Source organism: Sphingopyxis italica, assembly GCF_011926545.1.
Lineage (GTDB): Bacteria > Pseudomonadota > Alphaproteobacteria > Sphingomonadales > Sphingomonadaceae > Sphingopyxis > Sphingopyxis italica.
The window spans coordinates 114,375-166,888 of the sequence record NZ_JAATIT010000004.1; the positions used below are offsets into that span (position 1 = coordinate 114,375).

64 protein-coding genes (2 of these 64 cut by a window edge) are annotated in these 52,514 nt (G+C 65.3%); 36 read left to right on the forward strand and 28 right to left on the reverse strand.

From position 1 onward, the window contains the following. The 3 genes in view from GGR90_RS14920 to GGR90_RS19650 are tightly spaced (each overlapping or abutting the next) and all read left to right on the forward strand, a layout consistent with a single transcriptional unit that may run on beyond the window. A protein-coding gene (locus tag GGR90_RS14920; protein WP_167922206.1) for a Fe2+-dependent dioxygenase crosses the window boundary here: on the forward strand, positions 1 to 597 show its 3' portion. 84 nt of this gene lie to the left of the window's left edge; the window shows 597 of its 681 coding nt (coding positions 85-681); its start codon lies beyond the left edge, outside the window; it ends in the stop codon at positions 595 to 597. Next, positions 594 to 1,691 (forward strand): alpha-hydroxy acid oxidase, encoded by a 1,098-nt coding sequence (locus tag GGR90_RS14925; RefSeq protein WP_167922207.1) that lies wholly within the window; start codon positions 594 to 596, stop codon positions 1,689 to 1,691. The genes GGR90_RS14920 and GGR90_RS14925 overlap by 4 nt, the downstream gene beginning before the upstream one ends. After that, positions 1,688 to 2,386, forward strand: a complete 699-nt coding sequence (locus GGR90_RS19650) for an energy transducer TonB (protein WP_167922208.1) — start codon at positions 1,688 to 1,690, stop codon at positions 2,384 to 2,386. The genes GGR90_RS14925 and GGR90_RS19650 overlap by 4 nt, the downstream gene beginning before the upstream one ends. 21 nt (positions 2,387 to 2,407) lie before the next feature. Here GGR90_RS19650 and GGR90_RS14935 read toward each other — a convergent pair whose 3' ends face one another. The 15 genes from GGR90_RS14935 to GGR90_RS19525 form a co-directional block, all read right to left on the reverse strand. Beyond that, the gene (locus tag GGR90_RS14935; protein WP_167922209.1) at positions 2,408 to 3,220 is read right to left on the reverse strand and encodes a TerC family protein; all 813 of its coding nucleotides are present in this window, start codon (positions 3,218 to 3,220) and stop codon (positions 2,408 to 2,410) included. A 215-nt stretch (positions 3,221 to 3,435) separates the two neighbouring features. Next, a complete protein-coding gene (locus GGR90_RS14940; protein WP_167922210.1) occupies positions 3,436 to 4,362 on the reverse strand; it encodes a lipid kinase in 927 nt (308 codons plus the stop codon). Between the two features lie 150 nt (positions 4,363 to 4,512). Continuing rightward, positions 4,513 to 4,812, reverse strand: coding sequence for a TFIIB-type zinc ribbon-containing protein (locus GGR90_RS14945; RefSeq protein ID WP_167922211.1), 300 nt, complete (start codon positions 4,810 to 4,812; stop codon positions 4,513 to 4,515). A gap of 330 nt (positions 4,813 to 5,142) precedes the next feature. Then, a complete protein-coding gene (locus GGR90_RS14950) occupies positions 5,143 to 5,766 on the reverse strand; it encodes an SCO family protein (RefSeq protein ID WP_167922212.1) in 624 nt (207 codons plus the stop codon). Beyond that, on the reverse strand, positions 5,756 to 6,238 hold the full coding sequence (locus GGR90_RS14955) for a copper chaperone PCu(A)C (protein ID WP_167922213.1): 483 nt from the start codon (positions 6,236 to 6,238) through the stop codon (positions 5,756 to 5,758). The genes GGR90_RS14950 and GGR90_RS14955 overlap by 11 nt, the downstream gene beginning before the upstream one ends. A gap of 185 nt (positions 6,239 to 6,423) precedes the next feature. Next, on the reverse strand, positions 6,424 to 6,813 hold the full coding sequence (locus GGR90_RS14960; protein WP_167922214.1) for a DUF2946 family protein: 390 nt from the start codon (positions 6,811 to 6,813) through the stop codon (positions 6,424 to 6,426). Between the two features lie 139 nt (positions 6,814 to 6,952). Further along, positions 6,953 to 7,354: a MerR family transcriptional regulator gene (locus GGR90_RS14965; RefSeq protein WP_167922215.1), complete on the reverse strand. Its 402-nt coding sequence runs from the start codon at positions 7,352 to 7,354 to the stop codon at positions 6,953 to 6,955. Positions 7,355 to 7,476: 122 nt separating this feature from the next. Next, positions 7,477 to 7,605, reverse strand: coding sequence for a hypothetical protein (locus tag GGR90_RS19655; RefSeq protein ID WP_280740883.1), 129 nt, complete (start codon positions 7,603 to 7,605; stop codon positions 7,477 to 7,479). Further along, entirely contained in the window at positions 7,602 to 7,961 is a 360-nt protein-coding gene (locus GGR90_RS14970) for a hypothetical protein (RefSeq protein WP_167922216.1), read from the reverse strand. The genes GGR90_RS19655 and GGR90_RS14970 overlap by 4 nt, the downstream gene beginning before the upstream one ends. Continuing rightward, on the reverse strand, positions 7,958 to 11,188 hold the full coding sequence (locus GGR90_RS14975; RefSeq protein WP_167922217.1) for an efflux RND transporter permease subunit: 3,231 nt from the start codon (positions 11,186 to 11,188) through the stop codon (positions 7,958 to 7,960). The genes GGR90_RS14970 and GGR90_RS14975 overlap by 4 nt, the downstream gene beginning before the upstream one ends. 3 nt (positions 11,189 to 11,191) lie before the next feature. Next, positions 11,192 to 12,352, reverse strand: a complete 1,161-nt coding sequence (locus tag GGR90_RS14980; protein ID WP_167922218.1) for an efflux RND transporter periplasmic adaptor subunit — start codon at positions 12,350 to 12,352, stop codon at positions 11,192 to 11,194. Between the two features lie 4 nt (positions 12,353 to 12,356). Further along, entirely contained in the window at positions 12,357 to 13,628 is a 1,272-nt protein-coding gene (locus GGR90_RS14985) for a TolC family protein (RefSeq protein ID WP_167922219.1), read from the reverse strand. A 51-nt stretch (positions 13,629 to 13,679) separates the two neighbouring features. Then, entirely contained in the window at positions 13,680 to 13,982 is a 303-nt protein-coding gene (locus GGR90_RS14990) for a hypothetical protein (protein WP_167922220.1), read from the reverse strand. 28 nt (positions 13,983 to 14,010) lie between these two features. After that, positions 14,011 to 14,385, reverse strand: coding sequence for a DUF3703 domain-containing protein (locus tag GGR90_RS14995; protein ID WP_342449950.1), 375 nt, complete (start codon positions 14,383 to 14,385; stop codon positions 14,011 to 14,013). 66 nt (positions 14,386 to 14,451) lie between these two features. Then, positions 14,452 to 15,306 (reverse strand): cation efflux transmembrane domain-containing protein, encoded by an 855-nt coding sequence (locus tag GGR90_RS19525; RefSeq protein ID WP_245198717.1) that lies wholly within the window; start codon positions 15,304 to 15,306, stop codon positions 14,452 to 14,454. Positions 15,307 to 15,380: 74 nt separating this feature from the next. Between GGR90_RS19525 and GGR90_RS15005 the strand changes: the two genes are divergently transcribed. The 3 genes from GGR90_RS15005 (at position 15,381) to GGR90_RS15015 (ending at position 17,442) form a co-directional block, all read left to right on the forward strand. Next, positions 15,381 to 15,782, forward strand: coding sequence for a MerR family transcriptional regulator (locus GGR90_RS15005; protein WP_167922221.1), 402 nt, complete (start codon positions 15,381 to 15,383; stop codon positions 15,780 to 15,782). A 323-nt stretch (positions 15,783 to 16,105) separates the two neighbouring features. Further along, the gene (locus GGR90_RS15010; RefSeq protein ID WP_167922222.1) at positions 16,106 to 16,429 is read left to right on the forward strand and encodes a DUF736 domain-containing protein; all 324 of its coding nucleotides are present in this window, start codon (positions 16,106 to 16,108) and stop codon (positions 16,427 to 16,429) included. 83 nt (positions 16,430 to 16,512) lie between these two features. Continuing rightward, positions 16,513 to 17,442, forward strand: coding sequence for a HEPN domain-containing protein (locus GGR90_RS15015; protein WP_167922223.1), 930 nt, complete (start codon positions 16,513 to 16,515; stop codon positions 17,440 to 17,442). Positions 17,443 to 17,526: 84 nt separating this feature from the next. On the opposite strand, the gene GGR90_RS15020 is transcribed toward GGR90_RS15015, so the two are convergent. Together GGR90_RS15020 and GGR90_RS15025 are read right to left on the reverse strand one after the other, a co-directional pair. Next, positions 17,527 to 18,153, reverse strand: a complete 627-nt coding sequence (locus tag GGR90_RS15020) for a DUF2026 family protein (RefSeq protein ID WP_167922224.1) — start codon at positions 18,151 to 18,153, stop codon at positions 17,527 to 17,529. 15 nt (positions 18,154 to 18,168) lie between these two features. Beyond that, positions 18,169 to 18,528, reverse strand: a complete 360-nt coding sequence (locus GGR90_RS15025) for a helix-turn-helix domain-containing protein (protein ID WP_167922225.1) — start codon at positions 18,526 to 18,528, stop codon at positions 18,169 to 18,171. A gap of 137 nt (positions 18,529 to 18,665) precedes the next feature. On the opposite strand from GGR90_RS15025, the gene GGR90_RS15030 reads away from it, so the two are divergent. Genes GGR90_RS15030 through GGR90_RS15045 form a run of 4 tightly spaced genes read left to right on the forward strand, consistent with a single transcriptional unit; the run spans position 18,666 to position 21,062 of the window. Further along, entirely contained in the window at positions 18,666 to 19,325 is a 660-nt protein-coding gene (locus GGR90_RS15030) for a multiubiquitin domain-containing protein (protein ID WP_167922226.1), read from the forward strand. After that, positions 19,322 to 19,651, forward strand: a complete 330-nt coding sequence (locus GGR90_RS15035) for a hypothetical protein (protein ID WP_167922227.1) — start codon at positions 19,322 to 19,324, stop codon at positions 19,649 to 19,651. The genes GGR90_RS15030 and GGR90_RS15035 overlap by 4 nt, the downstream gene beginning before the upstream one ends. Beyond that, positions 19,609 to 20,157 carry a hypothetical protein gene (locus GGR90_RS15040; protein ID WP_209023792.1) on the forward strand — a complete coding sequence of 183 codons (549 nt, stop codon included), beginning with the start codon at positions 19,609 to 19,611 and terminating at the stop codon, positions 20,155 to 20,157. The genes GGR90_RS15035 and GGR90_RS15040 overlap by 43 nt, the downstream gene beginning before the upstream one ends. Next, positions 20,154 to 21,062, forward strand: coding sequence for a HesA/MoeB/ThiF family protein (locus tag GGR90_RS15045; protein WP_167922228.1), 909 nt, complete (start codon positions 20,154 to 20,156; stop codon positions 21,060 to 21,062). Before GGR90_RS15040 ends, GGR90_RS15045 begins: the two co-directional genes overlap by 4 nt. On the opposite strand, the gene GGR90_RS15050 is transcribed toward GGR90_RS15045, so the two are convergent. Next, entirely contained in the window at positions 21,015 to 22,715 is a 1,701-nt protein-coding gene (locus GGR90_RS15050; protein WP_167922229.1) for a hypothetical protein, read from the reverse strand. The genes GGR90_RS15045 and GGR90_RS15050 overlap by 48 nt on opposite strands. Between GGR90_RS15050 and GGR90_RS19300 the strand changes: the two genes are divergently transcribed. Continuing rightward, positions 22,704 to 22,961, forward strand: coding sequence for a hypothetical protein (locus tag GGR90_RS19300; RefSeq protein WP_209023793.1), 258 nt, complete (start codon positions 22,704 to 22,706; stop codon positions 22,959 to 22,961). The two genes, GGR90_RS15050 and GGR90_RS19300, sit on opposite strands and share 12 nt — an antisense overlap. A gap of 162 nt (positions 22,962 to 23,123) precedes the next feature. Here GGR90_RS19300 and GGR90_RS15060 read toward each other — a convergent pair whose 3' ends face one another. Beyond that, positions 23,124 to 24,164, reverse strand: a complete 1,041-nt coding sequence (locus tag GGR90_RS15060; RefSeq protein ID WP_167922231.1) for a nucleotidyl transferase AbiEii/AbiGii toxin family protein — start codon at positions 24,162 to 24,164, stop codon at positions 23,124 to 23,126. Next, the gene (locus tag GGR90_RS15065) at positions 24,161 to 24,784 is read right to left on the reverse strand and encodes a DUF6088 family protein (RefSeq protein WP_209023794.1); all 624 of its coding nucleotides are present in this window, start codon (positions 24,782 to 24,784) and stop codon (positions 24,161 to 24,163) included. Before GGR90_RS15065 ends, GGR90_RS15060 begins: the two co-directional genes overlap by 4 nt. A gap of 341 nt (positions 24,785 to 25,125) precedes the next feature. On the opposite strand from GGR90_RS15065, the gene GGR90_RS15070 reads away from it, so the two are divergent. Together GGR90_RS15070 and GGR90_RS19660 are read left to right on the forward strand one after the other, a co-directional pair. Continuing rightward, on the forward strand, positions 25,126 to 25,626 hold the full coding sequence (locus GGR90_RS15070) for a hypothetical protein (RefSeq protein WP_167922233.1): 501 nt from the start codon (positions 25,126 to 25,128) through the stop codon (positions 25,624 to 25,626). 162 nt (positions 25,627 to 25,788) lie between these two features. Continuing rightward, on the forward strand, positions 25,789 to 25,917 hold the full coding sequence (locus GGR90_RS19660) for a hypothetical protein (protein WP_280740884.1): 129 nt from the start codon (positions 25,789 to 25,791) through the stop codon (positions 25,915 to 25,917). A gap of 211 nt (positions 25,918 to 26,128) precedes the next feature. Here the strand turns inward: GGR90_RS19660 and GGR90_RS15075 are convergent, their stop codons facing one another. Continuing rightward, entirely contained in the window at positions 26,129 to 27,034 is a 906-nt protein-coding gene (locus GGR90_RS15075) for an endonuclease/exonuclease/phosphatase family protein (RefSeq protein WP_209023795.1), read from the reverse strand. Positions 27,035 to 27,099: 65 nt separating this feature from the next. On the opposite strand from GGR90_RS15075, the gene GGR90_RS15080 reads away from it, so the two are divergent. Beyond that, positions 27,100 to 27,450, forward strand: a complete 351-nt coding sequence (locus GGR90_RS15080) for an HU family DNA-binding protein (RefSeq protein ID WP_280740907.1) — start codon at positions 27,100 to 27,102, stop codon at positions 27,448 to 27,450. Positions 27,451 to 27,699: 249 nt separating this feature from the next. Here the strand turns inward: GGR90_RS15080 and GGR90_RS15085 are convergent, their stop codons facing one another. Continuing rightward, positions 27,700 to 28,212: an SOS response-associated peptidase family protein gene (locus tag GGR90_RS15085; protein WP_167922234.1), complete on the reverse strand. Its 513-nt coding sequence runs from the start codon at positions 28,210 to 28,212 to the stop codon at positions 27,700 to 27,702. Positions 28,213 to 28,267: 55 nt separating this feature from the next. On the opposite strand from GGR90_RS15085, the gene GGR90_RS15090 reads away from it, so the two are divergent. Together GGR90_RS15090 and GGR90_RS15095 are read left to right on the forward strand one after the other, a co-directional pair. Continuing rightward, positions 28,268 to 28,885 carry an SOS response-associated peptidase family protein gene (locus GGR90_RS15090; RefSeq protein ID WP_167922235.1) on the forward strand — a complete coding sequence of 206 codons (618 nt, stop codon included), beginning with the start codon at positions 28,268 to 28,270 and terminating at the stop codon, positions 28,883 to 28,885. After that, positions 28,882 to 29,319, forward strand: coding sequence for a DUF1810 domain-containing protein (locus tag GGR90_RS15095; RefSeq protein ID WP_167922236.1), 438 nt, complete (start codon positions 28,882 to 28,884; stop codon positions 29,317 to 29,319). The genes GGR90_RS15090 and GGR90_RS15095 overlap by 4 nt, the downstream gene beginning before the upstream one ends. Positions 29,320 to 29,331: 12 nt before the next feature. Here GGR90_RS15095 and GGR90_RS15100 read toward each other — a convergent pair whose 3' ends face one another. Beyond that, positions 29,332 to 29,889 carry a cytochrome b gene (locus GGR90_RS15100; protein ID WP_167922237.1) on the reverse strand — a complete coding sequence of 186 codons (558 nt, stop codon included), beginning with the start codon at positions 29,887 to 29,889 and terminating at the stop codon, positions 29,332 to 29,334. 222 nt (positions 29,890 to 30,111) lie between these two features. On the opposite strand from GGR90_RS15100, the gene GGR90_RS15105 reads away from it, so the two are divergent. The 7 genes from GGR90_RS15105 to GGR90_RS15135 all read left to right on the forward strand — a co-directional run bounded on the left by GGR90_RS15105 (position 30,112) and on the right by GGR90_RS15135 (position 39,163). After that, the gene (locus GGR90_RS15105; protein WP_228383753.1) at positions 30,112 to 30,900 is read left to right on the forward strand and encodes an ImuA family protein; all 789 of its coding nucleotides are present in this window, start codon (positions 30,112 to 30,114) and stop codon (positions 30,898 to 30,900) included. After that, positions 30,806 to 32,611 (forward strand): DUF6504 family protein, encoded by a 1,806-nt coding sequence (locus GGR90_RS15110; protein WP_167922238.1) that lies wholly within the window; start codon positions 30,806 to 30,808, stop codon positions 32,609 to 32,611. Before GGR90_RS15105 ends, GGR90_RS15110 begins: the two co-directional genes overlap by 95 nt. Further along, complete coding sequence (locus GGR90_RS15115) at positions 32,608 to 35,817, forward strand: error-prone DNA polymerase (protein WP_167922239.1); 3,210 nt, start codon at positions 32,608 to 32,610, stop codon at positions 35,815 to 35,817. The genes GGR90_RS15110 and GGR90_RS15115 overlap by 4 nt, the downstream gene beginning before the upstream one ends. A gap of 214 nt (positions 35,818 to 36,031) precedes the next feature. After that, positions 36,032 to 36,667, forward strand: a complete 636-nt coding sequence (locus GGR90_RS15120) for a peroxiredoxin (RefSeq protein ID WP_167922240.1) — start codon at positions 36,032 to 36,034, stop codon at positions 36,665 to 36,667. A gap of 117 nt (positions 36,668 to 36,784) precedes the next feature. Further along, the gene (locus GGR90_RS15125) at positions 36,785 to 37,510 is read left to right on the forward strand and encodes an MBL fold metallo-hydrolase (RefSeq protein WP_167922241.1); all 726 of its coding nucleotides are present in this window, start codon (positions 36,785 to 36,787) and stop codon (positions 37,508 to 37,510) included. Between the two features lie 10 nt (positions 37,511 to 37,520). Continuing rightward, a complete protein-coding gene (locus GGR90_RS15130; RefSeq protein WP_167922242.1) occupies positions 37,521 to 38,504 on the forward strand; it encodes an NAD(P)/FAD-dependent oxidoreductase in 984 nt (327 codons plus the stop codon). Positions 38,505 to 38,842: 338 nt separating this feature from the next. Further along, on the forward strand, positions 38,843 to 39,163 hold the full coding sequence (locus tag GGR90_RS15135) for a DUF736 domain-containing protein (protein WP_037553339.1): 321 nt from the start codon (positions 38,843 to 38,845) through the stop codon (positions 39,161 to 39,163). An 8-nt stretch (positions 39,164 to 39,171) separates the two neighbouring features. On the opposite strand, the gene GGR90_RS15140 is transcribed toward GGR90_RS15135, so the two are convergent. Both GGR90_RS15140 and GGR90_RS15145 read right to left on the reverse strand, forming a co-directional pair. Beyond that, a complete protein-coding gene (locus tag GGR90_RS15140; protein WP_167922243.1) occupies positions 39,172 to 40,302 on the reverse strand; it encodes a hypothetical protein in 1,131 nt (376 codons plus the stop codon). A gap of 57 nt (positions 40,303 to 40,359) precedes the next feature. Then, positions 40,360 to 41,274: a hypothetical protein gene (locus GGR90_RS15145; RefSeq protein ID WP_167922244.1), complete on the reverse strand. Its 915-nt coding sequence runs from the start codon at positions 41,272 to 41,274 to the stop codon at positions 40,360 to 40,362. A 282-nt stretch (positions 41,275 to 41,556) separates the two neighbouring features. Here GGR90_RS15145 and GGR90_RS15150 point away from each other — a divergent pair, with 282 nt between their 5' ends. The 13 genes from GGR90_RS15150 to GGR90_RS15205 all read left to right on the forward strand — a co-directional run bounded on the left by GGR90_RS15150 (position 41,557) and on the right by GGR90_RS15205 (position 50,771). Next, complete coding sequence (locus tag GGR90_RS15150) at positions 41,557 to 41,721, forward strand: hypothetical protein (RefSeq protein WP_162928261.1); 165 nt, start codon at positions 41,557 to 41,559, stop codon at positions 41,719 to 41,721. Positions 41,722 to 41,844: 123 nt separating this feature from the next. Next, positions 41,845 to 42,333 carry a hypothetical protein gene (locus GGR90_RS15155; RefSeq protein WP_167922245.1) on the forward strand — a complete coding sequence of 163 codons (489 nt, stop codon included), beginning with the start codon at positions 41,845 to 41,847 and terminating at the stop codon, positions 42,331 to 42,333. Positions 42,334 to 42,596: 263 nt separating this feature from the next. After that, positions 42,597 to 42,908: a DUF736 domain-containing protein gene (locus GGR90_RS15160; protein ID WP_167922246.1), complete on the forward strand. Its 312-nt coding sequence runs from the start codon at positions 42,597 to 42,599 to the stop codon at positions 42,906 to 42,908. A gap of 183 nt (positions 42,909 to 43,091) precedes the next feature. Then, positions 43,092 to 43,301, forward strand: a complete 210-nt coding sequence (locus tag GGR90_RS19530; RefSeq protein WP_082396360.1) for a transcriptional regulator domain-containing protein — start codon at positions 43,092 to 43,094, stop codon at positions 43,299 to 43,301. Positions 43,302 to 43,470: 169 nt separating this feature from the next. Continuing rightward, the gene (locus GGR90_RS15165) at positions 43,471 to 43,875 is read left to right on the forward strand and encodes a DUF2285 domain-containing protein (protein ID WP_342449959.1); all 405 of its coding nucleotides are present in this window, start codon (positions 43,471 to 43,473) and stop codon (positions 43,873 to 43,875) included. Positions 43,876 to 44,003: 128 nt separating this feature from the next. Then, positions 44,004 to 44,246, forward strand: a complete 243-nt coding sequence (locus GGR90_RS15170) for a helix-turn-helix transcriptional regulator (protein WP_037553423.1) — start codon at positions 44,004 to 44,006, stop codon at positions 44,244 to 44,246. After that, positions 44,246 to 44,767 (forward strand): DUF2840 domain-containing protein, encoded by a 522-nt coding sequence (locus GGR90_RS15175; RefSeq protein WP_167922247.1) that lies wholly within the window; start codon positions 44,246 to 44,248, stop codon positions 44,765 to 44,767. Before GGR90_RS15170 ends, GGR90_RS15175 begins: the two co-directional genes overlap by 1 nt. Next, positions 44,764 to 45,354, forward strand: a complete 591-nt coding sequence (locus GGR90_RS15180) for a S26 family signal peptidase (RefSeq protein WP_167922248.1) — start codon at positions 44,764 to 44,766, stop codon at positions 45,352 to 45,354. The genes GGR90_RS15175 and GGR90_RS15180 overlap by 4 nt, the downstream gene beginning before the upstream one ends. Next, the gene (locus tag GGR90_RS15185) at positions 45,351 to 45,683 is read left to right on the forward strand and encodes a DUF736 domain-containing protein (protein ID WP_167922249.1); all 333 of its coding nucleotides are present in this window, start codon (positions 45,351 to 45,353) and stop codon (positions 45,681 to 45,683) included. The genes GGR90_RS15180 and GGR90_RS15185 overlap by 4 nt, the downstream gene beginning before the upstream one ends. 5 nt (positions 45,684 to 45,688) lie before the next feature. Continuing rightward, positions 45,689 to 46,402, forward strand: coding sequence for a lytic transglycosylase domain-containing protein (locus GGR90_RS15190; RefSeq protein ID WP_167922567.1), 714 nt, complete (start codon positions 45,689 to 45,691; stop codon positions 46,400 to 46,402). A 223-nt stretch (positions 46,403 to 46,625) separates the two neighbouring features. Next, a complete protein-coding gene (locus GGR90_RS15195) occupies positions 46,626 to 48,371 on the forward strand; it encodes a DUF3363 domain-containing protein (RefSeq protein WP_167922250.1) in 1,746 nt (581 codons plus the stop codon). A gap of 13 nt (positions 48,372 to 48,384) precedes the next feature. Then, on the forward strand, positions 48,385 to 50,355 hold the full coding sequence (locus GGR90_RS15200) for a conjugal transfer protein TraG (protein WP_167922251.1): 1,971 nt from the start codon (positions 48,385 to 48,387) through the stop codon (positions 50,353 to 50,355). After that, positions 50,352 to 50,771, forward strand: a complete 420-nt coding sequence (locus GGR90_RS15205) for a CopG family transcriptional regulator (protein ID WP_167922252.1) — start codon at positions 50,352 to 50,354, stop codon at positions 50,769 to 50,771. Before GGR90_RS15200 ends, GGR90_RS15205 begins: the two co-directional genes overlap by 4 nt. 12 nt (positions 50,772 to 50,783) lie before the next feature. Here GGR90_RS15205 and GGR90_RS15210 read toward each other — a convergent pair whose 3' ends face one another. The 3 genes from GGR90_RS15210 to GGR90_RS15220 all read right to left on the reverse strand — a co-directional run. Next, complete coding sequence (locus GGR90_RS15210; RefSeq protein ID WP_167922253.1) at positions 50,784 to 51,020, reverse strand: hypothetical protein; 237 nt, start codon at positions 51,018 to 51,020, stop codon at positions 50,784 to 50,786. Positions 51,021 to 51,216: 196 nt separating this feature from the next. Further along, positions 51,217 to 51,846, reverse strand: a complete 630-nt coding sequence (locus GGR90_RS15215) for a hypothetical protein (protein WP_167922254.1) — start codon at positions 51,844 to 51,846, stop codon at positions 51,217 to 51,219. A 2-nt stretch (positions 51,847 to 51,848) separates the two neighbouring features. Next, positions 51,849 to 52,514 carry the 3' portion of a hypothetical protein gene (locus GGR90_RS15220; RefSeq protein ID WP_167922255.1) on the reverse strand. Its footprint extends 114 nt past the window's final position, so only the last 666 of its 780 coding nucleotides appear in the window; its start codon lies off the right edge, out of view — the gene reads right to left on this strand; the stop codon is at positions 51,849 to 51,851.

Here is a 52,514-nt window from a genome sequence, read left to right on the forward strand (position 1 = left end):
GGCGCCGGAACGGCGGGGCATGTCGCCGCGCGCGCCAAGACCAATCTCCAGCTGGCCGATGCGGATCCGCTTGGTCTCGAAATCGGCGCGGCGATCGTCGAGCGGCTTGCGGCGACCCCGCGCTTCGTCGCGGCGTCGCTTCCGGTCCGCATCCTGCCTCCGCGCTTCAACCTCTACGCGGGCGGGGGTGCCTATGGGCGCCATATCGATAGCGCCGTGTTCAGCGCGCCCGGAACGCGCGAGCGGGTGCGGAGCGATCTCTCGGCGACCCTCTTCCTCAGCGAGCCCGAAACCTATGACGGCGGTGAGTTGGTCGCAGAGTTCGGCATGACCCGCGAACAGGTGAAATTGCCTGCCGGACACCTGCTCCTCTATCCTGCCAACTCCCTGCATCAGGTGATGCCGGTCACGCGCGGGACGCGGATCGCGGCCTTCTTCTGGATACAGAGCCTTGTGCGCGAACAGGTCCGCCGCACGATGATGCTCGAGCTCGACGATAGCATCCAGGCGCTGGCCGCGCGTGACTCCAACGATCCCGAAGTGGTGCGGCTCACGGGCCTCTATCACAATCTCCTGCGCGAATGGGCCGCGACATGACATTGCCGCCGCTCGGCGCGATCCCGCAGGATATCGCTGCCGTCAGGGATTATGAACCGCTCGCGCGTGAGAGGATGGGCGAGGCGGCCTGGTCCTATTTCGCGGGCGGGGCCGGCGACGAATGGACGCTGCGCGAAAATGTCGCCGCCTTCGATCGTCTCGCGCTCAATCCCCGCGTGCTGCGGGATCTTGGGACGGCGACCACGCGCACGACCCTCTTCGGGTGCGAGCTGGCGGCACCGATTTTGCTCGCGCCTGTGGCCTTCCAGCGCATGGCGCATCCCGATGGCGAACTGGCAACCATGCTCGCGGCGAGCGCGCTCGAAAGCGCAATGGTCGTCAGCACGCAGGCCAGTGTCGACCTCGAAACCCTCGCCGCCGAGGCGAGCGCGCCTCTCTGGTTCCAGCTCTACATTCAGCCCGATCGCGATTTTACCGCGGCGCTGGTCGCACGCGCCGAGCGCGCTGGCTATCATGCTCTGGTTGTCACGGTGGATGCGCCCGCGACCGGAATGCGATGGCGCGAACAGCGCGCGGGCTTTGCTTTGCCTGCGGGCATCGAGGCGGTAAATCTGCGCGGCATGAAGGGGCTGCCGCCCGCTGCCCCTGATGCGCTGCTGTTCGGAACGCCTCTCGCCGCCGCGGCGCCGACCTGGGAGGCGATCGGCTGGCTGCGCGAACGAACCTCGCTGCCGATCATCCTGAAGGGGGTCGCCACTCCCGAAGACGCCCGACGCGCAGTCGATCTGGGTGTCGATGGCCTGATCGTTTCGAACCATGGCGGACGAACGCTCGACGGCACGCCCGCAGCGATCGATCTGTTGCCCGCCGTGGTGCGTGAGGTCGGTGCAGACGTTCCCGTCCTGATGGATGGCGGGGTACGGCGCGGCACGGACATACTTCGTGCGCTGGCGCTCGGCGCGCGCGCCGTGCTGATCGGCCGGCCCTATATCTTCGCGCTCGCGGCTGCCGGCGCGGTCGGCGTAGCGCATGTCCTGCGCTTGCTGCGCGCCGAGCTCGAACTTGCGATGGCGTTGACCGGCTGCGCCGACGTGGCGGCCGTCGACGAGGCCGTGCTGGCGAACCGGCCATGATGCACCGCTCGATCGCTGCGCCTCCAAACTCTGTGGGCTCCCGCTACGGCGAGCGGAATCGGGTCGATCCCGTCGCCGCGACCCTCGTGCTGCTGATTACGGCAAGCCTGCTTGCGCCCCTGTTCCTTTATCGCGGCCTGCCCGAACTCGAGCGCCTGGCGCCGCGCATCGAGGTGGTGAACCTCGAGCAGCCTCCGCCACCAGCGCCACCGGCCACGCCGCCCCCGACCCCGGCGAAGCCCGTTCCCGCGCCGGCGATCTTCGCCCCGACGCCGCTCATTCCCATTCCGGCGCCTGCACCTGCACCGGTCGCCGCCCGGTCGGAGCCGGTCGTCGAGAAGCCTGCGCCTGCTGCGCCCGATCCTGGGCCGCAGCCGGCGCCCGCGCCGCCGCGCCCCGTCTCGGCCGGCGACCTCTCGGCCTCGATGATCCATGCGCCGCCGCCGCGCTACCCGCGCGAATCGCGGCGCGTCCGCGAGCAGGGCACGGTGCTGCTTGGGGTCCTGCTCGGCGCCGACGGAAACGTGGTCGACATCACGATTGCACGCAGCAGCGGGCATCGGCGTCTCGATGAAGCGGCGCTGTCGGCGGTGCGCAAATGGCGCTGGCGCCCGACCATCAGGCAGGGCGTAGCGGTTCAGGTGCGCGGTTCGGTCGAGATACCCTTCATGCTGCAGGGGTCGACGACCGAGTGACGCTGCCGCATCAGGCGCCGCTCAAGTCGATGCTTCATTGTCGGTGTCTGCGCTGCCTCGTTGCGTCCTCTCGCGCCGACGTCGCGCCCATATGTTGAGACCCTCGACCCCTGCCGAGAAGGCCATGGCCGTATAGATATAGCCCTTTGGCACCTTTGCTCCGAAGCCGTCGGCGATGAGAACGACGCCGATCATCAGCAGGAAGCCGAGCGCCAGCATCACGACGGTCGGATTGTCGCGGATGAAGTTTGCCAGCGGGTCGGCCGCGAGCAGCATGACGAGAACCGCCGAGACCACCGCGATCACCATGATCGGCAGATGTTCGGTCATGCCCACGGCAGTCAGGATGGAATCGACCGAGAAGACGAGATCGAGCAGCAGTATCTGGACGATGGCCGATCCGAAGGTCAGCGCCTTCTTGCCCGCATTGAAGACATCGTCGTTCGGATTGGGATCGACATTATGATGGATTTCCGAAGTCGCCTTCCAGATCAGGAAGAGGCCGCCCGCGATCAATATGATGTCGCGCCAGGAAAAGGCGGTCTCGAAGCTCGGCTTGCCATAGGCGTCCGGCATGCCCTGCAATCCGAAATCGACGACGATTGCCGTCAGCCCGACGAGCCAGGCAATCACCGAAAGCAGGGCAAGGCGCATGATCAGTGCGAGCGAGATGCCGATGCGCCTAGCTTTCTGGCGCTGGGCTTCGGGCAATTTGTTGGAGATAATCGAGATGAAGATGAGGTTGTCGATGCCGAGAACGATTTCCATCACCACGAGCGTCAGCAGTGCTGCCCAGACCGCGGGATCCTGAAACAGGGTGACCAAGCCTTCCATGTCGAACGCCCTTCCTCAGCGATGCTGCCACTAGACCGGTCGCGCGAAGGTGCAGATCGATGGGAACGCAGACAATTGCACCGAGCGTCGCTCGATGCGGTCCGACATCACGGCCGTCGCTGTACGACCGTCAGAGGGGCCCGGCCCGCGCTTCGCGATCTACGGCAAAACCGTCCTTCTCACAAGGGCTTCGCGGTGAATTGCCGGTCCTCGGCTCAATGGTGATAGAGCGGGAATTGCCGGGCCGTGACGGGGCATTCGCACGGGGCGAGCACCGAGATTGCTCTCGGCAGAACCCGGAAATGCGCCGGCGTTGCGGTGACGATCTCGCCATCGGTGTTGACCGGCATCGGTCGCCGCGTCTCGATGTCGAACTCGACACATCTGGCGGTGCGCACTTCCTTCCACGCGCCATGCGTGCCGGACCGGAAGGCGCGGAGCATGAGGGCGAGCTTCCAGAGGTTTTTGACCTCGAGACTGTAAAGATCGAGGGTTCCGTCATCGATCGCGGCATTCTCCTCGACGACATTGCCTCCGCCGTAGAGGCGTCCGTTGCCGATCGCGACCTGATAGGTGCTGACGGTCCTCGAATCGCCCTTCTCCCTGATCCTCGCGCGGAACCGCTGGGCAGCCAGGATGACCCGCAGCGCGGCGACGGCATAGCCGAGTCGCCCGAACCTTTTCTTGATCGCCGGGTCGAGCTTTTGTGCGAGTTCGCTGCTGATCCCGATGCTCGCGACATTGAAGAAGGCATGGCCATTGACCGTGCCGACATCGATCCGTCGGCTGTGACCCTCGACGATGACATCGGCCGCCGCCGCGAAATCGAGCGGGATCGACAGGGTGCGCGCCAGATCATTCGCCGTTCCGGCGGGGATGATGCCCAGCGGCAGGCCGCTCTCGATCACCGCGGGCGCGGCGGACGAAATCGAACCGTCGCCGCCGCACACGACAATGATATCGGCGGTTTGATGCAGCCGTGTCACGTCGCGCGCGATCTCGGGCAGGCTCTCGAACGGTTCGACCGTCACCAGAAGACCTCCGGCAGCGAGGCGTTCGCGAACGGGCGCAAGCGCCTGCTGGCCCTGGCGCGCCTTGGCATTGTGCAGCAACAGCGCGCGCGTACCTTTGGGCCACGTCATCGGGGCATTCCTGTCTGGGAGAAAGCTTCGGGCCATCGGCGCAGATCCTTGCGGAGGCCGCGGCGAGGGGATGCTTCATACGCCGCCACGTCGGCGCCGGGAAGAGGCTGCGGTGGAGCGGGACCGGTCTTCCGGCCCCGCCCTTCACCTTCAGTCGAACAATTCCTCGAGGAAAGATTTCCGGCGTTTCGGATAACCCTTGTGATGGCCTCCGTAGCGCGGGTCCCAGCCATGGGACGCGGCAGGATAGGGCTGCTGCGCCGGGGCCGGAGCCGCGGGCGCTGCAGGCGTGGCCGCACTGCTGCGCTCGATGATCTTGTCGAGCTCGCCGCGGTCGAGCCATACGCCGCGGCATTGCGGGCAATAGTCGATTTCGACGCCCTGTCGGTCGGACATCGCGAGCGGAGTTTTGCACGCCGGGCAAGGCATGCCGACTGCCGGGCCGGTCATCGCGCATTTCTCCCGCGCGACACGCGCAGCTCGGGTCGATTTGGCTCGGCGGCAAGACGGGGTGGTAATTGCTTCATCGCATGGTCTCCATTCATGATCGGACCGGGGATGCGATGCGCGTGCAGGGCGTGATGATCGAGCCGGCATCGGAAAATCCCCGATGCGGTCCGACATCGCGATCCATGGGATCGCCAGAGGGGCCCGGCCCGCGCATCAGACATAGGCAGTCGCCTTCCATTTGCAATGAGCTGCCCGGTCGGTTCCGCCCATTGCGTTTCATCCAGTTGAAACCCTGGGCGATCCGGTCTGGATCGCCCAGGAGGTTGCGGGTCAGGCAATGATGCGCTTCAGCTTTTCGAGCGCAACCTTGTCATTCTCGTGATAGTCGATCGTCGTCACGAACTTGCCGCGCCTGTCCATCAGGAAGATCGCGGCCGTATGGTCCATCGTGTAATCGCCGCCCTCGATCGGGACCTTCTTCACATAGACCCCATAGCCCTTCTGGATTTTCGCCAGCTGCTCCGCGGTGCCGGTCAGCCCATAGATCGGCGTCTTGAACAGCGAGATATAGCTGCCGATGTCGGCGGGCTTGTCATGCTCGGGATCGACCGAGACGAAGACGATATTGAACTTGTCGCCATCCGCGCCGAGCTGGGTGCGGAGGCTCGTCAGACGGGCGAGCGTCGTCGGGCAGACTTCGGGACATCTTGTGAAACCGAAGAAGAGCGCGAACGGCTTGCCCGCAAGCGTCTTCTCGGTCACCGGCTTGCCGTCGGTTCCCTGCAAGGTGAAGGGGCCTCCGAAACTGTCCTCATAGGCGGGCGCCGCCGAAGTCGACCGGTTCTTGGGGACGAAAGCCAGGGCGAGACCGACGATAGCCGCGAGGACGACAAGACCCCAAAGAACACGGCGGACGATGACCAGCGGCGGCGTTGCGCTCGGCTCAGTTACCATGACGCTTCTCCGACGGACCGGTGGCGCCGACCGCTTCGATCCTGAATTGCACGGTGACGGCACCCTGCCGCTGAAAGCGGAGCGTGACCGGCACCGTCGAGCCGAGGGCGAGCGGACGCTTGAGATCGATAAACATGAGATGCGCACCGCCCGGCTTGAAATCGACCCGCTTGCCGGCGGGAAGGGCGACGCCATCCTTGAGCGGGCGCATGCGCATCACGCTGCCGTCCATCGACATGGTGTGAACCTGCACCTCGCGCGCGGCGCTGCTGGTTGCGGAGACAAGGCGGTCGTCGACCTTTCCCTTGTTCGTGATGCTGAGATAGCCGCCGCCGACCTTCTGGGTCGGCAAGGTCTGGCGCGACCAGGGCGTGTCGATGACGAGCGCGCCGGCGGTGAGGCTGGCGGCGAGCAGCGGCGGCGCCGCGGCGGTGAGCAGCGCAAGCGCTGCCAGGCGAAATGAGATTTTCATCGGGATACTCCGAATGCAATGGGTTCGGGGCCGTGATGGCCATAGGCCCGGCCAGGCGAGCGCCTCTTTTCAGGGTCGACAAGGCCGGAAGACCGGTCGCACGGCAGCGCATTTCTGCAGCGTCTAAGGCTGGCGCCGCCGGCATCCGGTTGCCGGACACGGCAACGGCCGCTCCGGTCAGAGAGTCAGGCTGCTGCTGGCGGGCCGCGGAGCGGTGGGCGCAAGCGGGTAAGGCGCGCGGCAGGCGCCGAAGGCGGGGCGGCGGTGCCCAGGAGAAGAATGAAGAGGGGCGCGAGCACAAGCAGCGCAAGGTCGGCGACAGCAATCGAGCCATGGCCGAGCGCGGTGAAGGCGCATTCACCGCCGCCGACATGCTTGCCCGCCTGCTTCCCGTTGTCATCGAACTCGATCGCGATCTGGCGGGCGATGGGCGCGCCCATGCCATCCGCGCACACGATCACGTCGAACGTGCGCGTGTGGCTCTCGCCGATCATATAGCCTGCAGGGACGAGCGCCTTGATCAGCAGGGCGAGGCTCACCAGCCACAGGGCCAGCCCGCGATGGCGATCGATCATGGCTCGAACCCGGTGCATGCCGGGGCGCATAGGCGAATGCGCACGCTCTGTCATCAAGACACCCTGGGACAAGAAAGCCGCCGCGCTTCGGCCGAAGGCGGTTCGTGCTTGCTTGGCGGATCGCGGCGGCGCCGACACCTTACCCCCGATCCGACGGCGGTTCGAAGGCTTCCATGATCCCGCATTCGGCGACGCTGCCCTGCCGGCATTGCGCAATCATCTGCTCGAGTTCGCGCCGGAGCACGGCCAGGTCAGCGATCTTTCGCTCGACGTCCGCCAGATGATCGCGCGCGACGGCATCGACCGCGTCGCAGGCCATGTCCTTGTCGTCGGATAGCCCGAGCAGGTCGCGTATCTGCTCGATCGTGAACCCCAGCTCCCGCGCTCGGCGTATGAAGAACAGCCGCGCGAGATGCGATTGCTCATAGTCGCGGTAGTTCCCGCCCGTGCGCGCAGGCTCGGGGAGCATCCCGATCTTTTCGTAAAATCGGATCGTTTCGGCGCGCGTGGCGGTCGCCTTGGCAAGCTCACCGATTCTCATCGATCCTCCTTCGCACTCCGCAGCCTGCTTGGGCGAGGCCGGCGGCGTCCCGACGAGAGAGGCTTGGTCCCGCATCGCTCCGCCGGACGTTCGCTTTGCGACACGGCGATCATCCGCCTATATCAGCTTTTTGCGTCATCATTCGATCTATCGACTGCCTCATCCGGGCGCGCCGGCGCCATCGCATCGGGCTCGCGGCGATAGGCGACGTCGATGGACCGGATCGCGTCGATTTCGACGTCCGGGATCAAGACGCTGAAGCGTGCAGAGCGGCGAACAGGGGGCCGGTCCACCGCGTGTCCACGCTGACCGGCGTCGCGGCCCCGATGACGTCGGCGGAGACATGCAGATGGCCCCGATGCACCGTCCGGCTCATATCGGCACGGCGGACATTGCCGGTCACGAGCACCCCGTTCGAACGCGGATGGACCCGGACCCAATAGATTTCGAGTTGCGGATCCTGGATGTTGTGGACCGCCGGATAGACCGACGGTCCGGACATGCAGCCGCCCAGCGTCAGCGCCGCGGCAGCGGCGAGCGCCAAGGACGCTCGCCGCCTGGAGAGCGGCGCGACCTTACGCGCCGCGCACCTGCCCTTTGCGCTCATGCCGGCGCGCTTGCCGGGACACTGTCGTCACCCGACCGATGATCGTCGCGCAGGTCCGCCTCCCGGCTGCCATAACGCGCGTAGAGCGTCGGGAGCACGAAGAGCGTGAGCAGCGTCGCCGAGATCAGCCCCCCGATCACGACCGTCGCGAGCGGTTTCTGGACCTCGGCGCCCGCACCCGTCGCGAGTGCCATCGGCACGAAGCCGAGGCTTGCGACGAGCGCCGTCATCACCACGGGGCGCAGACGCATCAGCGCGCCCTGCCGCGCAGCCTCGGCGCGAGCCATGCCGGTGCGGATGAGCTCCTGGATCGACGACACCATCACGAGCCCGTTGAGCACCGCGATGCCCGAGAGCGCGATGAACCCGACCGCAGCCGAGATGGAGAAGTCCATGCCGCGCAGGAACAGCGCAAGGACGCCGCCGATCAGCGCCAACGGCACCCCGGTGAACACGATCGCCGCGTCGCGCGGCGAGCGAAGCGCGCCATAGAGCAGCAGGAGGATCAGGACGAAGCAGGCCGGAACGACGAGCTGGAGCCGGTCGCGGGCCGAGGCCAGATTCTCGAACTGGCCGCCCCATTCGAGATAGCTGCCGGCGGGAAGCCGCACATCTTTCGCGATGCCGGCCTTTGCATCGGCCACCACGTCCGAGATCGCCCGGTCGCGGACATTGGCCTGGACCACGACGCGCCTTTTGCCATTCTCGCGGCTGATCTGGTTCGGCCCGTCGACGATGCGGATATCGGCGACACTCGCGAGCGGCACGAAGGCGCCGCCCGCGACCGGGACCTGCACCTGTTCGAGCACCGACAGGTCGGCGCGCTGCGCGTCGGACAGCCGGATGACGACCGGGAAGCGCCGGTCCCCCTCGAAGATCGTGCCCGCCTCGCGGCCGCCGATCGTCGCGGTGACGACATCCTGGACATCCTGTGCGGTCACGCCCAGCCGCGCCATCGCGTCGCGGTTGGCGCGAATGTCGAGCATCGAGAGACCTTCGGTCTCTTCGACGCGCACATCGCTCGCGCCTTCGGTCTTCCTCAGGATCGCCGCTATTTCCTGCGCCGTGGCGTTCATGGCGTCGAAGTCGTCGCCATAGACCTTGATCGCGATATCGCCGCGAACGCCCGCGATCAGCTCGTTGAAGCGCATCTGGATCGGCTGCGTGATTTCATAGGCGTTGCCCGGAAATTTGTTCAGCTCCTTCTCCAGCCTTTCGACCAGTTCGGCCTTGCTGAGGCTCGGATCGGGCCACTCCTTGCGCGGCTTGAGGATCACGAAATTGTCGGTCGCATTTGGCGGCATCGGATCGGACGCGAGGTCCGCCGTGCCCGTCTTGGAGAAGACGATCGCGATCTCGGGCTGCTTCGAGAGCATCTTCTCGATCGGTATCTGCATCGCCTGGCTCTGTTCGACCCACGTCGACGGCACGCGGAACGCCTGGATCAGGAGATCGCCTTCGTCGAGCTGCGGCAGGAACACCTGTCCGAGCGAGAAGAAAGCGAGGATCGCGACGACGAAGCCGCCGATCCCGGCGCCGAGCGTGATCTTGGGTTTGGCCATTGCCCGGTCGAGGCCGGGCTCATAGCGCTGCTTGAGCCAGGTCATGATGCGCCCTTCCTTCTCCTCGACCCGCTTCGACAGCCAGATGGCGATTGCGGCGGGCACGAAGGTCAGCGACAGCACGAATGCGAAGGCGAGAGCGATGATCACGGTCAGCGCCATCGGGATGAAGGTCTTGCCCTCGACCCCGCTCAAGGTGAGCAAGGGTACATAGACGAGGATGATGATCGCCTGTCCATAGACCGAGGGCCGGATCATCTCGCGCGCCGCCGCGGCAACGGCGGTCAGCCGCTCGCCGGTGGTCAGAATGCGCCCGTGGCGATGTTGCAGCTCGGCCATCCGTCGAAGCGCATTCTCGACGATGATGACCGCGCCGTCGACGATCAGGCCGAAGTCGAGCGCGCCGAGGCTCATCAGGTTCGCCGAGACGCCGACGCGCAGCATGCCGAAGCTGGTGAGGAGCATCGTGATCGGAATAACGAGCGCGGCAATCAGTGCCGCGCGGAAATTACCGAGCAACAGGAAGAGCACCACGATGACGAGGAGCGCGCCCTCGGTGAGGTTCTTGCCGACCGTCCAGATCGTCGAATTGACGAGCTTGGTGCGATCGAGAACCGGCTCGATGACGACATCGGGGGGAAGCGAGTCGTTGATGGTCTCGAGCCGATCGGCAACCGCGGTCGCGACGCTCCGGCTGTTTTGTCCGATCCGCATGATGGCGGTCCCGACGACCACTTCGGTGCCGGCCTCGGATGCCGAGCCCATCCGCACCGCCTGGCCTGTTCGCACGGTCGCGACCTGGTCGAGCGTGATCGGCACCCCCGACCGGGTGGCGACCACGACGCGCGATAGTTCCGCCGTATCCCGGATCAAGGCGTCGGAACGCACGGCGAGCCCTTCGCCATTGCGCTCGACGACCCCGCCGCCGACGGCGGTGTTATTGCGTTCGAGCGCTTCGGCGAGATCGGTCATGCTGAGCTCGAGCGCCGCGAGGCGCTGGACGTCGGGCACGACGAGATATTGCTTCGAATAGCCGCCGATCGCATCGATCCCCGCGACGCCGGGCACGGTCCGGAGTAACGGCGTGACGATCCAGTCCTGCGTGGTACGCAAATAGGTCGACTTGTCGGCCTCGGTGACGAGCCGCTCGCCTTCAGGGGTCACATAGCTGCCGTCCGGCTGGAGACCGGGTTCGCCAGGCTTGTGCGCGTCATCCTTGCGGTGCGCGATCCGCACCGTCCACATATAGACTTCGCCAAGGCCGGTCGCGATCGGCCCCATTTCGGGGCGAACGCCGGCCGGCATATTTTCGGAGGCTTCGGCCAGGCGCTCGCCGACCTGCTGCCGCGCGAAGTAGATGTCGGTCGAATCGTCGAATACCGCGGTAACCTGCCCGAAGCCGTTGCGGCTGAGCGAGCGCGTATATTCAAGACCGGGAATGCCCGCGAGAGCGGTCTCGATCGGGAAGGCGACCTGCTTTTCGACGAGTTCGGGCGAGAGCGCGGGCGCGCGGATGTTGATCTGTATCTGGTTGTTGGTGATGTCGGGAACCGCGTCGATCGGCAGGCGCGACAGTGCGGCGGCCCCGATGATGGCGGCGATGGCGGTGAGCAGGACGACAAGCCAGCGCTTGTCGACCGCCCAGGTGACGATACGGGCGATCATGGCTTAGTCCTCATGGCCGGCTTCACCCTTGCCGATTTCCGACTTGAGCGCGAAGCTGTTGGTAATGGCGATCTGCTCGGTGCCCTTGAGGCCCGACCGGACGATCACATTGGCGCCGGCGCGGTCGCCGAGGACGACCGGCACCACGGTGAACCCGTCCTTGGTGCGCACAAACACGACGCTCTTTCCTTCGACGGTCTGGATCGCGGTCGACGGGACGCTGATCGACGCATCTCCGCCACCGCCAGCCAGCGCGATCGAGGCGGTGACCGCTTCGCCGACCCGCCACTGCCCGGCGCGATTGTCGAGGATGGCGATCGCCGGGACGAGCCGCGTGGCCGGATCGAGCGCCGGCGAGACGAAGCTGATCTTGCCGGTTGCCTGGCGCCCGGGGGCGCTCACCGACACGGCGGCGCCGGGGCGGATACGTCCCGCGTCGGCCGGCTGAAGGCTCAGCGACAGCGACACGCTCGAGAGGTTCGCGATGCGATACAGCTCGGCATCGGCGGGCACCGTCTGGCCGAGCACGACGCTGCGCGCGATCACCTGGCCCGAGATCGGCGCCGCGATCGCGATCCGGTTGAGCTGGCCGCCGCCGCCGCCAGCCGCCGACACCTGTTGCTGCGCAAGCTGATAGGCGATCTTTGCCTCGGTCGCAGCGGTGCGCGCCGCGATCACATCCTGTTCGGGCGACACGCGCTGCGCGAACAGCCTTTCCTCGCGGGCGAGGTTGGAGTTGGCGAGCGCGAGACGGGCGCGGGTGGCCTGGACCTCGCCCTGGAGCTGGGCGGCCTCGCGGCTTTCGATGATCGCGAGCGTCTGGCCGCGGCCGACACTCTGTCCAAGATTGCGATTGAGCGCGACGACACGTCCGCCGATCGCAGCCGACACCGCCTGCGTGCCTTGCGGGTCGCCTTCGATCGTCGCGGGCAAATTCAGCGCACCGGCGTTGCCGACCGTCGGACGGCCGAGCGCGATCCCGGCGATCTTGATCTGCTCGTCGGTCAGCTTGACGTGGCCTTCGTCGGCATGGCCCGCCTCTTCTTCGCCATGTTCGTCGCCATGCGCATCGGCAGGCTTCGCACTTTCGCCACCGCCGCAGGCGGCAAGGAACAGCGGGAGGGCCGCAGCGAGCAGCAGCTTTCGGTTGATGATAATGGTCATGGGGTCAATTTCCTTCGAGCGGCGCGGGAGCCGTGAGGCGTTCCAACCGGGCCTTGGCGAGTTGATAGGAGGCGAGCGCTTCGATCGACGCGGTGCGCATGTCGGTCAGCGTCCGCTCCGCATCGAGCAGTTCGAGTTGCCCGAACTTGCCCTCGCGGTAACCGATGCGGGCAATGCGGGCGGCTTCCATCGCCGCCGACAAAGCCGGGCCGCTCGCCACGTGTGCCGCGGCGGCGCCGTTGGCCGCCTCAACCTCGGCCTCGCTGATCTGCTGCTCGACGTCGAGCGCGGTGACGCGGCGCTCGGCGTCGGCGCGCCGCCGTTCGGCATTGGCCTGATCGACTGCCGCGCGTCCGTTGTTGAACAGCGGCAACGGCACCGAGACACTGAATACCGCCGCTACGTCGTTGGTCGCCTCCAGACGGCGAACGCCCGGCCCGACGGTCAGGTCGGGTACGCGCTGCGATTGCGCGAGCCGGACGCCGGCATCGGCGGTGGCGAGATCGGCATCGGCCGCCGCCAGTGCGAGCGTGCCCGCGGCTGAGGTCGGCCGCGGTGGTCCCATGGTTCCGCTTGCAGGCCCACCGAGGACAGCAATGTCGAGCGGTCCCGTGATCGGACGGCCGACGCGGCGGGCGAGGTTTGAGCGGGCGGCATCGGCGAGCCGCCGGGCCTTTTCGGCCTCGGCTTCTGCGGTCAGGCGCGCGACTTCGGCACGCTCCTGTTCAAGCGGTGAGGCGCGTCCGGCTTGGACGCGAATGGTAGCAGCGCGCGCGGTGTCGCCCGCGATACGATATTGGTCCTCGGCAACGGCGACCCGCACCTCGGCCGCCGAGGCCTGGATATAGAGTTCGGTCACCTGCAGCCGGATGTCGGCCTCGGCGATTGCCTGGGCGATTTGCGCGCGCCGCGTCGCCGCATCGGCGACCGCAATCCGCGCCTGCCTTTTGCCGCCGAGTTCGAGCGGGATCGAGACGCTGGCCGTGAGGTCTGCCCCGTTCACGCCATTATAGGGGCCCGTGCCGACGAAATTTTCGACGTCTACCGAAAGCGCGGGGTTGGGCCTGAGGCCCGCCACGCGCCGGGCGGCACTCGCAGCATCGACATTTGCGGCGGCGGCCTCGGCCGCCGGAGCGCTGCCGCCCGCAAGCGCGACCGCCTCGTCGAGCGTCAGGAGCGGGCCCGATATCTGCCGGCTCTCGGTGCCGGCTTCCTGCGCGTGCGCGATTGCGACGCATGATGTGGCTGCCACCAGGGCAGCGACGAACCTGAACATAAATCCATCCTCTATCGATCTGGAACATCGCCGCACTTGCGGCGGATGCGCTCAGATGGCGAGGGGCGGATCGAGCAGGGGAGGGATGGTGAGTGACGGGAGCGGCATAACGCGTCCGACGAACAAGGGAGCGCAATGACCGGTCCTGAGGATCGGAGCCGCCGCTGCCATAAGATCCGGAGCGGCGGGGCAGACATGCTTGCCCGCAGCCGGTGACGTCGATCCCGCCTCGAGGCCGTCGCCATGGGCGGCCGCCATGTGAGTGGCGGCTTGGTTCACCGGCACATCGGCGCCTGCCCTCGCGGGAAGGTGGAGGCTGCAAAACAGCACCGCGATGATGATCATCAGTCGCATGGACGCGCTCGCCAGTCTGCGCACCTGTTCATTCCCGCAATCCGGCGCTGCGCTGCGACATCAAAGCTTCGAGATCGCGGGCTATCGGCATCGGCTTGAAGGCGCTGACATTCGCCCTGCCGGTGTTGCCGGCCGGCAAACGGCCGCTCAGCGATCCGAGCGGCACCAGAGCAAGCCGGAACAATTGGCCCGCCGCTTCGCCCCAATCGCCCGAGGCGACCGCAAAGCGAAGCATGTGCCAGTGCGACGCGAGATGGGGCACGAAAAATGGCTGCGCGACGATGTGCGCGCGTTCCAGCGCGTCCCAAGCCGACCGGCTGTCGCCCGCGCTGCGCGCCGAGCGGTAGCGGCCAAGCTCCGCCGCGATCAGGGCCTGGGCCAGTGTCCGGTCTATCTTCCCCACATTCCCCCCTTTTGGCCTTTTCAAGCCATTCCCGGCCTGCCGCCCCGGCTCGGCCGAGATCGTAAATCAGTCTAGCGCTGCTGCGACCGTCGGGCGCTCGCTACGAAACTGCGGCCACGCCTGGCTCAGAACGCGGATCGCCGACCGGAAGAACATGATCGCGATGACGCTCCCGACAAGGATATCGGGCCATCCCGACCCCGTCGCCCAGACGCCGGCAGCAGCGACGATCACACCGGTGTTCGCAATGACGTCGTTGCGCGAGCATTCGAAGGTGCTCGACATATTCACGTCGCGATTGCGATGCTGGTAAAGCAGCGCGAGGCAGGTGAGGTTGGCCGCCAGGGCGATGAAACCGAAGATGCCCATCGTTCCGGCCGTCGGCACGATGTTGCCGGTGAGCTTCAGCACAACCTCGACCGCGACCCAGATACCGAAGGCTGCGATGATCCCGCCCTTGAACAAGGCGGCCCCTGCGCGCCAGCGAAGGCTCCGTTCGAGGGCGTACAGGCTGAGAATATAGACCAGCGCGTCGCCGAGCATATCGACCGAGTCCGCCATCAGCGCGGTCGAACGCGCGAAGACGCCCGCGGTAAACTCGGCGAAGAACATCACCAGGTTGATGACGAGCACGATCTGGAGGACGCGGCGAACGTCCGCATGCGCGCCGAGCGCCGCGATCTCGTCTTCCTTTGCCGAACAGCAATCATCGCCGGCGAAATGCCGGGTGGCATCGACAGGCACCGGGGCGGTCACCGGCGCTACCGGCGCGGCCGCCTTGGCGGCCGTGCTCGAGCAGGTCGAGGCAGGCGCGCAGCAGCTGTCGACCACGGGCGGCTTCACGGCCGGTTCGCCGCAGCATCCGCTGGTTTCGGTGACAGGTTTCGAGGCGGCTTCGCCGTCGCCGCAGCATTTATCCATGATCGCGTTCCGTGGTTGGCAATTGGTTCGCGCGGGCTTATACGACCTATAGCAACTATAGGTTCAAGCACTTTATGCAGGAAAATTTCTCGATTGGCGATCTGGGGCGTCTGACCGGCTGTCAGGTGGTCACCATCCGCTATTATGAAAAGATCGGAATCCTGTCCGAACCGGGCCGAAGTGCCGGGGGGCACCGCATCTACGGCGCAGAGCATCGCGACCGGTTGACCTTCGTCCGCAAGGCGCGCGAGCTCGGATTTTCGCTCGACACGGTAAGAAGCTTGCTGTCGATCTCAGAAACGCCTGAAGGCACGCCTTGCGCCGACGTCGATCACATCGCCTCGCGGCACCTCGTCGAAGTGCGGGAGAAGATCGCGGCATTGAAATCGCTCGAGGGAACGCTCGAAGGGCTGCTCGATATTTGCAGCCACACGACCGTCGAGCAATGTAGCGTCCTCGACGCGCTGCGGGACTGATTGCTAGGCCGAAGCGGCGAATATATCGAGAGGTCCACGTCGGGCGACATCCCTATGGTCGCGTTGGCGCCATTCCATCCGAACCGGCGATCCCGACAAACTGCCCGGCGATGGCGTCGACCATCCTCTGACGTCGATACCCGGAACGTCCGCGACCATCCCGATGCGCTTCGCCAAACTGGCCGGCGGCGGCGGGGGCGCAAGCGGGACTTCGTCCCGCTCCGCCGCTTTGCTTCGGCCCTGCGGGTGCGCGCCCGCCTCATCCGCCGTCCTGCCCGGCTCCACGCCCGCGATGGTCTCGGGCCAACAGCAGGAGTATCGACATGGCGAGTATCGGCATCGTCAGCGGCAGCATCGACAAGGGGTTTTCGGGTCAGCTCATCACGCTGTCGATCAAGGCGCCGATCGAAATCCGCCCGAACGGCAGCAAGTCGGCCGACGTGCAGCCGGACTTTCGCGTCTGGTCCGACGGCGTCGAAATCGGTGCGGGCTGGATCCGCGTCGCCGAGCAATCCGGACGCCCCTATGTGTCGCTCTCGCTCGCCACCCCCGAGTTCGGGCCGCGGCGCATCTACGCCAATCTCGGGCGGGCCGCGGGGCAGGATCGCGACGATATCTTCGCGATCATCTGGACACCCGCCGACTGACCGGCGCCCGTCTCGCGGCATCCTTGCACATCGGAACAATCTTCCGGGTGCAAGGGTGCCGCCACCTTGTTAGGGTGACCCCAATGCAGAGCAGCCTCGACCATCTTCCCCCGCACAAGCAACGCGAGATCGAGCGCGTCGTCGAAATCATCTTCGAGGAATTCGAGGATGCGCTGGCGCTCGCGACGCAGGACTGGAAGCGCAAGGGCCGGATTTCCAAGATCATCCTCTATGGGAGCTATGCGCGCGGCGGCTGGGTCGACGAGCCGCACACGGCCAAGGGCTATCAGTCGGACTATGACCTGCTGATCATCGTCAACGACAAGCGGCTGACCGATCGGGCAGACTATTGGTCGAAGCTCGACGATCGGCTCATTCGTGAGCTGTCGGTAACGAAGCGGCTCCGCACGCCGGTGAACTTCATCGTTCACAGCCTCGACGAGGTGAATTCCGGACTTACGCAGGGGCGCTATTTCTTCATCGACGTCGCTCGTGACGGGATCGCGCTATACGAGGCCGACGGAAAGGAGCTCGCAGAGCCCAAGCCGATGACGCCGCATGCGGCGCTTGAGATGGCGCAAGAATATTTCGAGGAGTGGTATCCAAGTGCGGAGAGCTTTGTCCGCGGATACGGGTATGCTGTCAAAGATGGGGACCTGAAAAAGGCAGCCTTTGATTTGCACCAGGCCACCGAGCGGTTTTACCACTGCGCTCTTCTGGTCTGCACGTTTAACACGCCACACATTCACAACCTTGCCTTTCTCCGCACGCAGGCAGAACGGATTGATGAGCGGCTATTTGAGGCTTGGCCACGCGAGGCGAAGGCTGACCGATCGCGCTTCGAAAAGCTGAAGGAAGCATACATAAAAGCGCGCTATTCGAAGCATTACAGCATCACCGCCGACGAACTGGAATGGCTCGGCGCGCGGGTTCAGCAGCTCGCCGATATCGTCGAGATTATCTGCCGCGAGCGCATCGCTGAGCTTGAGGCGACAGCGCGTCAGGCGGGGTAAGGCCCGCTACTTCTTCCGCGACAGCGCTCGAAGCGAGCTTTACCCTCGGCTGTCTCGGCCGAGATATGAGCATTGCTCCTTCGCCTACCAGGACCCAAGCGCAACGGTAGTCGGTAACGTCAGGTCCCGAATGATCCCGTCGGTACTACCGATCGTCAGCGTCGGGCGCTGCTTCCCGCGTCTCTTTCCAAACCAATGATCGACGATGTTGAAAAAGTCGCGATTTATGTCTCGCTCCAAAATGCTGTCGATGAGGTGCTCCGTCAGGTCGGTGTCAGGCATGACATAAAAGTCGCCAGGCGCTTTGAGCTCGTCCAGGCCTGCCGCCTCGGCTTCGTGGCGCTTCTGAAACATCTTTCGCGGAATCGCCGTCTCGGCCTGCACCTCGGCAAAGGCCTCCTGATACAAGGGCGACATGAAGTCGATGATATGCGTCGGAGTCTGTATCCACATATGGAAAGCGTCCGTATCCATCTCGAGCCGGCCGCCGGCGTCCCGGCCGAAGAACAAATTCTTCTCCGGCTCAACACACATCGCGAAACCGCCCGCCACCGCGCGACTCTTGATATTATAGTGTTTGTTGAGGATCAGAGCGCCGATGCAGGCGAACAGGGTACAGGCGCGACCCGGGTTCCCCTCTGCCCTGATTGCGCCGTGGATAAGCTGGTGAATCCGATTGAACTCACCCAGCGGTAGGATAAATTTGGTCACGCGTGGCCGTTCCCTTCACGCTTTATCGGAAGGGGGTTTCGACGATTTGCTGGCCAGCACCTCGATGAACTTCTCCGCGATATCGAGGTCGTAAGAATTCAGCCCGTCGAGATGCTTCTGGAGCTTCTGCGCGGCTACCGAGGTGCCGACATCGTCGCTGCGCCCGAGCAAATAGTCGGTCGTCACATCAAGGGCATCGGCGAGCCTGAGCAAATTATCGAACGATGGTTTGCGGCCGCCCCCCTCGAAATGCGAGATCGAGCTGGCCGGTAGCCCGGTTTTTTTTGCCAGCTCACCTTGGCTGATTTTCCTTGAATCCCGGGCTGTTGCGAGGCGCTTCCGGAATGCATCGCCCGTTCCGGCATTATCCGTCATGGCGATTTCGCGATGAAGATATTGACATAATCGACATGATTCCTATTTTAGCGTTATCGACACGGTCATCATGTCGAAAACGTAAAGAAGGCGCAAGTGCCTTTGTATGGAGAACTGTTGTGACGAACGAGAATTCCATGTCCAGGCGCTTCGCGATCACGATCGACGGCGTCGAACATCAGCTCAATGACCCGCTGGTCAAGGGCCGTGACCTGCTCGAAATCGCGGGCCGCATCCCGGTCGACGAATATCTGCTCTTCTACCGCCAGAGCGACGGCCTGCTCGAGGACATCAACCTCGCCGAGGAAATCGATCTGCGCGGCAGCGGCAAGGAAGTGTTCAGCTCGGTGAAGGCCGATCGTCTCTTCTTCCTCGTCGTCGACGGGCGCCGCTTCCCTTGGGGCAAGGACGAGATTAGCGGCGCCGAACTCCGCGATCTCGCCCGCGTTCCCGCCGGCAAGGACATCTTCTATGACCCGAAAGGCGGCAAGGACGATCTGGTGGAAGATGGCGAGACCGTCAGCCTGAAGGGCAAGGAGGTCGAGCATTTCTATACGGCCGATCGCTCCGACGAGCCACGCTATGTGAATGTCGAGCTTAACGGCGACAAGGTCCGTATCCTCGCCGGCGACTATACGACCGAGACGTTGAAGGACGCGCTCGGCGTGTCGGCGGATCTCGATCTCGACATCGTCGACAAGCAGGGCAGCTTCCGCACCCTGCAGCCCGGCGAAGCGATCCGCGTGATCGCGCGCATGAAGTTCATCAGCCACGTTCGCCAGGGCGGTTCTTCGTGAACGCCGAAGATCAGTTCGACCGTGTCCAGGCCATCTACCCGGACGCGGTCGCTCTGGTCGAAGGCGGCCGCACCTTCGTCCACCTGCCCGAGCTGGTGATCGCGACGCGGACGGGTCCGGTGACGCGCGATGCGCTACTCTGCCCGCATGAGCACAGCGGCTACAAGACGCGGCTCTTCCTCGATGCCGCCGTCCCCGGTCATCTCGCGAACTGGACCCAGCACAACCTCTTCACCCGGACCTGGTTCACATGGTCCTGGAACTACATCGTGGCGGAGCAACCATGGACCTCGATCCTCGCAAATCATCTGGCGGCGTTCCGGTGAACGTCCACTTCAAGATCCGCAAGTCGCTGCTCGACGTTATCCGGGTCGATCTCAAGCGGCGCCACCCCTTCGCCTATGAGCGTGTCGGGTGGATCACCGCGGGTGTGTCGCGCATCGGCGAGGGCAGCTTGTTCCTTCTGGCGCAGGCCTATCACCCCGTCGAGGATGCCGACTATGTCGACGACCCCAGCGTCGGCGCGATGATGGGGTCGGAAGCCATCCGCAAGGCGCTGCAGCGCAGCTACCAGTCGCGCACCGCCGCCTTGCATGTCCATATGCACGAGCATCGCGGCCGCCCCGGTTTCAGCGGCGTCGATACTCGCGAGAACGCGAAGTTCGTGCCCGACTTCTTCAACGTGGCAGCGCACGTCCCGCATGGTGCGATCGTGCTGAGCGCCGACAATATGGCGGGCGACCTCTGGCTCGCGCGCGGCAACGGGCCGCTCCCGATCACCCGCTTCACCGCGGTCGGGGCGCCCCTCTGGACCGAAGGAATGTCGTCATGAGCCGCTATGATCGGCAGAATTTTCTGGGGCCCGACTGCGACGCCCGGCTCCGCGCCGCGACGATCGGTATCGTTGGCCTCGGCGGCGGCGGCTCGCATGTCGTCCAGCAGCTAGCCCACGTCGGCATCGGCGGCTTTGTGTGCGTCGATCCCGATATCGTCGAGGATAGCAACCTCAACCGTCTCGTCGGCGCCACTGCGGTCGACGCCCGCGACGAGATGGCGAAGGCAGCTGTCGCCGAGCGGATGGTGCGCGGTCTCGTTGCGGCGCCGCGCTTCCTCGGGCTCGCCCGCAAGTGGCAGGATGCTACCGGGGAGCTCGCCGAGTGCGACATCATCGTCGGCGGCGTCGATTCCTATCGCGAACGAAGCGAGCTCGAGGCCTTCTGCCGCCGGATGATGATCCCCTATATCGACATGGGAATGGACGTGCACGACCTCGGCGCCCAGTTCGCGATCGGCGGGCAGGTCATCCTGTCCTCGCCGGGCGGTCCGTGCCTGTGGTGCCTCGGCATCCTCACGGACGCGCGGCTCGAGCAGGAAGCGCAGAAATATGGCGACGCCGGCGGCAAGCCCCAGGTGGTTTGGCCCAATGGCGTGCTGGCCTCGCTTGCCGTGGGCCTTGTCATGCAGTTGCTCACGCCCTGGATGCGCGAGCCGCTCGCCTCGGCCTATCTCGAATATGACGGCAATCGTCAGCAGGTGGCGACGAGCAACCGTCTGAAAGCCGTTATCGGGCACGAATGCAGGCACCATGGGTCGTGCGAGACCGGCGATCCTCTGTTTGACATCCGGCGGCCGCAGCCTGTGAGGCAGCCTGAGCCGGACTCCGTGAGCATCGATCCCTTGCCCGTTCGCCTATCCGGGTGGCGCCGCACGCTCGGCTGGCTGGGCTTCCGCCCCTGATCCGTTGTCGGGCATTTCGCACTGATCGAAGTCGGACCAGTTGCGGACCTTGGGCAGAAAAGGCTCGGCTTCGTCGGTCGCGCGGAAGATGAGATTGTACGTCTGGGTCGGGCTGTCGGCGTCGAAAGTCCAGAACATCGACAGTCCCGGCACCTGGACGATAAGCATGCTCTCGCCGAATTTGCTGCCTGTGGCGTCGACGACGACATGGGCGCGCACCTTCCGCTGGCACTGATCGAAGCCGCGAAGATCGTCGGGTAGCGAGAATTCGGTTACCCAGACATAGCGTGGGTACTGGTGACGAAAGATTTCGAGCTTGAAAATCTCGGGAAGCCTGTTGCGCAGCGCGCGCCCTTTGTATCGCCAGCCATAGGTAAGGTAGGTTCGTGCCACGAGCCTCGATGGAGGGACCGCGAAAAAGGAGGGGTCGACGGCAATGGCCTTGCCGAGCGCGGCGCTGCCTTCGCCCGCGCGCATTTTGGCAAGCTCGCGATATTCGTCCAGACGGTCGACGCAGCTTGCAAGAAAGTCCCGGCTCAGGGTCTCGGCGATCTCGCCGGACATGAACACCTTTCCGGGGAGCGGCGTCACCGAATAGACCGCATCTTCTTCAAGCGTCCACGGATAGGCGCCGGGTGTCCCTTCGGGGAGCGCGTCGTCCTTATAAACCGGGAGGCGGCAGACCGGCCCGCGCTGATCGTCGGCGACAATGAGGTGCGAAATCAGTTCCGCCGAGGTCGGATCATCGGGCAGATCGTCTTCACCACGCTCGCGCATGACCCTTCCGATCGCGACCACGGCATGGCCGACCGTTGCGCCATCGCGGCCTTTCAGCCCGATCAGGACGGGAATGCCGGAATCGAGATAGCGGCCGATTACCTCTTGCAGCGGCTTGATACCGACGCCCTGTTCGACCGCAGCCTTGCCGAGATCGAAGACCGGGTGACGATCCATCGCGCGCAGGGCCCGGATGATATTGTCGGGCCGCAGAAACTCCGAGCCCGCCGGAAGCGACCGGGTCACGAAATTGTCTGTCGGCTTGAGCGCCGCATCATTGATGTCGGGCATCGAGAACCAAGGTCCCCCATGCGCGCGATGGAAATGGCGTCCGGCCATCCAGATCGCTGCCTGCGCGCATGCACCAACCCGCGTATCCTGCTGGGTAAGCGGAAAGCCGGTGACCGTGAGGTCCGCGCCAACGACATGCACGGGATAGTCGGCTGTCACGTCGAGGATTGTAGATGGGTCGGAGGCGATCGCGGCGGCGGAAATCACCGCTGCGGCGACCGGCGCGTGCGAAACAGGGCGCAGCACGACATAGCCGAGATACTCGCCGGCGTGCGATTCCACTTCGCGCGACAGGCCCTCGGCGCTTCCGATCGTGGCAAGGTGCGAGAGATCGCAGCCGAAGAAGTGAAAGCGCTGGCAGTATTTCAGGTAGGGATGGAATAGCGTGGAATAGAAAGCCGAATAGGCTGCCGAGAAGTCGCGGTCGATATAGGCGCGCTCGAGAAGATAGGCCTTGGCGCCCGCCGCCCTGTAGTCCCCCAGCAACTGCTGCACGAGCAGGGACTCGTCCGCTCCCATCAATTCGGCCAGATCAGTCCAGTCTTCGTCGGATAGCAGGGGTCCTACCTGAATTTGAGCCTGCATTCGGCGATTGCCCTCCAGTCAGCCGCGGTTCGAGCCGACGACGAAATTTCCGAGGCGCTGCTCGGCTGCGAGCGTCAGCTCTTCGAGCCGCTCGATTTCTTCCACCGCCTTCTTCGAAGGCCGGAGATTGAAGTGCTTGAATTCCTTGCGATTGGAAATCTCTACACGTCCGTAGGTGTCATCCGCGAGCAACTTTATACCATTTTTCATGGGTCCTCCTCGCGAATCGAAGGCGCCCTGCCGTGACGGCAGGGCGCGATGATTCGCTTTCGCTACGAAACACGGGGCGAGTCGGCAACGAATATTGCCGCCGTTTAGCCCCAAAACTGCAGTATTCCTTAAAGGCGCGCGTGGTTTTTTGCGGGCGTTTCAGGAATTTCGGTTCCGAATTCATGGAGATGAAGGCGATCATCGGCCGTTCACCATGGCTTCGATTTTTTCTGTGGATACAATGATCTCGTCGAACGCAGGGGCCTTCCCGAAGATCATCGCCTCGGTGGCGGCATAGTCGCGGCGTAGCGCCTCGCGCATCTCCTTGGCCGGAACGAGGTGGAAACTGCCCTTCGCCGCCGAGGCGAGGTCGAAGTCGGGACGGTTGAAGAACATGCGGGCATGACGCACGCAATCGGCGCCGAGTTCATCCTTGGTGACCGCTTCGCGGCCAAGCGTGGTATCCGCAAGGCAATGCAGGTCATAATAGTGGCGCGAGATGCGCTGGCCCTCGTTCTTGAGGACGCCGCGGTGATCGAACCAGCTGCGCAGGCCGTGCGCGATGACGATCTTGTCCCAGAAGGTTCGCTCGGCGTCGATCGTCGTGACGTCGGTTACCGCGAGGTCGAGGTCGGGCAGTTCTTCGGCGACATAGGGCGTGACGATCGCTGCGCGATTCGGATCGAGCGCTGACTTGGCGCCGGATTCGATACGTACCGCAGGCTTGATGTAGCTCGCTTCGTCATGCTCGAGCGACGGATACCAGACGAGCAGCGTCTGGGCGTCGCGATCGGACTTGTCGATTTCGATCCGTCCTGCACCGTCCGTTGCTTCCGCAAGCCTTTCCGAGAGGTCTGCCTGCAACGGACCAGTGATATAGGCGCTGCAGGCATCGCGGATGGTGTCGAGCCGTGCCTGGCGCTTCTTTCCGGACAATGCTTCCAGCTCTTCGACGCTCGCGGCCTCGCCGAGATCATCACGATAGATGGTGACGTCGATGTCTTCGGAGAAGCGCTTGATGAGGCCATGGGCTTTCGAGAGTGACGTGCCGCCCTTGAACAGCAACCGCGGCTGATCGGCGCCGCGTTCGTGATAGAGCTGGTCCAGCGTCCAGCAGACCCAGAAATCCTTCTCGACATTGCCGAGCGGCGTGCCGAGCCGGTTCGCCGCCGCGAGAAACAGGTCGCGGCGGTCGGCCTCCTTCGAGGCGATGATCTCTCTGTAGCCGGCGCGGGTCACGCGCGCTTTGCCCGTGCCGGGGTGACGAGGTCGCGCAGGAAGTCCTGCATCCAGATCGGCAGCGCAGCGAGGCCGTCCTTCAGATCTTTTCTGAGGACCCGTCCGTGGCGCGGATCGGACAAGATCGAAGCGAGCGCTGCGTGGACGCGGCTGCTCTCTTCCTCGCTGCGGTCGATGACATCCTTCAGCCAGTGGAGCGCCTGCACGATGCGCATTGCCGGGCGGCCTGCCCAGTAAAGTCGGCTCGGCGCCGCATGCTTGAAGGTGATTTCCTGATTGCCGAGCGTGATCGGCTTCAGCCGTGCGTCGACCAGCACTTCGATCCGCGCGGGCACGGCGGTTGTCAGGCCGAGGTCGTTGGCGGCGGTCATGCCGTCGACCACCATACGCGCCTGGTCGCGGCGGATGACCGCTTCGATCACCGCGCGATAGTCGGGGACCGACGGCTTGCCGGTGAGCTGGTTATGCGTCGGACGGTCATAGAGGCCGCGATCGATGCGGCGCAGTTCCCCCGCCTTGGTAAGGCGCTGCAAATTCTTGTCGATGACTTGCCGGTTGCCGAGGTCGCTGAAGTCGGCCGGGGTCCATGCCTGGCCCGGCTTTCGCTTCACTCGGCGCATGATGTTCCTGCCCACATCATCGTCGGCTCCGGACGATTTCCCCACCATGTCCGAAGCATGCAGCATTTTTCGGACAAAGTCTAGCCTATTTCGTCCGAAAAATGTAGTGCGCTTCGGACGTGACTGTCCGAAGCATGCTGCAATGTTCAGACATCTCTGTCCGAAATATGCTGTACGCTTCGGACAGCATCAGCCGCATAGGCCAGAGACTCCGCTACTCTTGGACCATCGCCCGAAGAGCGACCAGAAAACGCGGATTCCCTTTGGCTGGATTCTATGAGATTCTAAGTGCGGGACACCTGCGAATGCGTATCCGGCTGCTAACACTATAGGAGAATAGCGTGGGAAAGGTCGGCTACGATCAGTTCGAGGGACTTCGAAGGCTTGGACAAGCACGGGCGAAATTAGATGATCGTGCGGGCATCATTCTAACCTATCATGCCGCTTTAGAGCGCGAGATGGACGTCATGCTGGCTCGATTGCTTCCGAGATCAGAGAAGCTGCGGGGCCTCGGCTTCGGTCAAAAATTATCGGTATTGGAAGCGGCGTGGAAGGGCTCGGCTGACGCGGGCGATAAACTGGGTCGCGCGCTGTTTCGTTTCAACGAGCTGCGGAATGCAGTCGCGCATGGCGACAGAGTTAAGGAGGTGGATGAGAAGCTAAAGCTGCTTACCGAGGCTTTCGATGTCATTCTACCGGGCGCCGCAAAAGTTGGGGACGTAGAGCTCGTCGCGGCAGGCCTAGTTGGCTTTCTGGCAGATGGACCTTTGAATATCGACGAACTGAAGGTTTCTACCGGAGCTGACCGTCCCAGCCGTGCTAGGCCTCTGCCCTCAAGCTAAAAGCTGTTGGACGCGAATTCACTGCGCAGCAAATATAGGGGTTTTGCCGAATATAGCCTGTAGAGCTATGCCTCGCGCGGTGCTGGCCGCGCCTTCCTGACACGATGACGGAACGATCAGGCTAAAGCGCCGTTGCCTCATTATTCCACCAAGGAATTTCTGATGGCAAGCGCACCGCCCGATCCGCACCCCGATTCTCTGCCGACCGGCCCTGAGCAAATTCCGGAGCAGGTTCCCCTTCCAGATGACGACGGTCGTGAGAGCGTCGAGGATGTGCCTGAAACGGAGTGATGGACGGGCCGCGCGGCGCCTCGCCTTCGGCATCGCTTCGCGCTGATCTAGCCTCCGGAAATGGTAAGCCCCGCTACATCTCTGCAGCGGGGCTTCCCTAGATTGCATCCGAAGATGCCATCAAATTCTGCCATTCTTTCGTCTGGACAGGTAAGTGAAACGTGCCGGGAACGCGATGGTTCCGTGGCCTTCTTCGAGGCGCGGAATTTTTTTATCGCCGCAGCGTGACCGCGATTGGGCAGTGGTCCGAATAATGCTTCTCGCCGGGCGCATAGAGCGTTTCGCTGAACCCCGTCCGGTCGGCGGCGGCGCGCCGGTCGAGGACGATATGATCGATGAAACTGTCATAGCGCGGGTCGCAGGCCGGCGGCTGGCCCGCGTCGGCGAGCGTCAGGTCGGCGTTCGCCGGATCGCCATCGTCGATCTCGGTCCAGATCGCGTCGCCGGGAAGCGCGAGCCGGCGGTTCCAGTCTCCCAGCACCGCGAAGCGATCGGGCCCGGCGGCGGCCGCGTCGATCCAGGCTTCGAGCGCCGGAATCTGGTCCTGGAATATGGGGCAGGCCTTCGCCTCGCTCCCGGAAAAGCAGCCCGACTTGAGGTGGATGCCGAGAAGGCGGATCGGTGTGCGGCCCTCGGGGCGGAGCGTGATGTCGACGCCCGAGCGAAGCTGCTCGTTGCCGCGCATCAGCGACGTCACATCGGCATGGCGATCAAAGGCCATGTCCTTGCGGATCGCGAAACCGACCGCTTGGCGGATCACCGTCTGCGACGGGAACTTGCCGCCGCAGGTGCCGCCCGGCGCGCCCTTCCGGGCTTCCATGATCACGACATATTTGGCGGGGTCGAAGACCCGTGCGGCGGCGGCCTCATTCTCGGCCTCCTGAAAGGCGATCACATCGGCGTCGAGGTCGCCGGCGATGCGGCGCATCGCGGCATAATCGTTGTCATCCCTGGGGTTGCAGCCTTCGCCGTTCCTCGCGGCGAGAAATTCCAGGTTCCAGCTCGCAAGCTTGAGCGGTTTCGATGGAGCAGACGGGTTTGCGGGTGCGGAGGTCGCGGGCGAGCAGGCGGCAGCCAGCAGGAGCAGGGCGGATGCGATGAGGCGGTGGGGAAGCATCCGCCGCTACTGCCGCACGCCGCCACCGAGTGCAACTCGCCGTGCCGCGCCTTGGCGCGTCGCAGATGGCGCCGATCCGTTCGCGGCGCTATAGCGCCCGCCCGGCCGGGATCCTTCCGGCCGTTCAAGGAGATGATTTTATGAACCACGCCGAACTGTCGGACAGCGTCGCAACCGCACTTGGTCTGAGCAAGGCCGATGCGAAGAAGGCTGTCGATGCCGTTTTCGCTGCGATCACCGACGCCGCCGCCAAGGGCGACGAAGTCTCGGTGAACGGCTTCGGCAAGTTCAAGGTCAAGGAATCGGCCGCGCGTGAAGGCCGCAATCCCTCGACCGGCGAAACCATCCAGATTGCGGCTTCGAAGAAGCTGACCTTTGGCGCCGCGAAGGCCGTCAAGGATCGTCTGAACGGCTGAGCCGGTACGTCCCGCCGGCGTGCCCGGCGGGACGGCCGCGCGGCGGCATGTCGGGCGCGGCATCTGATGAGCGCGCTCTGGCCTCGCAGGCTCGGCCAGGGGTCGCACTTTTGTTTTGGCCGCGCGGCACACTCGGCTCGCTATCCTTGCGGGGCGGCGGCTAGGCACGGGCGCGCATCGCACGCCGCCCCGCTGCGGGCTCGCCAAGAGTGCGGTTGTGCGGGCCCTTCGGGCCGGCGACATCATGATCTAGAGCGGAAGTTCCGCCTGTTTGCGCAAAGGCTCAACGAACAGCGTGTGACGCGGGGGTTCCTCGAAAAGCACCTCGTTCGGCAGGCTCCCGTCGAGCCAATGGTTCGCGTCGCGCCGCTGGATGATCACGCCGTGGCGCGACTGATAAGGAATGACATCGGCGCCCGCGGGGATGGTGAGGATGCTGTAGGACAGCGGCCAATCGGCAAGTGGCGGGTCCCACACTGCGGCGAGATAGAAGAAATTGCCGCTGTCGAGCGTCACCCGGTAGCGGTGATCGCCGGTTCCCATGCGGAACTCGGACGCTGGGATCAGGCAGCGGCGCGCCGGGAAGGCGCGGCCCTCGGCGCGCACGAAACGATAATTGATCCCGTCGCTAAACCGCGGGTCGGAACCCCAAACCGCTTTGACCATTTCGATCTCGGTCATATTGTCGGGATTGCGCCGGACGAGCGCTTGCACGCCTCCGCTCGGGGCGTCGGGATCGAAAGGGGTTGGCGCGATACCCATATGTGGAACATAATGGGAACGATGTTGAGTCGCAAGGGCGAGGGGACCGACGCGCATGTGCAATGATTATCGGCTCGAAATAGACATCGCGTCGATCGCCGAGGACTTCGACAACCTCCAGATCAAGATCGATATGCCCGAGGGCGCACCGAACGTGCCGGCGCGCGAGGATGTCCGCATCACCGATACCGCGCCGATCGTGAAGAGCAGCGACGGCGCCGCCGCCGGATCGCTCGTCAACCGGCGCTGGAGCTGGCCCGGACAGGGCGGCAAACCGGTCTATAATGTGCGCTCGGAGCGCCGCGATCTCGGCATGCAGCGATGCCTCGTCCTCTGCGACGGTTTCTACGAGTTCACCGATCCCACCGACCCCGCGCAAAAGCGGCTCGACAAGTGGCTGTTCACGCTGAAGGACCATCGCTGGTTCTGCATGGCGGGTGTGTGGCGCGACAGCCATGTCGGCGAAGCCTTCAGCCTCCTGACCATGGACGCCGGTCCCGACATCGCACCCTATCACCATCGCCAGATCATTCCGCTCGCGCGTGATCAATGGGCGGCCTGGCTCGATCCGCGCGTTCCGGCCGAGGACATATTGAAATGGCTTCCCGAAGGCAGCCTCGAGGTCACGCAGGTATATGGCAAGCCCCCCGCGCAAGGCGCTCTCGCCTTATGACAAACGAAGAGGGGCTCGACCTGTTCGTGACGGCGCAGGAGCAAATCTATGCGCGCGCGCTCGGCGAGATTCGCCGCGGCAAGAAGAGCTCGCACTGGATGTGGTTCATATTCCCGCAGCTGGCAGGCCTTGGCCGAAGCGCGACGTCGAAGCTCTACGGTCTCGCGGGAGCCGATGAGGCGCGGGCCTATCTGGCCCATCCGCTTCTCGGCGCGCGCTATGCCGAATGCGTCGAGGCGATCCAGGACCTGCCAGCAAGCGACCCGGTGGCGGTCTTCGGCGAGGTCGACGCCGTCAAGCTGCGTTCGTCGCTGACATTGTTCGAGGCCGTGAGCCGGCGGCCGCTCTTCTCCGCCGCGCTCATCCGCTGGTTCGGCGGCGAGCGCGATGAGCGCACCCTTGGCCTGCTCAGCCGCGACGACAGCATGCCGTGACGCCGACGCGTGTCAGCCGCGCGGATTGCGAAACAGCGGCAGCATCCGGTGGAGCACTTCGTCCTTGTCGAAAAAATGATGCTTGAGCGCGCCGAGAACATGCAGCGCAAGCACGACGTAAATGGCCTTCACCATCAGCTTGTGCATGTCGCCGAGCGCTTCGGCGAGATCCTCGTTCAGCGGTAGCGGAAGATCGGGCGCGGGCACGGCGCCGTAAAGCGGCACTTCGGGCGCGCCGCCCGCCGACGCTGCGGCCCAGCCGAGAAGCGGCGCGCCGATCATCAGCACATAGAAGAGAATATGGGTCGTGCGCGCGAGCAGCCGTTCCCATGACGGCATGCCGCCGGGGAAGGCCGGCCAGGGATGGCCGAAGCGCCAGCCGAGCCGGATAAGGCTGAGCGCGAGGATCGTGATCCCGACCGATTTGTGCAGCTGATAATAGCCAAGTTTCTCGCTGTCCGAGGCGTCCTCCATCCAGCCGCCAAAGGTGGCATTGGCGATGATCAGGATGGCGATCGTCCAGTGCAGGACGATCGAGACGGTGGAATAGCGGCTGTGATTCTCACGCATGATTCGCCTCGCAATAGGTCCGTCACCGGTCTTCCAATGCTTTGGCGGCGATCCTCGTTCCGTCAGCAGGACGCAGCCGTCACGATCATGAGCCCAATTTGTTTCGCTTTTACAGAGGCCGGGCGGAAGGCGCGCACCGATTCCCGGCGGTTCGTCGCGGCCCGCTTGACGCGCCCTTTGACTCGGTGGAACATAAAGGGAACATTTGAGTCGATATTTCCCATGAGCACGACGCCCCAATCTGCACCTCGGCCAAGTGCCAGAGATATCGACGTGCTTCGCGCGGCGGTGGCGCGTGTAGCCGCCTCGCGCGGGCCGGTCTTGCCGTTCGGCGTCGGGCCGGTCGATCATCTTCTCGCTGGCGGCGGGCTCGACGGCGCAGGCCTGCACGAGGTCACGGGCGCCTCGGCAAGCTGGAGCGATGACGCTGCGGCAACGCTCTTCGCGGCTGGAATCGCGTCGCGCTTCGCGGCGGCGCCCGACGTGTCGGCGCTCTGGGCGCTCACGCGGTTCGATCTCTATGCCCCCGGTCTCGAACAGGCGGGGCTCGGTCCGGACCGCGTGCTCTATGCTCAAGGCAGGACCGACAAGGAACTGCTGGCGCTGTGCGAGGACGCGCTGCGCGATGGTTCGCTCGCCTGCGTCGTTGCCGAAGTGAAAGCGGCCGATCAGACCGCGACGCGCCGGCTGCAACTGGCCGCATCCGAGGGCAACACGCCGATGATCCTCTATCGCCGGTACCGGCGTTATGGCCAATGCCCGCTCGCCGATCCGTCGCTCGCAATGACCCGCTGGCGCATCGGCACCTTGTCGTCCGGCCGCCTCGCCTCGCCCGGCGTCGGGCGCGGGCGCTGGAATGTCGAGCTGGTCCGGCAGCGCGGCGGGCCGCCTTTTTCCCTCGAACTGGAGGCGTGCGATGACCAGGGTCGCCTCGCTCTTCCTGCCGCAACTGCCGATCGAGCGGTTGCGCCGGGCAGAACGGACACCGTCGCATTCGGGCACGCCGCCTGATCGGGCGCGGGCGGGTCCGCGCTTCCCCGAGCCTGTCGACGACAATCCCGGCACCTGTTCGGTGCCGCGCGGCGGCGGCTGGCGTCCGGGCGCGCGCTGGGCGCAAGGCACGCACTCCGGCGAGCCGTCGCTCGACGCCCTCCCGGCGCACCAGCGACCGACGATGCGCGAGCTGGGACGGCGGAGCGAAGCTGCCGCACCGGTGTTCCGGGCGTTGCGCTCGGACGACGGGACGTCGGGCGGGATCGCTGCGCCGCTGCCGCCGCTCTGGGGCCTCCGTCCGACGATCGTCGTCGCGCGAACCGGCCAGCGTGACCTCGTGACGGCCGCCTGTGCGGCGGCGCTCGATCTCGGCCTCGTGCCCGGCATGGCGGCCGCCCATGCGCGCGCGCTGGTCTCCGATCTCGACCTACTCGACGCCGCACCCGACGCCGATCGCGCGTGGCTCGATCGACTCGCGCTCCACGCCGCCCGCTGCTGGACGCCGACGGCGGCGGTGTCGGGCACCGACGGGCTGTGGCTCGACCTGTCGGGCACGACGCATCTCTTCGGCGGCGAAGAGCGTTTCGCGGCGCGTCTGCTCGGTTTTCTGCGGCGCCTCGGCTTCACCGCGCGTGTCGCGATCGCCGGCACGCCCGGCGCCGCTCACGCGCTCGCACGCTATGGCGGCGCGGGCGTGCGGATCTTGCCGGAAGGAGGCGAGAGCGAGGCGCTGGCGCCTTTGCCGCTGGCGGCGCTCCGGCTGGCGCCGGAGGCGCTCGCCGCGGCGGCACGCTTCGGGATCGAGCGGATCGCCGACCTTTATCCAATGCCGCGCGGGCCTTTGGCCCGGCGGCTCGGGCGCGGCGCGGTCGAGCGGCTCGACCAGGCGCGGGGGTTCGTACCCGAGCCGATCGTTCCCGTCGTGCCGTTCGACATGCCCGAGGCGCGCCGTTCCTTGCTCGAACCGATCGGGACCGCCGAAGCGATCGAGCAGGTCATCGCCGACCTGCTCGGCGATCTCGTGCTCGCGCTGCGCGAGCGCAGTCTCGGCGTGCGGAGCCTCGTCTTGCGCTGCGACCGGCTCGACATGGGCGCGCAGTTCGTCACCGTCGGGACGGCGCGCGCGACGCGCGACGCGAAACATCTGCTGCGCCTGTTCAGGCTCCGGATCGACCGGATCGAGCCGGGGCTTGGGATCGAGACGATGGTTCTCGCGGCGCCGCAGGTCGAAGCGCTGGCGCCCGAGGCGATCGCCGCCGTGCTCGACACGGCACGCCAGGCGCCCGACCTCGCTCCGCTCGTCGATGCGCTGGCCGGCCGCGCCGGCGATGCCGCGCTGTTCCGCCTGTCAGCGATCGAAAGCGATGTCCCCGAGCGCGCGATCTCGCGCGCCGGGCCTTTGGCCCAGCCTGCCGGCTGGCCCGTCTGGCCGCGGCCGATCCGGATGCTCGCGCGGCCCGAAGCGCTGTCAGGCGTCGTCGCCTTGCTTCCCGACCATCCGCCGCGCCGCTTCGCTTGGCGCGGGCGGAGTTATGCCGTGGTCGCGGGCGACGGCCCCGAGCGCATCCATGGCGAATGGTGGCGTCGTCCCGGCGAGATGTGGGCGGTTCGCGACTATTTCCGGGTCGAGGCGACAAGCGGCGAGCGCTTCTGGCTCTTCCGCCGCGGCGACGCGATCACCGACAAGACGGGTGATCTCAGCTGGTACATGCACGGCGTGTTCGGATGACGGACCCCGTTACGACCTATGTCGAACTCTACGCCACGAGCCATTTTTCCTTTCTGCGGGGGGCCTCTTCGCCCGAGGAATTGTTCGCGGCCGCCGCTGCCCTCGGCCATTCGGCCCTCGGGCTTTGCGACCGGGGCAGTGTCGCCGGCATGGTGCGCGGCCTGTCGGGACAGGAGGGGACGGGCGTCCGGCTGATCGCCGGGACGCGCGTCGACCTGCGCGACGGGCGTTCGATCCTCCTCTATCCGACCGATCGCGCGGCCTGGTCGCGGCTGACCCGGCTGCTCTCCTTGGGAAAGGCGCGGGGCGGCAAGGGCAATTGCTGGCTCGACTGGCCCGACGTCGCGTCTTCGGCCGAGGGCCTCGTCGCGATCCTCCTGCCCGGTGAAGCCGATGAGCGGGCGCGGCTCGATCTCGCCGAGCTGCAGGGCGCCTTCGGCGCGCGCGCCCATCTCGCGCTGGCGCTGCGGCGGCGCCCCGGCGACTTCGCGCGGCTTCGCGCGCTCGACGCGCTCGCGCAGGAATTGGGAGTGCGGGCCGTCGCGCTCGGCGACATCCTCTACCATGCGCCCGAACGGCGCCCGCTGCAGGACGTGCTGACCGCGATCCGCGAGAAGACGACGGTCGATGCACTCGGGTTCAAGCGCGAACGCTTCATGGACCGGGCGCTGAAGAGCCCGGCCGAGATGGAAAGGCGCTTCGCGCTGTTCCCGGACGCGATCGCGGCGACCGCCGACATCGCGGCAGCCTGCGGCTTCGATCTTGGCGAGATCCGCTACCAATATCCCTATGAGCAGGTGATGGAAGGCCGCACCGCGCAGGAGGCGTTGGCGGCGCTGACCGAGGAAGGAGCGAACCGGATGTTTCCGGGCGGCGTGCCGCCTGCCTATCGGAAACAGATCGAGCATGAGCTGCGCCTGATCGGCGAGCTCGGCTACGCGCCCTATTTCCTCACCGTCAATTCGATCGTCGCCGAGAGCCGGCGGCGCGGCATATTGTGCCAAGGGCGCGGGTCGGCCGCGAACAGCTGCGTCTGCTTCCTGCTCGGCGTGACTTCGATCGACCCGATCAAGCACGAGCTGCTCTTCGAGCGCTTCGTGTCGGGCGAGCGCAAGGAGCCGCCCGATATCGACGTCGACTTCGAGCATGAGCGGCGCGAAGAAATCATCCAGTGGATCTACGAGACCTACGGCCGTCACCGCTCCGCGCTGACCGCCGTGGTCACGCGATACCGAACGCGCGGGGCGGTCGCCGAGGTGGGGAAGGCGCTCGGCCTGCCGCGCGACCTCACCAAGATGCTCACCGGCCTCGTCTGGGGCTGGTCGGTCGATGGCATCCCCGAGGAGCGCATTGCCGAGCTGAACCTCAACGCCGGTGATTACCGACTGCGGCTGACGCTCGATCTCGCGCGCCAGCTCATCGGGACGCCGCGGCACCTCTCCCAGCACCCGGGCGGCTTCGTGCTGACCGAGGAGCGGCTCGACGATCTTGTGCCGATCGAGCCGGCGCGGATGGAGGACCGCCAGATCATCGAATGGGACAAGGACGATATCGACGCTCTCAAGTTCATGAAGGTCGACGTGCTGGGCTTGGGGATGCTCGGATGCATGAACCGGGCGTTCAACCTGCTTCGTGATCACAAGGGCGTCGATGTCGGCATGGCCGACCTGCAGGACGACGATCCGGCGGTCTATGGCATGATCCAGAAGGCCGACACGCTCGGTGTCTTCCAGATCGAGAGCCGCGCGCAGATGTCGATGCTGCCGCGCATCAAGCCCAAATGCTTCTACGATCTCGTGATCGAGGTCGCGATCGTGCGGCCCGGCCCGATCCAGGGCGACATGGTCCATCCCTACCTGCGGCGGCGCGAGGGCAAGGAAAAGCCCGAATATCCGAAGCCCGAGCTTCGCGCTGTGCTCGAGAAGACCTTGGGCGTGCCGCTTTTCCAGGAGCAGGCGATGAAGGTCGCGATCGTGGGCGCGGGCTTTACGCCAGTCGAGGCCGACCAACTGCGCCGCGCGATGGCGACCTTCAAGCTCACCGGCGGGGTGTCGCATTTCTACGACAAGCTCGTCGGCGGCATGGTCGAGCGCGGCTATCCGAAGGACTTCGCCGAGCGCACGTTCAAACAGATCGAGGGCTTCGGTTCCTACGGCTTTCCGGAAAGCCATGCCGCCTCGTTCGCGAAGATCGCCTATGCGTCCTGCTGGATGAAGCATCATCATCCCGATGTCTTCTGCGCGGCTTTGCTCAACGCGCAGCCGATGGGCTTCTACGCGCCCGCGCAGATCGTGCGCGACGCGCGGAACCATGGGGTCGAGGTGCGCCCGGTCTCGATCAACGAAAGCCATTGGGATTGCACGCTGGAGGAGAGCGGAGAGCGCTATCTCGCCGTGCGCCTTGGCTTTCGCCAAGTCCGCTCACTCGCCAATCTCCATGGCGCCGCGATCGTCGGTGCCCGCGGCGATGTTCCCTATGACTGCGTCGAGGATGTCTGGCGGCGCGCCGGCGTGCCGCGCGCCGCGATCGAGCGAATCGCCGAAGCGGATGGATTTGCCTGCCTGTCGGAGGACCGGCGGCAGGGCCTCTGGAAGGTGCGTGGCCTTGGTGAGGCGCCCTTGCCGCTGTTCGCGGCGGCGGACGCGCGCGAGGCCAGCTTCTCGCCCGAAGGGCTCGAACCGGCCACCGCGCTCCAGCCGATGACCGAGGGACGCGAGGTGGTCGAGGATTATCGCACGCTTCAGTTGAGTTTGCGCGCGCATCCCTTGAGCTTCTTGCGGGATGAACTCGATGCCATGGGCATCGTTCGCTGCGCCGATCTGGCGACTATTCGCGATGGCCGGAACATCGAGGTCGCAGGGGTGATCCTCGTGCGGCAACGGCCCGGCTCGGCGAAAGGCGTGCTGTTCGTCACGATCGAGGATGAGACAGGCATCGCCAACGGCATTCTCTGGCCCGACCGGTTCGACATCTACAGGCGTCCCGTCATGTCGGCCTCGATGATCGCGATGCGCGGTCGGCTCCAGAAGGAAGGCGAGATCATCCACATCATCTGCGACCGGATTATCGATCATGATGCAATGCTGCGGCAGGTCGGGCGCGGCGACCTTTCCATTGCGCCGGGACGCGGAGACGGCGCGCGAAACGGCGGAGGACCGGATTCACGCGATGGGCCGCTGCGCGTTCGCAGTCACGATTTCCATTGAGGTAGGAAGAGGCTTTGAAATCCCACCGGCACATTCGTCTGGCGTTCGCGGGGCACATGCCTATCGCATCGCACTCGATCGGTCGCTGAAATCAATCCGGTCGTCGCGTAAGCCGATCAATGCTCCGGCCAGGTGCTTGAACCTATAGTTACTATAGGTGGTATTTCGGGTTCGAACACGCCGGATCACCGGCGCCGTCGCAGGAGAATCCGACATGACATTGCAGCTTGGCGACCTCGCACCGGACTTTGAGGCCGAAACAACGGAAGGTCATATCAGCTTCCATCAATGGCTCGGAGACGGATGGGGGGTTCTGTTCTCGCATCCCAAGGATTTTACGCCCGTTTGCACCACGGAACTGGGCGAAGTCGCTCGCCTCAAGCCGGAATTCGACAAACGTAATGTCAAGGTCATCGGCCTCAGCGTCGATCCACTCGACGATCATCACGCCTGGGCGGGCGACATCGCGGAGACACAGGGCCACGCGCTGAATTTTCCGCTGATCGCAGACGCCGACCGGCATATTTCCGGCCTCTATGGAATGATCCACCCGCAAGCCGACGACACATTCACGGTCCGCTCGGTATTCGTGGTCGGGCCAGACAAGAAGATCAAGCTCACCATCACCTACCCGGCGAGCACCGGACGAAATTTCGAAGAGATTCTGCGTGTTATCGATTCGCTGCAATTGACCGCCAAGCACAGCGTCGCGACGCCGGTGAACTGGCGGCAAGGCGAGGACGTCATCATTGTTCCGTCCCTCGATGACGAGCAGGCGCGCGCAAAGTTTCCCGATGGCTGGCGGACGGTGAAGCCCTATTTGCGCGTGACGGCACAGCCGAAAGACTGACGTCTGGCGAGCATCGAACGCTTGAAAATCCGCTGATCGCACCGGCCGCGGTTACGCCAGCCGGTGCGATCCATCGGAACGAGGACGTGATGGGCGCAAGAAAGGGAATGGGAGGTCATGATCTTCAAGCAATTGTTCGAGCCCGAATCCTCCACCTACACATATCTTATCGGCTGCCGCGATACAGGGCGGGCCGTGCTGATCGACCCTGTCCGTGAGACCATCGATCGCGACCTTGCCGCCCTCAGGGAGCTGGACCTGACGCTCCAATATACGCTCGAGACCCACATTCACGCGGACCATATCACGTCGGCGGCCCGCCTGCGTAGCCTAACAGGGTGCAAGGTCGCCTACCCGGAGATGGACGGCCTCGCCTGCGCGGACGTTGCGGTTAGCGAAATCTCGCCGCTCGACGTCGGCGGGGTAAGGCTTCAGCCGCGGTTTACGCCTGGCCACACCGATGCGCATCACGCCTATCTTGTCGACATCCCGGGTGCGCCTCATATTTTCACTGGCGATGCACTCCTGATTGACGGCTGTGGCCGGACCGACTTCCAGGGCGGCAGCGCCGTCACCTTATACCGGTCGATCCATGAGAAAATCTTCTCTCTGCCCGACGAAACGATCGTCTGCCCTGCACATGATTATGAACACCGGCACCTGAGTACCGTAGCGCAGGAGCGCGAGCGAAACCCGAGACTGGGTGGCGGGCGAACGCTGCAGGAATTCGTCGAGATCATGGATAACCTTGACCTCCCCTACCCGAAACTCATCGATATCGCGGTGCCGGCCAACCGGCATTGCGGCGCGGAGCCAGGGGACGGCGAAGTCCCGCATATATGAGCCGGCTATCTTGAAGCGCCGAGCTGGCGCGACATTTTCACTTTCACCGCGAAACGGAGCTGCGATGCTTGATGCACTGATAATTGGCGCTGGCCCGGCAGGCCTCACCGCGGCGCTCTATCTCGCCCGGTACAGACGGACTGTCCGGGTTATCCATGACGGACGCTCCCGGTTGCTCTGGGTCCCGCGCTCACGCAACGTCCCGGGCTTTCCCGACGGCATCGTCGGGCGGGACCTTGTCGCGAAGATGAGCGAGCATGCCGAACTTTACGGTGCGGAGATCGAGGAAGGGCGCGTCGTCGGCCTGGCCGAATTGGGCGAACGAGGCGGCTTCGCAGCCCGGCTGACGTCGGGCGAACTCGTCGAGGCGCGCGGGGTCATTCTCGCCACCGGGGTCGACACGGCGCGTGCAAGGCTCGACGCAGGCGATCATGATTCCGCAGTGCAGGCTGGCACTCTTCGCTATTGCCCGATTTGCGATGGATATGAACATCGACGAGAGAAAGTCGCGGTACTGGGTTCGGACAAACATGGGGCAGCGGAGGCTATGTTCCTGCGCCAATATACGAGCGATGTAACCCTGATCCCCAAGGCCTATGTCGATCTCTCCGATGCCCAGCGAGCGGAACTCGCAGACAGCGACGTGAAGATTCTCGAAGGACAATTAACTCGGCTCGAAGCGAGGGGAGAGGCGGTTTTCGTGAGCCTTTCCGGCGAAACGAGTGCGCGCCGGTTCGATGTGATCTATCCCGCATTCGGCTCGACACCGCGTAGCGAACTGGCCGCGATGCTCGGGCCGGTGACAGACCGGAACGGTTGTCTTCCGACGTCCGCCTATCTCGACGGTCTGACACCCGGCGTATATGCCGCAGGCGACGTGATCGAGGGGCTTGACCAGATCAGCGTCGCGATCGGACATGGCGCCATGGCGGCGACGCGCCTGCACAATTGGTTACGCGAGACCGACGGTCATGTGATGGACGCCCGGCGCTGAGTTCGGGCGGAGGCGTATCCCCGCGATGACCCATCGGCTGCCGGTCAGATCGACGCGGAGGCACGTCCCCATTGCGGCGAGGGAACGCTGTTTGCGCGTGAATCGGGTTCGCCCAAGCCCTCGCTTCTTTTCACGGCCTGACGTCTTGGGCGCTGGCGGGTGCGCTCCGGTTGCAGGACCACCCCCTCCTTGGCTGCCTGACTGCGGGCCTCGGCTCGCCTCGTGCCGTCAACCCCCTGCGGGGGTTCGCCCTCGCGTACCGCTCGGTGACGGCGGCTCGCGGGCCCTTCGGTTGGCGCCATCGGGGATGGTTCCCGAGCAACCCAAGGAGACACGACATGGCCACCATCGCAAATCTCACCGTCAAGGCCGACGGCAGCTTCGAAGGCACGCTGACGACCCTTCTCGTCACCGCGCCGATCGCGATCGTCCCGAACGGCCGCAAGGTGAAGGACAACGAGCCCGACTTCCGCGTGATCGCGCGCAAGAATGGTTACGAGGTCGGCGCCGGCTGGACCCGCACGTCGCAATCGAACGGCACCGAATATGTCTCGGTCACCCTCTCGGCCCCCGAATTCGGCACCATTTACGCGAATATCGCGAACGCGCCCGGCGACGACCCGATGAAGAAAGTGCTTATCTGGAATCCGCCGAGCTGACGGATCGATCAGGCCCCGCCTTCGGGCGGGGCCGTTTTCGCCGCTGTCTTGTCGGGCACGACCTCGCGGAAGGCGTCTTGCATCCAGCCTTCCCGCTCGCCGATATGCCTGTCCCAAAAGCCGCGCATCGCCTCGAGCCTCTTCTCGGCGAGATAGGGCTCGGTGAGATGCTCAAACATATTGTGCTGCGGGACTGGAACCGGCGATGCCCGCCAAAGGCCGAACAGCACAACCGACAGCGTCTGGAACACCGCGAACAGCAGATAATGCGCGCGGTCGAGATCGTGAATGGTGAGGCCTGACCGGAGCCCCTTCGTCTGGGCGCGCGAAAAAGCGTCGGCAGCATGCGCGATGCTCTTGTTGCGCAGCGCCTTGATCTCGGGAAGCGGCGGCCTCGCGAGCAGCTCGTCCAGTCGGTCGAAAAAGGCCTCGCCAATCAGGTCGCCGCGCGCGCGATTTTCGGGGGCGACACCGGATAATTGGTCGAACAGCTCATGTTCCATCCGCGCCTGGTCGAACCCTTCGGGTCCCGACAGGCTGAGGCTCACGCGGCGCGCCTTGCCCGGATTGGCTGCCATTTCGGCGGCAAGCCGTTCCAGCTCCGCCGCCTGCAAAGCCTCATAATCATAGGGCAGCGCATCGCGGCACACGAAATTCTCGCGCGTGATGAGTTCGCGCGCCGCGCGCATCTCGTCGACGATCCGCGGGAGTGAGATCACGGCCTTCTTCGGCTGGCTTGCCGGCGCCTTTTCGAGCAGGCGGGTGATGGCGATGACCTGTCCAGCAAGATAGCCGCGGTCGAGCATCATCGCGATCAGCGGCGCGGTCGAGCCGCGGGTGCCGTCGTCTTCAGCGAACTGCCGCGCCTCGTTCGCCGTGCGCCAGGCTATGTCGAACCACATCATGTCGGCGAACTGCCCGGCGAGCGATGCGTCGGGATCGCGCTCGAATAACTCGGACCATTGCTGGAGCTTCTCGCGAAACGCTTCGAGCGAGGCCTTGTCGCTGACGTCGCACATGTCGATGGGATAGTGGAAGATCGATGGATGCGGGCGTTCGGGGACCGCGCGCGCCGCTGGTTTGGCCGCCGGAGCCGCCGCCTTGTCGTCGCTCCCTGCGAGGCTCTGCGGCTCCGTCACGGCTGTCCTCCCTGCATCACCGAGCGCGGGCGGATCGCGAAATTCTGCAGTCTGCGTTCAGCCAAGATCGAGTCCCTGTCTTTGGCGCGTGCCTGTGGATGAGCTTATGTAGCGATTGTTCCGTGCGCCGAGGAGGGCGACGAGCAGACGCGACACCAAACCGCACATCTCGAGCGTGAGGTTCCCGCTTTGGCCGACGCCGTGCAGAGCGAAGCCGAGCGGCTCGCCCATATAGAGACCTTCGTGGATCATCGGGTTCCGCATCGCCGCGACCTCCACCCCTCCCGCTGCCGCGGGATCAGCCCATGTCGGAACCCCCACCCCGAGCCAATCGCACATCCACGCGATTCGCTCTGAATGCGACAGGCGCCCCCTTGGCGGGTTCAGAGACTTCGCGAGGGCAAAGCAGGCATCGAGCGCTGTGTACAGAAACAGGAAGCGTTCGAACTGAAGATGCTGCGGATTTTGGCTCATGAAGAGGGCATGGACCGCCGCGACCCAGATTCGTGCGCGTTCGGGCGAGGCCTGATTGGCGGTCCAGAACGCCTCGGCAAGCTCGATAGATTTCTCGAGGCTACCGCCCAGCAGGACGAAATCGACGAGCGTGCCAGGTTCGATCGGTGTCGAATCGAGAAATCCGGCCTCAGTGATCGTGAACCGCATCCCGTTGAAGAAGGACAGACTCCAAACATGGAAGTTGACCGGATCAAGATCCGGCGCGGTGGCATGGAGGATGTCGTGCGTTTTCGGCAGGCCGAAAACGCGCGCGGGATAGGGACGGATGCTGGTCCCACCGCCGAGATGAGTGACAGGCTGTAGCGGCGCATAAATCCACTTACCCTCGCGCCATTCGTCCTTCTCGACGTCCTTCACCCGCTCTTCGAGCCCATCGCGCGTCGCAATCGACACCGGTCCGACCGTCAAATCGAGCGGCCGCGGATAATATCCGAACTCACTGCGCTGACCCGCCATTGCGTCATTCTCCCTGTTCTTCGCGCACGCCGGGACGACGGCGCACGCAGATTATGGTCCGGGAGGAAGGCATGAGGGCCTCTCCCCCCGCGAAACCGTACCCGCTCTCGATAGCCGCTGGTCCCTGGGCGCGGAGCCGGGCCTCCTTCAATCAACCCGTGAAGGGTCCGCTACGCTCCGCGTGCGGCCGCAGCCTTGCTGCGGTGATTGCGGCCCGCCCCCGGCCGGCGGGGCGACTGTCGAGCGGAACGGTCCCGCTCCGAAAGGACAGGAGCCAAACCCATGCCGCTTTCCACCGCTCAATCGCTCGGCTGGAGCCTCGCCCGCACGATGATGACGATCATCGTCCTTATCGAAACGACAAAAGGCTATGCGGTGATGCCCATCGAAGAGTTCGACGGCGACCCCGAACACATCGTGTGCGAATATGACCCGTTCAACCGCTGAGCCCGCAAAATTTGCCCCGCGATGGTTCCAGTTCCGGTTCCGTCGCGGGTGGCCGTCTGCTAGATTGACGGTGCAGACCGCGCTGTGGTGGTGGTGGAGAGCGCGTCCCCAAGGAGGACGCTCGTGACTTTCATGCTTATCCTCGGCGCTGCCGCAGGCCTCTATCTCATCTGGCTTCTGTTCCGACTGGCGGCCCTCGCGCTGCCGCTTGGCGCCGGCATTGCTATCGCCTTCGAACTTCAGGGCCGCGGTTATGGCATTGGCGCTGCCCTTGCGATGGCATTTCTGGCGGGGCTCCTGCTCCATCTCGCTGGACGGCACCTCTATGCCCACGGTGGATCGACATTGCTGCGAGCCTGTATCGCAATGCTCTTCCTTCTCCCGGCGGGGGTCGCAGGCTATTATGGCATGACGGGGATCGTGAGGCTCTTCGTTACGGAGGGCATGCTGGTAACGATCCTGCCTGTGCTCGCTGCCGTCGTCGCCGCCGTGGCGGCGGTCCGGGGACTTGATGGGTCTTCGGTGGATGCAATTGGCGTCGGCGACCGGGAATGCGACGATCGAGCGCCCGCGATCCCGGCCTCCGCTTCGCCCGCTTCCGACCGCCTCTGAGTCCCTCGCTCCCGCCGCAGGAACACGGTCTCTTCCCTGCGCGATCTGCCGGCAAGCCGCTGCGCTGAGCCCGCTGGCCGCAACGGCGCTCCCCGATTTTCTTCCCCCGGCGTGCCGCCGTTCCTCGCGGACCAAGAAAATCGCTGCGCTGCCGTCCTCCGCATGCGCTCCGGGCCTGCGGCTGCGGCGCGGCCTCCTTTCCGGCCACCGATGCGCATCGAGACCGCGATCCTGCGGCTCGAAAGCAAGGAAAGGACTTCAACATGGCCAAGATCGGAACCTTCAAGAAAGCGAAGGGCGAATATAAGGGCGCAATCGCGTGCCTCGCCCTCTCGGTGGACGCGGTTCGCATCGTCCCCGAGGACAATCCCAAACCCAGCGCTCCGACCCACCGCATCTATGTCGGCGACGTCGAGGTGGGTGCGGCCTGGGAGAAGACCAGCCAGGACGACCGCACCTATCTCTCGACCAAGTTCGACGACCCGAGCTTCACCGCGCCCTTCTTCGCGCAGCTCTTCGAAGGAAGCGACGGCGACTATGACCTCGTCTGGACCCGTCCCCAGCGGCGGGATTGATCGAGCACGCCGCCCGGCCACAAGCCGGGCGGCGATACTCTCATTTTGAGGCTTTTCGCGCGGGGATTCTCCGCCGCAATGCGTTACGATGATCCTTTGCATGCCGCTAACCATGTTCCAGCCGATGCGGGCAAGCTGCTGATAGGCTTTGCTTTCATTCCTGAAGATCAGCCGGAGGTGCGAATGGATCAGGTCGTCGATTGGCAATCGCCATATTTTCCGAGAATATTCGAAACATATGATCGCGCCGATTTCGCGCAGGAGTTCCTGCGCCGAAGCCCGGCCTATCGCCGCGCCTATCGTTCGGCCGCGTTGGCGCCGACGCGGCGGCGCACCGCGCGCCTCGCTGGGCTCGCGCGACGATGGGGGTTGGTCTTTCGCCCTGGACCCTGACCGATCCGTCACCGAATCCCCCGCGCTCTGGCAGCCCGAGGCCTGCGCGCATGTCGCCATCGCCGAACCGGCGCCCGACGGCTTTGCCGCGCCGCGGCTCGCCGAGCTCATCGCCTCCGCGGATATCGCCTCCGAGATCATCCTGCCGGGCGAGTGGCATCTCGTGTTCGTGGCCGACGGACGGCGCTTCCGCCTCTGGCTTCGCCGCTTCCTCGCCGATGAACGGCTCGCCTATGTAAATCCGGCCGATCCGCACAGCGAGCTGCGGATGGCCGTGAGCCTCGCCGTACAGCGCGGCTTCTCGGCGGGCGTCACGACGCATCGCTTCCTGCGGGGAGGCGCCCCCGGACCATCCGAGCGCTGGCGTCTCATCCAGTGGCTGCGGCTCCTCGACGCCTCCGCCGAGGGGCGTTCGGCGCGCGACATCGCCGCCGCCCTCATCCTTGACGATGCCCAGGATTTCTCGGCCGCAGACTGGGACGGATCGAGCGAGCGCCGTCGCATCGCGCGCTGGCACCGCGCCGCGGTCGCGATGCGCGACGGCGGCTATCAGGAGCTGCTCGGCGCCGCCTGATCGGGACATTCCGCGCGTCGTCACTTTGTCCGTTCCTAAACCGCATCCCGATTTCCGAATGTCGCCGCCTCTCCGCCGGAGCCCGCCACGGGACCCGGCGCTGCGAACGGAGGCCCCTTTTGAGCGACATGCATACCCCCATTTCGCCGCGCTACCTCAAGACGCCCGACGCTGCGCTGCACCTCGGGCTGTCGAGCCGGACGCTCGAAAAACATCGCTGCTTCGGAACGGGTCCCGAATACCGCAAACTCGGCGGGCGGATCGTCTACGCGATCGCTGATCTCGACGCCTGGGCCGAGATCGGCCGCAAGAAGTCGACGTCCGATCCCGGCAAGGGCGTCGTCCATCCCGCGCGCCCGGTCCGCCGCTGATGCGCCCCGCCCACAGCATCCCGCACGCTCCCGGCGTGCAGCCGGTCGAGGCGACCGCGAGCGGTCTCACCGACCTCGAGCTGACCTGGATCGAGCAGCGGCTCGAGCATTGGCTGCGCTTCGGCCGCGTCGCCGCCGAGCGCATCGTCAGCCGCCGGACCCGCATCGTCTCCTTCCGGCCCGAGGCCGTCTTCGGCTTCGTCCGTTGGGGCGCGAACGACTTCGGCACCATCTTCTCGAGCATCTCGGTCATCGCGGCGCCCGCGCCGCGCGCCCCCTTCGCGACGCATCCCTATGTGCGCCCCGGAGGCGACATCCTGCTCCGCGTCGACGGTTGGCCGAGGGTCCAGCAGGTGCTCTCGGCGATCGATGCGATCGAGGCCGACGGGCTCGACCCGTGCGAGACGGCCCCCGATCATTGGCGCCACATCGGCAGCCATATCGCCGCCGGACTGCCGTTCCGGCCCTATGGTCCGGAGCGGCACCGGGCATGGCTCCAGCGCAAGGCGATCGCGCCATGAACCGCCGCTGGTTCCGCGCGACCGCGGCGAGCGCTACGCTCTTCGCGGCGCTGTTCGTCGCGGCGACAGCGCTCGCGCCGCAACCGCGCCTCATCTGGAATGCGAGCCCGAGCGTTCCGATCGGCTTCTACCGCGTCGATGTCGGCGCCGAGCCCGCGGTTGGCGACCTCATCCTCTTCCACCCGCCCGAGGCGGTCGCGGCGCGTCTCGCCGTGCGCGGCTATGTGCCGCGCGGCGTGCCGCTCCTGAAGCATGTCGCCGCCGGTGAAGGCGCGCTCGTCTGCCGCAGCGGCACCTTCGTGACGATCGACGGCGCGCCGGCAGCACGCGCGCGGGACGCCGACCGCCTCGGGCGGCCGCTGCCGCGCTGGCTCGGCTGCCATCGCCTGCGTGCCGGCGAACTGTTCCTCCTCAACCCCGCGCCCGACAGTCTCGACGGCCGATATTTTGGACCGCTCCCCGACACCGGCGTCGTCGGCGTCGCGCACCCGCTGCTCGTCCGCGATGCGCCCGGCGCGCCGCTGCGCTGGCGCCGTGACGCCGATCGCTCCGCATTCACCCCCGAAGGAAAGGATATGTCCTCATGATTATCGGAAGCTTTCAATCCGCCGGCGACGGCTATGCCGGACAGATCCGGACGCTGCTGCTCGATGCGATGATCGCGATCGTTCCGGCGAAGCCGAACGACGCGGAAAATGCACCGGCCTGGCGTGTCCTCCTCGTTGAAGCCGATACCGGCGTCGAGATCGGCGCAGGCTGGGAACGGCGCAGCGAACGCGCCGGCTCCTATATCGCCCTGCAGATCGACGACCCGGCGCTCGCGGTTTCGCTGCGTGCCAATCTGCTCCGTTCGACGCAGAACGAGGATGAATATCATCTCCTCTGGACGCGTCCCGTCCCACGCGAACAAGCGTGAGCATCATGCATCCGGCTCGCTCGGCGCGCGTCCGCGCCGTGCGCCTCGCCTTGCTGCTGCTCTGCGCGGCGAGCGCCGCCCCGGACCGGGCATGGGGCGCGGCGCCGGCGGAAGCGGCGACGGCCGCGGCCCACCCCTATGCCGCCCATGTGGCGGAGGCATCGCAACGCTTCGGCGTTCCGGAGGTCTGGATATGGCGCGTGATGCATGTCGAGAGCCGCGGCAAGCCGCGGGCGCTCTCGCATGCCGGTGCAATGGGGCTGATGCAGATCATGCCCGCAACGTGGGCGATGCTGACGGCGCAGCATCGTCTCGGGTCCGACCCCTTCGACGTGCGCGCCAACATCCTCGCGGGCGCGGCCTATCTGCGCGCGATGTGGGACCGATATCGCGACGTTCGCCTCATGTTGGCTGCTTACAATGCGGGCCCCGGCCGCGCCGACGCCTATGCAGCGGGGCGGCGCGGCTTGCCCGCCGAGACGGTCGCCTATGTGGCAGCCATCGCGCCCGCGCTCGGTGCGCCGGCTGCTCCGTCAGCGGCGATGGCGCGGACGGCCGAACCGCCGAGCTGGCGCAGCGCGTCGCTCTTCACCGAGCAGCGATCGGACACGCCGGCTGCAACTTCGGTGCAGCGCGGCGACGCCGCGGCTGCAGGGCCGTCGCATTCCGTGCCTGCTCCCTCGCCCCTCTTCGTCCCGCTTTCCGGGGACAATCGGTGATGGTCGTCCTGGCGATATTTGCTGAAGTGCGCGGGTCCATGGATAGGCACTGCTTGGCGTTCAGAAGGGGTTTGGGGGGATGGCAAGATAAAAGACCTGCCAGCTCGCTGGCAGATTGTGGTTGGATTACAGCGCTTTATGCGTATGGCACCCCCCTCCGGCTGCCATATCGACCTCTGGATTTCCGAGGCAGAACAAGCGCTTACGATATGGCACCGGCGCCGTGAGCGGCGACGAGCATGATTTTCGGGTGCGACCGGGAAGGGGTCGCGATGCTGGTTCGGGATCGGCGCGGCGCGGGAAAAGGCTCGCGGCGCAGGTGCGCAAGGCAGCCGCCCGCTCGGGTTACACCCGCTCCCGTCGGGGCGGCGGCGGTCGCAGCGGGACCGGTCGGCATGGCCGCGGCCGTGCCGCGCTTGCGACGATCCGGCGGGGTCCCGCGCAGCGCCGCGTGACGGTCATGGCGCGCATCGTCCGGCACAAGGGCGCGCAGTTTCGCTCCGCGCCTCTCGCACGGCATATCGCTTATCTCGAACGCGACGGCGTCACCCGCGATGGACGCGATGCCATGATGTTCGATGCGTCTGGAGACGCCGCCGACCGCGAGGCCTTCGCCGATCGCTGCTCCGACGATCGCCATCATTTCCGCTTCATCGTCAGCCCTGAAGATGCCGAGCAGCTCCAGGACCTTCGGACCTTCACCCGCGATCTCATGGGCCGGATGGAGAAGGATCTCGAGACCCGGCTCGACTGGGTGGCGGTCGATCACTGGAACACCGACAATCCGCATATCCATATACTCGTGCGCGGCGTCGCCGAGGACGGAAGCGACCTGGTCGTCGACCGCGCCTATATGTCGGAAGGCGTGCGCGGACGGGCGTCGGAGATCGCCACTCTTGAACTCGGTCCGCGAAACGAACAGGAGATCGACGCCAGCCTCGTGCGGGAGACGGGCGCCGAGCGTTGGACCGGGCTCGACGCGCGGCTGCGCGAACGCAGCGGCGAAACGGGGATCGTCGATCTTCGTCCCGACCCGAACGTGCCGCCCGGCCGCGATCGGCATCTCATCGGACGTGCGGCGAAGCTCGAGGAGCTTGGGCTCGCGACGCGCCTTGGACCCGGCATATTCGAGATCGATCCGCGCTCCGAAACCATATTGCGCGACCTCGGCGAGCGAGGCGACATCATCAAGGGCGTCCACCGCGCCATGCGCATGCAAGGGCTCTCCTTCGACGCATCGAGGCTCGCCCTTCACGGCGAGGCGGAGCGTTCGGGCCTCGTCGGGCGGCTGGTCGCACGCGGCCTCGACGACGAGCTTGCCGGCTCCGCCTTCGCCATCGTCGACGGGACCGATGGACGGACCCATCACATCAAATTCTCCGACCTCCAATGGACCGGGGACGCGAAGCCGGGCGCGATCGTCGAACTGCGGCGCTGGGAAGGACGCGACGGCGGCGAGCATCTCTCGCTCGCCCTGCGATCGGACCTTGCGGTCGCCGACCAGATATCCGCGCGCGGCGCAACCTGGCTCGACCGCGAGCTGGTCGCGGCGAGGCCCACGGCAGGAACGTCGGGATTCGGCATCGATGTTCGCCGCGCCATGGCCGCACGCGCCGAGTTTCTCGCGAGCGAAGGCCTTGCGAGCCGTCAGAACGGCAAGCTCGTACTGGCGCCCGATCTCATCGAAACGCTGAAGCGGCGTGAGCTCGAGGCGGCCTGCGAAACCATCGCCGCGCGCACCGGGCTCGCGCATCGCCCGCCGGCCACCGGCGACGCGGTGAGCGGGACCTACCGCGAGCGCGTGTCGCTCGCCTCGGGGCGCTTCGCGATGATCGACGACGGGCTTGGCTTTCAACTCGTGCCCTGGCGCCCGGCGCTCGACCGGCACCTCGGGCAGCAAGTCACCGGCACCGCCACCGCGGGCGGCATCGACTGGAGCCTTGGCCGTAATCGCGGGATCGCGATCTGAGAAAGGATGAACGATGAGCGACAGGATATTATGGGGCCAGATCTTCGCGGTGCTGCTGATCGTCCTCGCGGCGGTCTGGACCGCGACCCAATCGACGGCGGAAGCGCTCGGATTTCAGGCGGCGCTCGGTGCCCCCTGGTTCCGCATCGGCGACTATCCCGTCTATCCCCCGCCCGCCTTCTTCTGGTGGTGGTTTGCCTTCGACGCCTATGCGCCGCCGATCTTCTACCGCGGAGCCGCGATCGCCGCGTCGGGCGGGCTGCTGTCGGTTGTCGTCGCGATCAGCATGTCGGTGTGGCGTGCGCGCGAGCGCCGGCGGGCCGAGACCTACGGATCGGCACGCTGGGCGCAGGAGCGTGAGATACGGGCTGCCAACATGCTCGGCCCCGATGGCGTCATTCTCGGGCGCATAGCCGGAACCTATCTGCGTCACGATGGCGCCGAGCATGTCCTCTGCTTCGCGCCGACCCGATCCGGAAAGGGCGTCGGCCTCGTGGTGCCGACCCTGCTGACTTGGCCGGGGAGCTGCATCGTCCATGACATCAAGGGCGAGAACTGGCAACTCACCGCGGGCTTTCGGGCAAAGCATGGCCGGGTGCTGCTCTTCGATCCGACCAACCCCGCATCGGCCGCCTATAATCCGCTCCTCGAAGTCCGGCGCGGCGCGTGGGAAGTGCGCGACGTGCAGAATGTCGCCGACGTGCTGGTCGATCCCGAAGGAAGCCTCGAGCGTCGAAACCACTGGGAGAAGACCAGCCACGCCCTGCTCGTCGGCGCGATCCTCCATGTTCTCTACGCGGAGGAGGAAAAGAGCCTCGCCGGTGTCGCGGCCTTTCTGTCGAACCCCGAGCGCAAGATCGAGGCGACGCTCCACCGGATGAAGACCACCCGCCATTTGGGAGATCGCGTCCACCCGGTCGTCGCCGCGGCGGCGCAGGAGCTGCTCAACAAGAGCGAGAATGAGCGTTCGGGCGTGCTGTCGACCGCCATGTCCTTCCTCGGTCTTTATCGCGATCCGGTGATCGCCAAGGTCACGGGACATTCCGAGTGGCGCATCGCGGACCTGATCGGGAGCGAGCGCCCGGTCTCGCTCTACCTCGTGGTGCCGCCCGGCGATATCAGCCGGACCAAGCCACTCATGCGCCTGATCCTCAACCAGATCGGGCGGCGGCTGACCGAGGAGCTGAATCCCAAGGCTCGGTCGCAACGGCTGCTGTTCATGCTCGACGAGTTTCCCGCGCTCGGACGTCTCGATTTCTTCGAAAGCGCGCTCGCCTTCATGGCGGGCTATGGCATCAAGGCCTTTCTGATCGCCCAGTCGCTCAACCAGATCGAGAAGGCCTATGGCCAAAGCAATGCGATCCTCGACAATTGCCACGTCCGGGTCAGTTTCGCGACGAACGACGAGCGAACCGCCAAACGGATTTCCGATGCGCTCGGTACGGCAACCGAACAGCGTGCGATGAAGAATTATGCGGGCCACCGGCTCTCGCCCTGGCTTGGCCATTTGATGGTGTCGCGCACCGAAACCGCCCGGCCGCTGCTGACCCCCGGCGAAGTGATGCAGCTCCCACCGGACGACGAGATCGTGATGGCCGCCGGCCTCGCGCCGATCAGGGCCAAGAAGGCGCGATACTATAGCGACCGGCGCTTGGCCGGCCGCGTCATTCCGCCGCCCGTACCCGGTCGCGGTCTTCCCGCCGCCCACGACTGGATGGCCGACCGGGTACAGCAGCCGATAGAGACGAAAGCGAAGGCGGCGGAGGACGATGACGCGGCCAATGGCGGCATTCGGCAGGAACCCGAACTTCCCGTCCATGAGGATATCGCGCCGCCGCCGCCGCGCAGCGTCAACGGCGAGTTCGATTTCAGCGAAGATGGAGCACAGGCCGATGCGGCGAGGCTCCGCGCCGCGGCCGATCGGCAGATGGCGCGGGGCGCCCGCGCAGCGGCGCTCGATCCTGACGACGGGATCCAGCTGTGATCCGATCGCATGTCAAACAGACCTTCCGGATCGAAACCGGCCTGTCGCGCGACCTGACAGACCTTGCCCGCCGACGCGGCCTCACCCGGACCGAAGTGCTGGAGGCTGCACTGCGCTCCTTCCTCTCGCCCGATCAGGAGGAGCGGATCGAGGCGCTGTTGACCCGGCGCCTCGACCGCATCGGCCGCCAGCTCGACCGCATCGAATGGCACGGCGAGATGTCGGGCGAAGCGCTGGCCCTGTTCGTCCGGCACTGGCTTACGAGCACGGCGCCTTTGCCCGATGATGCATTGCCGGCCGCACAGGCCAGCGGGAAGCGGCGGTGGGAGGCGTTCGTCGATGCCCTGTCACGCAGGATGGAAGCTGGACCAAAGCTCGCCGCGGAGTTGATGCGCGATGTCGGCAGCGCTGACTGAAATCTCGGCTGATCAGCCCCATCCAAGTTTTGTCAGCAGCCTGATGACCTCGGCAGGGGCGCCAAACCATATCGCTGCGATCAGGGGTGTCGAAAGCGCCAGATATTTGAGCGGCGTTCTGGCGAGTTCTAGGAACACGGCTGATTTTGGGAAGCCATTCTGAAGCAGCGCCATGAACTGTGCGGTCTCGGCCTCGCGATCTGTCATCGAGCGGCCGCTGGCGGGCGGGAGTGGGGGACTGTCGTTCATCACAAACCTCACGGATTCATCGCGAAAATGGCGCGCTGTTACAGATGCGCGTGCGGGTTACCGTGAGGGATAAGCCCTCCGGGCTGGAGTGCCCCTCAGGCGAGTCGCTTGTCAACAGGGTGAATCGCAATTTTATCAACAGTCGGGGGTGCGTCTGGGGATATCTCCCGGCATTTCCGGGAAAGCCGGAGTTCGTTCAGTCCGCTTCGCCCTGCTGCTCGCGCTCGCGTAGTCTCTCGGCGTAGCGGTAGCTCGCTTCGAAGGAGTGATAGGTATCGGCGTAGCGATCGATGTCGCCGAGCGCGCATTCGACCTCATAGGCCACCGAATGGGGCGACGAGCCCGGACGCTTTCGGGCCAGCCAGCGCTCCAGCTTGTCGAAGCGGCTCTGCATCCCCTGCACGCTGCATGCGATGCGCAGATCGTCGAGATTGCTACTCGTTCGATTACGGCTCCAGGCCCTGCAGGCGAACTCAAGCTCTTCACCCCGTGTCAGGGGGCGATCGCTGAGATCGGCCCCACCATCTTTCGCGAGAGTCGGGTCGGCCTGTACATTGGCAAGGCCCGCACTGAGTGCCTCGCAGAGTTCGCTATGATATTTATCCCGGAGCGCGGCGTCCCAATCATAGGGGCCAGCGCCGACGAAAAGATGCGGCAGCTTGAAATGCGCCTGCACCGCCTTCGGCAGCATCTTCTCGATCCGGATCACTCCGCGAATGACATCGAGAAGGCGCTCGGCGTCGATCCCGGCCCAGGGCCGGGCCAGATTTTCGAGCGCGCCAAGGTTCGAATTGGTGGGCGTGTCCCCCGTGTTCCAGTATCGCATGGTCAGTGCTTCCGTTTCTCTTTGGCCTTGATCCCTAAAGTGGCTTTCGCTTCCTCGCTCGCATTCTTCCCGATTTGGTCGAGGCGCTTTCTCACTATGGGGTCCGCAAGGAGTTGAGCCTTGGGTCCTTCGCCGGAACCGCAGACGACAGCATAGAAGAGCCGGTATAGCTCCTGTGCATGCTCGGCTCCGGCCACGGCAGCGTCGATGTCGCCCTGCCGGTAAACCAGTATGTCCTTGTCATCGATCGGTTCGGGCCTGATCACGCCGCGTCCATCGGGCAATATCTCAGATCTTTGTCGATGGCTGACATTATGGTTCACGATCGTCTTCGGATGGGTGAGCAGGATTGCATCCGGCAGTTCGGAGCTATGACCCCAGACGCGGTGCGCAAACTGGTTACGCTCGGTTCGCGAGGTCTCGGCCACCGACCCGATGGTCTGCAGGAGCAATTGCTGCCATTCCGGCAGCGCTTCCTTGGCCGCGGCGTTGAGCGCCGACCTCTGGCCTCCCGAATTGACGAGCGAAAGATACATGGCCGTGCCCACCGCGATATCGGCTTTCAGCATGCGGCTGAGGATGCTCGCGAGATCGCCATCGATGTGGGCCCAGAGCGCTATGATATAGGCTACATCAGCCGCGAACGGCGAACGGCGCAAAACGCCGGG

Bases quoted from the DNA above. Each gene is read 5' to 3' on its own strand.
- GGR90_RS14925 (WP_167922207.1), top strand. From the start codon at position 594: ATGACATTGCCGCCGCTCGGCGCGATCCCGCAGGATATCGCTGCCGTC.
- GGR90_RS19650 (WP_167922208.1), top strand. From the start codon at position 1,688: ATGATGCACCGCTCGATCGCTGCGCCTCCAAACTCTGTGGGCTCCCGC.
- GGR90_RS14935 (WP_167922209.1), bottom strand. From the start codon at position 3,220: ATGGAAGGCTTGGTCACCCTGTTTCAGGATCCCGCGGTCTGGGCAGCA.
- GGR90_RS14940 (WP_167922210.1), bottom strand. From the start codon at position 4,362: ATGACGTGGCCCAAAGGTACGCGCGCGCTGTTGCTGCACAATGCCAAG.
- GGR90_RS14945 (WP_167922211.1), bottom strand. From the start codon at position 4,812: ATGACCGGCCCGGCAGTCGGCATGCCTTGCCCGGCGTGCAAAACTCCG.
- GGR90_RS14950 (WP_167922212.1), bottom strand. From the start codon at position 5,766: ATGGTAACTGAGCCGAGCGCAACGCCGCCGCTGGTCATCGTCCGCCGT.
- GGR90_RS14955 (WP_167922213.1), bottom strand. From the start codon at position 6,238: ATGAAAATCTCATTTCGCCTGGCAGCGCTTGCGCTGCTCACCGCCGCG.
- GGR90_RS14960 (WP_167922214.1), bottom strand. From the start codon at position 6,813: ATGATCGATCGCCATCGCGGGCTGGCCCTGTGGCTGGTGAGCCTCGCC.
- GGR90_RS14965 (WP_167922215.1), bottom strand. From the start codon at position 7,354: ATGAGAATCGGTGAGCTTGCCAAGGCGACCGCCACGCGCGCCGAAACG.
- GGR90_RS14970 (WP_167922216.1), bottom strand. From the start codon at position 7,961: ATGAGCGCAAAGGGCAGGTGCGCGGCGCGTAAGGTCGCGCCGCTCTCC.
- GGR90_RS14975 (WP_167922217.1), bottom strand. From the start codon at position 11,188: ATGATCGCCCGTATCGTCACCTGGGCGGTCGACAAGCGCTGGCTTGTC.
- GGR90_RS14980 (WP_167922218.1), bottom strand. From the start codon at position 12,352: ATGACCATTATCATCAACCGAAAGCTGCTGCTCGCTGCGGCCCTCCCG.
- GGR90_RS14985 (WP_167922219.1), bottom strand. From the start codon at position 13,628: ATGTTCAGGTTCGTCGCTGCCCTGGTGGCAGCCACATCATGCGTCGCA.
- GGR90_RS14990 (WP_167922220.1), bottom strand. From the start codon at position 13,982: ATGCGACTGATGATCATCATCGCGGTGCTGTTTTGCAGCCTCCACCTT.
- GGR90_RS19525 (WP_245198717.1), bottom strand. From the start codon at position 15,306: ATGGATAAATGCTGCGGCGACGGCGAAGCCGCCTCGAAACCTGTCACC.
- GGR90_RS15005 (WP_167922221.1), top strand. From the start codon at position 15,381: ATGCAGGAAAATTTCTCGATTGGCGATCTGGGGCGTCTGACCGGCTGT.
- GGR90_RS15010 (WP_167922222.1), top strand. From the start codon at position 16,106: ATGGCGAGTATCGGCATCGTCAGCGGCAGCATCGACAAGGGGTTTTCG.
- GGR90_RS15015 (WP_167922223.1), top strand. From the start codon at position 16,513: ATGCAGAGCAGCCTCGACCATCTTCCCCCGCACAAGCAACGCGAGATC.
- GGR90_RS15025 (WP_167922225.1), bottom strand. From the start codon at position 18,528: ATGACGGATAATGCCGGAACGGGCGATGCATTCCGGAAGCGCCTCGCA.
- GGR90_RS15030 (WP_167922226.1), top strand. From the start codon at position 18,666: ATGTCCAGGCGCTTCGCGATCACGATCGACGGCGTCGAACATCAGCTC.
- GGR90_RS15040 (WP_209023792.1), top strand. From the start codon at position 19,609: ATGGACCTCGATCCTCGCAAATCATCTGGCGGCGTTCCGGTGAACGTC.
- GGR90_RS15045 (WP_167922228.1), top strand. From the start codon at position 20,154: ATGAGCCGCTATGATCGGCAGAATTTTCTGGGGCCCGACTGCGACGCC.
- GGR90_RS15050 (WP_167922229.1), bottom strand. From the start codon at position 22,715: ATGCAGGCTCAAATTCAGGTAGGACCCCTGCTATCCGACGAAGACTGG.
- GGR90_RS15065 (WP_209023794.1), bottom strand. From the start codon at position 24,784: ATGCGCCGAGTGAAGCGAAAGCCGGGCCAGGCATGGACCCCGGCCGAC.
- GGR90_RS19660 (WP_280740884.1), top strand. From the start codon at position 25,789: ATGGCAAGCGCACCGCCCGATCCGCACCCCGATTCTCTGCCGACCGGC.
- GGR90_RS15075 (WP_209023795.1), bottom strand. From the start codon at position 27,034: ATGCTTCCCCACCGCCTCATCGCATCCGCCCTGCTCCTGCTGGCTGCC.
- GGR90_RS15080 (WP_280740907.1), top strand. From the start codon at position 27,100: ATGGCGCCGATCCGTTCGCGGCGCTATAGCGCCCGCCCGGCCGGGATC.
- GGR90_RS15085 (WP_167922234.1), bottom strand. From the start codon at position 28,212: ATGGGTATCGCGCCAACCCCTTTCGATCCCGACGCCCCGAGCGGAGGC.
- GGR90_RS15090 (WP_167922235.1), top strand. From the start codon at position 28,268: ATGTGCAATGATTATCGGCTCGAAATAGACATCGCGTCGATCGCCGAG.
- GGR90_RS15095 (WP_167922236.1), top strand. From the start codon at position 28,882: ATGACAAACGAAGAGGGGCTCGACCTGTTCGTGACGGCGCAGGAGCAA.
- GGR90_RS15100 (WP_167922237.1), bottom strand. From the start codon at position 29,889: ATGCGTGAGAATCACAGCCGCTATTCCACCGTCTCGATCGTCCTGCAC.
- GGR90_RS15105 (WP_228383753.1), top strand. From the start codon at position 30,112: ATGAGCACGACGCCCCAATCTGCACCTCGGCCAAGTGCCAGAGATATC.
- GGR90_RS15110 (WP_167922238.1), top strand. From the start codon at position 30,806: ATGACCAGGGTCGCCTCGCTCTTCCTGCCGCAACTGCCGATCGAGCGG.
- GGR90_RS15115 (WP_167922239.1), top strand. From the start codon at position 32,608: ATGACGGACCCCGTTACGACCTATGTCGAACTCTACGCCACGAGCCAT.
- GGR90_RS15120 (WP_167922240.1), top strand. From the start codon at position 36,032: ATGACATTGCAGCTTGGCGACCTCGCACCGGACTTTGAGGCCGAAACA.
- GGR90_RS15125 (WP_167922241.1), top strand. From the start codon at position 36,785: ATGATCTTCAAGCAATTGTTCGAGCCCGAATCCTCCACCTACACATAT.
- GGR90_RS15135 (WP_037553339.1), top strand. From the start codon at position 38,843: ATGGCCACCATCGCAAATCTCACCGTCAAGGCCGACGGCAGCTTCGAA.
- GGR90_RS15145 (WP_167922244.1), bottom strand. From the start codon at position 41,274: ATGGCGGGTCAGCGCAGTGAGTTCGGATATTATCCGCGGCCGCTCGAT.
- GGR90_RS15150 (WP_162928261.1), top strand. From the start codon at position 41,557: ATGCCGCTTTCCACCGCTCAATCGCTCGGCTGGAGCCTCGCCCGCACG.
- GGR90_RS15160 (WP_167922246.1), top strand. From the start codon at position 42,597: ATGGCCAAGATCGGAACCTTCAAGAAAGCGAAGGGCGAATATAAGGGC.
- GGR90_RS19530 (WP_082396360.1), top strand. From the start codon at position 43,092: ATGGATCAGGTCGTCGATTGGCAATCGCCATATTTTCCGAGAATATTC.
- GGR90_RS15170 (WP_037553423.1), top strand. From the start codon at position 44,004: ATGCATACCCCCATTTCGCCGCGCTACCTCAAGACGCCCGACGCTGCG.
- GGR90_RS15175 (WP_167922247.1), top strand. From the start codon at position 44,246: ATGCGCCCCGCCCACAGCATCCCGCACGCTCCCGGCGTGCAGCCGGTC.
- GGR90_RS15180 (WP_167922248.1), top strand. From the start codon at position 44,764: ATGAACCGCCGCTGGTTCCGCGCGACCGCGGCGAGCGCTACGCTCTTC.
- GGR90_RS15185 (WP_167922249.1), top strand. From the start codon at position 45,351: ATGATTATCGGAAGCTTTCAATCCGCCGGCGACGGCTATGCCGGACAG.
- GGR90_RS15190 (WP_167922567.1), top strand. From the start codon at position 45,689: ATGCATCCGGCTCGCTCGGCGCGCGTCCGCGCCGTGCGCCTCGCCTTG.
- GGR90_RS15200 (WP_167922251.1), top strand. From the start codon at position 48,385: ATGAGCGACAGGATATTATGGGGCCAGATCTTCGCGGTGCTGCTGATC.
- GGR90_RS15210 (WP_167922253.1), bottom strand. From the start codon at position 51,020: ATGAACGACAGTCCCCCACTCCCGCCCGCCAGCGGCCGCTCGATGACA.
- GGR90_RS15215 (WP_167922254.1), bottom strand. From the start codon at position 51,846: ATGCGATACTGGAACACGGGGGACACGCCCACCAATTCGAACCTTGGC.